Source organism: Rhizobium sp. LjRoot30 (genome assembly GCF_964253915.1).
Classification (GTDB): Bacteria; Pseudomonadota; Alphaproteobacteria; order Rhizobiales; family Rhizobiaceae; genus Metarhizobium.
In genome coordinates this window covers 55,658-112,670 of the sequence record NZ_CAXUSG020000014.1, presented here as the reverse complement: position 1 = coordinate 112,670, position 57,013 = coordinate 55,658, and the positions used below count along the sequence as shown (strand labels likewise).

General features: G+C 60.2%; 48 protein-coding genes and 5 pseudogenes (2 of these 53 cut by a window edge). 27 read left to right on the top strand and 26 right to left on the bottom strand.

Translation table 11 applies throughout. The features are described 5' to 3' along the window. The 5 genes from ACSQ3I_RS23220 to ACSQ3I_RS23200 form a co-directional block, all read right to left on the bottom strand. Positions 1 to 382: the start of a DUF7007 domain-containing protein gene (locus tag ACSQ3I_RS23220; RefSeq protein WP_436002825.1), read on the bottom strand. Its footprint begins 512 nt before the window's first position; 382 of the gene's 894 nt are visible here — the first part of the coding sequence; it begins with the start codon at positions 380 to 382; its stop codon lies off the left edge, out of view. Further along, the gene (locus ACSQ3I_RS23215) at positions 379 to 2,124 is read right to left on the bottom strand and encodes a ParB/RepB/Spo0J family partition protein (RefSeq protein WP_436002824.1); all 1,746 of its coding nucleotides are present in this window, start codon (positions 2,122 to 2,124) and stop codon (positions 379 to 381) included. The genes ACSQ3I_RS23220 and ACSQ3I_RS23215 overlap by 4 nt, the downstream gene beginning before the upstream one ends. Before the next feature lie 551 nt (positions 2,125 to 2,675). Next, entirely contained in the window at positions 2,676 to 7,766 is a 5,091-nt protein-coding gene (locus tag ACSQ3I_RS23210; RefSeq protein ID WP_436002822.1) for a DEAD/DEAH box helicase family protein, read from the bottom strand. Between the two features lie 89 nt (positions 7,767 to 7,855). Continuing rightward, positions 7,856 to 8,461, bottom strand: coding sequence for a DUF1419 domain-containing protein (locus ACSQ3I_RS23205; RefSeq protein WP_436002820.1), 606 nt, complete (start codon positions 8,459 to 8,461; stop codon positions 7,856 to 7,858). A 65-nt stretch (positions 8,462 to 8,526) separates the two neighbouring features. Continuing rightward, complete coding sequence (locus ACSQ3I_RS23200; RefSeq protein WP_436002818.1) at positions 8,527 to 9,564, bottom strand: DUF3991 and toprim domain-containing protein; 1,038 nt, start codon at positions 9,562 to 9,564, stop codon at positions 8,527 to 8,529. A 207-nt stretch (positions 9,565 to 9,771) separates the two neighbouring features. On the opposite strand from ACSQ3I_RS23200, the gene ACSQ3I_RS23195 reads away from it, so the two are divergent. After that, complete coding sequence (locus tag ACSQ3I_RS23195) at positions 9,772 to 10,239, top strand: hypothetical protein (protein WP_436002848.1); 468 nt, start codon at positions 9,772 to 9,774, stop codon at positions 10,237 to 10,239. Positions 10,240 to 10,680: 441 nt separating this feature from the next. Here the strand turns inward: ACSQ3I_RS23195 and ACSQ3I_RS23190 are convergent, their stop codons facing one another. Beyond that, entirely contained in the window at positions 10,681 to 12,054 is a 1,374-nt protein-coding gene (locus ACSQ3I_RS23190; RefSeq protein ID WP_436002846.1) for an ISNCY family transposase, read from the bottom strand. Positions 12,055 to 12,364: 310 nt separating this feature from the next. After that, positions 12,365 to 13,531 (bottom strand): Gfo/Idh/MocA family protein, encoded by a 1,167-nt coding sequence (locus ACSQ3I_RS23185; RefSeq protein ID WP_436002844.1) that lies wholly within the window; start codon positions 13,529 to 13,531, stop codon positions 12,365 to 12,367. Here ACSQ3I_RS23185 and ACSQ3I_RS23180 point away from each other — a divergent pair. Continuing rightward, positions 13,415 to 13,807, top strand: coding sequence for a hypothetical protein (locus tag ACSQ3I_RS23180; protein WP_321189058.1), 393 nt, complete (start codon positions 13,415 to 13,417; stop codon positions 13,805 to 13,807). The genes ACSQ3I_RS23185 and ACSQ3I_RS23180 overlap by 117 nt on opposite strands. Before the next feature lie 10 nt (positions 13,808 to 13,817). Continuing rightward, on the top strand, positions 13,818 to 14,504 hold the full coding sequence (locus ACSQ3I_RS23175; protein WP_436002816.1) for a substrate-binding domain-containing protein: 687 nt from the start codon (positions 13,818 to 13,820) through the stop codon (positions 14,502 to 14,504). A 28-nt stretch (positions 14,505 to 14,532) separates the two neighbouring features. Here the strand turns inward: ACSQ3I_RS23175 and istB (ACSQ3I_RS23170) are convergent, their stop codons facing one another. Together istB (ACSQ3I_RS23170) and istA (ACSQ3I_RS23165) are read right to left on the bottom strand one after the other, a co-directional pair. Beyond that, positions 14,533 to 15,426: an IS21-like element ISRel5 family helper ATPase IstB gene (istB, locus tag ACSQ3I_RS23170; protein WP_145643850.1), complete on the bottom strand. Its 894-nt coding sequence runs from the start codon at positions 15,424 to 15,426 to the stop codon at positions 14,533 to 14,535. Next, the gene (gene istA / locus ACSQ3I_RS23165) at positions 15,423 to 16,928 is read right to left on the bottom strand and encodes an IS21 family transposase (protein WP_436002842.1); all 1,506 of its coding nucleotides are present in this window, start codon (positions 16,926 to 16,928) and stop codon (positions 15,423 to 15,425) included. Before istA (ACSQ3I_RS23165) ends, istB (ACSQ3I_RS23170) begins: the two co-directional genes overlap by 4 nt. Positions 16,929 to 17,141: 213 nt before the next feature. On the opposite strand from istA (ACSQ3I_RS23165), the gene ACSQ3I_RS23160 reads away from it, so the two are divergent. Together ACSQ3I_RS23160 and ACSQ3I_RS23155 are read left to right on the top strand one after the other, a co-directional pair. Continuing rightward, positions 17,142 to 17,480 (top strand): hypothetical protein, encoded by a 339-nt coding sequence (locus ACSQ3I_RS23160; protein ID WP_436002814.1) that lies wholly within the window; start codon positions 17,142 to 17,144, stop codon positions 17,478 to 17,480. 24 nt (positions 17,481 to 17,504) lie between these two features. After that, positions 17,505 to 17,777 (top strand): annotated as a pseudogene (locus ACSQ3I_RS23155) (DDE-type integrase/transposase/recombinase); the annotation flags it as partial. Between the two features lie 706 nt (positions 17,778 to 18,483). On the opposite strand, the gene ACSQ3I_RS23150 reads toward ACSQ3I_RS23155, so the two are convergent. Together ACSQ3I_RS23150 and ACSQ3I_RS23145 are read right to left on the bottom strand one after the other, a co-directional pair. Further along, entirely contained in the window at positions 18,484 to 19,170 is a 687-nt protein-coding gene (locus tag ACSQ3I_RS23150) for a BA14K family protein (RefSeq protein WP_436002812.1), read from the bottom strand. Further along, on the bottom strand, positions 19,167 to 20,399 hold the full coding sequence (locus ACSQ3I_RS23145; RefSeq protein ID WP_436002840.1) for a putative bifunctional diguanylate cyclase/phosphodiesterase: 1,233 nt from the start codon (positions 20,397 to 20,399) through the stop codon (positions 19,167 to 19,169). Before ACSQ3I_RS23145 ends, ACSQ3I_RS23150 begins: the two co-directional genes overlap by 4 nt. Positions 20,400 to 20,910: 511 nt before the next feature. Between ACSQ3I_RS23145 and ACSQ3I_RS23140 the strand changes: the two are divergent. From ACSQ3I_RS23140 to ACSQ3I_RS23120, 5 genes and pseudogenes are all read left to right on the top strand, one after another. After that, positions 20,911 to 21,636 (top strand): annotated as a pseudogene (locus ACSQ3I_RS23140) (ISL3 family transposase); the annotation flags it as partial. Positions 21,637 to 22,413: 777 nt separating this feature from the next. Further along, entirely contained in the window at positions 22,414 to 25,824 is a 3,411-nt protein-coding gene (locus tag ACSQ3I_RS23135) for a response regulator (protein ID WP_436002810.1), read from the top strand. Continuing rightward, entirely contained in the window at positions 25,821 to 26,654 is an 834-nt protein-coding gene (locus tag ACSQ3I_RS23130; RefSeq protein WP_436002808.1) for a CheR family methyltransferase, read from the top strand. Before ACSQ3I_RS23135 ends, ACSQ3I_RS23130 begins: the two co-directional genes overlap by 4 nt. Further along, positions 26,651 to 27,229 carry a chemotaxis protein CheB gene (locus ACSQ3I_RS23125; protein WP_436002806.1) on the top strand — a complete coding sequence of 193 codons (579 nt, stop codon included), beginning with the start codon at positions 26,651 to 26,653 and terminating at the stop codon, positions 27,227 to 27,229. Before ACSQ3I_RS23130 ends, ACSQ3I_RS23125 begins: the two co-directional genes overlap by 4 nt. Further along, entirely contained in the window at positions 27,219 to 28,361 is a 1,143-nt protein-coding gene (locus ACSQ3I_RS23120; protein WP_436002804.1) for a hybrid sensor histidine kinase/response regulator, read from the top strand. The genes ACSQ3I_RS23125 and ACSQ3I_RS23120 overlap by 11 nt, the downstream gene beginning before the upstream one ends. A 531-nt stretch (positions 28,362 to 28,892) precedes the next feature. Here ACSQ3I_RS23120 and ACSQ3I_RS23115 read toward each other — a convergent pair. Next, complete coding sequence (locus tag ACSQ3I_RS23115) at positions 28,893 to 29,405, bottom strand: response regulator (RefSeq protein WP_436002802.1); 513 nt, start codon at positions 29,403 to 29,405, stop codon at positions 28,893 to 28,895. Positions 29,406 to 29,563: 158 nt separating this feature from the next. Here ACSQ3I_RS23115 and ACSQ3I_RS23110 point away from each other — a divergent pair, with 158 nt between their 5' ends. From ACSQ3I_RS23110 to ACSQ3I_RS23090, 5 genes are all read left to right on the top strand, one after another. Further along, a complete protein-coding gene (locus ACSQ3I_RS23110) occupies positions 29,564 to 29,935 on the top strand; it encodes a YsnF/AvaK domain-containing protein (protein ID WP_272809040.1) in 372 nt (123 codons plus the stop codon). A 32-nt stretch (positions 29,936 to 29,967) separates the two neighbouring features. After that, on the top strand, positions 29,968 to 30,822 hold the full coding sequence (locus tag ACSQ3I_RS23105; protein ID WP_436002800.1) for a YsnF/AvaK domain-containing protein: 855 nt from the start codon (positions 29,968 to 29,970) through the stop codon (positions 30,820 to 30,822). Between the two features lie 143 nt (positions 30,823 to 30,965). Further along, positions 30,966 to 31,877, top strand: a complete 912-nt coding sequence (locus tag ACSQ3I_RS23100) for a PhnA-like protein (RefSeq protein ID WP_436002798.1) — start codon at positions 30,966 to 30,968, stop codon at positions 31,875 to 31,877. A 111-nt stretch (positions 31,878 to 31,988) separates the two neighbouring features. After that, positions 31,989 to 32,969, top strand: coding sequence for a L,D-transpeptidase family protein (locus tag ACSQ3I_RS23095; protein WP_436002838.1), 981 nt, complete (start codon positions 31,989 to 31,991; stop codon positions 32,967 to 32,969). Between the two features lie 460 nt (positions 32,970 to 33,429). Continuing rightward, positions 33,430 to 34,131 carry an IS6 family transposase gene (locus ACSQ3I_RS23090; protein ID WP_436002796.1) on the top strand — a complete coding sequence of 234 codons (702 nt, stop codon included), beginning with the start codon at positions 33,430 to 33,432 and terminating at the stop codon, positions 34,129 to 34,131. 19 nt (positions 34,132 to 34,150) lie between these two features. Here the strand turns inward: ACSQ3I_RS23090 and ACSQ3I_RS23085 are convergent, their stop codons facing one another. The 4 genes from ACSQ3I_RS23085 to ACSQ3I_RS23070 form a co-directional block, all read right to left on the bottom strand. Beyond that, positions 34,151 to 34,561, bottom strand: coding sequence for a ParB/RepB/Spo0J family partition protein (locus tag ACSQ3I_RS23085; protein WP_436002794.1), 411 nt, complete (start codon positions 34,559 to 34,561; stop codon positions 34,151 to 34,153). A gap of 589 nt (positions 34,562 to 35,150) precedes the next feature. Beyond that, positions 35,151 to 36,524, bottom strand: coding sequence for a Dyp-type peroxidase (locus ACSQ3I_RS23080; RefSeq protein ID WP_436002792.1), 1,374 nt, complete (start codon positions 36,522 to 36,524; stop codon positions 35,151 to 35,153). A gap of 3 nt (positions 36,525 to 36,527) precedes the next feature. Next, positions 36,528 to 37,139 carry a hypothetical protein gene (locus ACSQ3I_RS23075; protein ID WP_436002790.1) on the bottom strand — a complete coding sequence of 204 codons (612 nt, stop codon included), beginning with the start codon at positions 37,137 to 37,139 and terminating at the stop codon, positions 36,528 to 36,530. 40 nt (positions 37,140 to 37,179) lie between these two features. After that, positions 37,180 to 38,268 (bottom strand): catalase family protein, encoded by a 1,089-nt coding sequence (locus tag ACSQ3I_RS23070; RefSeq protein WP_279731820.1) that lies wholly within the window; start codon positions 38,266 to 38,268, stop codon positions 37,180 to 37,182. Positions 38,269 to 38,422: 154 nt separating this feature from the next. Between ACSQ3I_RS23070 and ACSQ3I_RS23065 the strand changes: the two genes are divergently transcribed. Genes ACSQ3I_RS23065 through ACSQ3I_RS23045 form a run of 5 tightly spaced genes read left to right on the top strand, consistent with a single transcriptional unit; the run spans position 38,423 to position 42,478 of the window. Next, entirely contained in the window at positions 38,423 to 39,046 is a 624-nt protein-coding gene (locus tag ACSQ3I_RS23065; RefSeq protein ID WP_007407173.1) for a TetR/AcrR family transcriptional regulator, read from the top strand. After that, positions 39,043 to 39,540 carry an acyl-CoA thioesterase gene (locus tag ACSQ3I_RS23060; protein ID WP_200883215.1) on the top strand — a complete coding sequence of 166 codons (498 nt, stop codon included), beginning with the start codon at positions 39,043 to 39,045 and terminating at the stop codon, positions 39,538 to 39,540. The genes ACSQ3I_RS23065 and ACSQ3I_RS23060 overlap by 4 nt, the downstream gene beginning before the upstream one ends. Beyond that, entirely contained in the window at positions 39,537 to 40,403 is an 867-nt protein-coding gene (locus tag ACSQ3I_RS23055) for a 3-hydroxyacyl-CoA dehydrogenase (RefSeq protein WP_175386709.1), read from the top strand. Before ACSQ3I_RS23060 ends, ACSQ3I_RS23055 begins: the two co-directional genes overlap by 4 nt. Before the next feature lie 27 nt (positions 40,404 to 40,430). After that, complete coding sequence (locus ACSQ3I_RS23050; protein WP_436002786.1) at positions 40,431 to 42,197, top strand: oleate hydratase; 1,767 nt, start codon at positions 40,431 to 40,433, stop codon at positions 42,195 to 42,197. A gap of 41 nt (positions 42,198 to 42,238) precedes the next feature. Then, on the top strand, positions 42,239 to 42,478 hold the full coding sequence (locus ACSQ3I_RS23045; RefSeq protein WP_046407408.1) for a YHS domain-containing protein: 240 nt from the start codon (positions 42,239 to 42,241) through the stop codon (positions 42,476 to 42,478). Between the two features lie 35 nt (positions 42,479 to 42,513). On the opposite strand, the pseudogene ACSQ3I_RS23040 reads toward ACSQ3I_RS23045, so the two are convergent. Further along, positions 42,514 to 42,663: pseudogene (locus tag ACSQ3I_RS23040) on the bottom strand (IS3 family transposase); the annotation flags it as partial. Between the two features lie 104 nt (positions 42,664 to 42,767). Here ACSQ3I_RS23040 and ACSQ3I_RS23035 point away from each other — a divergent pair. The 3 genes and pseudogenes from ACSQ3I_RS23035 to istA (ACSQ3I_RS23025) all read left to right on the top strand — a co-directional run. Beyond that, the gene (locus ACSQ3I_RS23035; protein WP_082186271.1) at positions 42,768 to 43,130 is read left to right on the top strand and encodes a transposase; all 363 of its coding nucleotides are present in this window, start codon (positions 42,768 to 42,770) and stop codon (positions 43,128 to 43,130) included. Beyond that, positions 43,127 to 43,924: an IS3 family transposase gene (locus tag ACSQ3I_RS23030; RefSeq protein ID WP_082186272.1), complete on the top strand. Its 798-nt coding sequence runs from the start codon at positions 43,127 to 43,129 to the stop codon at positions 43,922 to 43,924. The genes ACSQ3I_RS23035 and ACSQ3I_RS23030 overlap by 4 nt, the downstream gene beginning before the upstream one ends. A 126-nt stretch (positions 43,925 to 44,050) precedes the next feature. Next, positions 44,051 to 44,653 (top strand): annotated as a pseudogene (gene istA / locus ACSQ3I_RS23025) (IS21 family transposase); the annotation flags it as partial. Positions 44,654 to 44,881: 228 nt separating this feature from the next. Here the strand turns inward: istA (ACSQ3I_RS23025) and ACSQ3I_RS23020 are convergent. Beyond that, positions 44,882 to 45,886 (bottom strand): IS110 family transposase, encoded by a 1,005-nt coding sequence (locus tag ACSQ3I_RS23020; RefSeq protein ID WP_113426808.1) that lies wholly within the window; start codon positions 45,884 to 45,886, stop codon positions 44,882 to 44,884. Between the two features lie 60 nt (positions 45,887 to 45,946). On the opposite strand from ACSQ3I_RS23020, the pseudogene ACSQ3I_RS23015 reads away from it, so the two are divergent. Next, positions 45,947 to 46,888: pseudogene (locus ACSQ3I_RS23015) on the top strand (Mu transposase domain-containing protein); the annotation flags it as partial. Continuing rightward, positions 46,878 to 47,672, top strand: coding sequence for an IS21-like element helper ATPase IstB (gene istB / locus ACSQ3I_RS23010; protein WP_436002782.1), 795 nt, complete (start codon positions 46,878 to 46,880; stop codon positions 47,670 to 47,672). The pseudogene ACSQ3I_RS23015 and the gene istB (ACSQ3I_RS23010), both read left to right, overlap by 11 nt. 49 nt (positions 47,673 to 47,721) lie before the next feature. Here the strand turns inward: istB (ACSQ3I_RS23010) and ACSQ3I_RS23005 are convergent, their stop codons facing one another. Next, the gene (locus ACSQ3I_RS23005; RefSeq protein WP_436002780.1) at positions 47,722 to 47,952 is read right to left on the bottom strand and encodes a hypothetical protein; all 231 of its coding nucleotides are present in this window, start codon (positions 47,950 to 47,952) and stop codon (positions 47,722 to 47,724) included. 204 nt (positions 47,953 to 48,156) lie between these two features. Here ACSQ3I_RS23005 and nadE point away from each other — a divergent pair, with 204 nt between their 5' ends. Next, positions 48,157 to 48,975, top strand: coding sequence for an ammonia-dependent NAD(+) synthetase (nadE, locus tag ACSQ3I_RS23000; RefSeq protein WP_230175143.1), 819 nt, complete (start codon positions 48,157 to 48,159; stop codon positions 48,973 to 48,975). Positions 48,976 to 48,997: 22 nt separating this feature from the next. On the opposite strand, the gene lspA is transcribed toward nadE, so the two are convergent. Together lspA and ACSQ3I_RS22990 are read right to left on the bottom strand one after the other, a co-directional pair. Further along, on the bottom strand, positions 48,998 to 49,489 hold the full coding sequence (gene lspA, locus ACSQ3I_RS22995) for a signal peptidase II (RefSeq protein WP_080843345.1): 492 nt from the start codon (positions 49,487 to 49,489) through the stop codon (positions 48,998 to 49,000). Then, the gene (locus tag ACSQ3I_RS22990; RefSeq protein WP_436002777.1) at positions 49,486 to 50,352 is read right to left on the bottom strand and encodes a cation diffusion facilitator family transporter; all 867 of its coding nucleotides are present in this window, start codon (positions 50,350 to 50,352) and stop codon (positions 49,486 to 49,488) included. The genes lspA and ACSQ3I_RS22990 overlap by 4 nt, the downstream gene beginning before the upstream one ends. 69 nt (positions 50,353 to 50,421) lie before the next feature. Between ACSQ3I_RS22990 and ACSQ3I_RS22985 the strand changes: the two genes are divergently transcribed. Beyond that, the gene (locus ACSQ3I_RS22985; protein WP_097143401.1) at positions 50,422 to 50,817 is read left to right on the top strand and encodes a MerR family transcriptional regulator; all 396 of its coding nucleotides are present in this window, start codon (positions 50,422 to 50,424) and stop codon (positions 50,815 to 50,817) included. Between the two features lie 761 nt (positions 50,818 to 51,578). Here the strand turns inward: ACSQ3I_RS22985 and tnpC are convergent. From tnpC to ACSQ3I_RS22960, 5 genes are all read right to left on the bottom strand, one after another. Continuing rightward, positions 51,579 to 53,162, bottom strand: a complete 1,584-nt coding sequence (tnpC, locus tag ACSQ3I_RS22980) for an IS66 family transposase (protein ID WP_436002774.1) — start codon at positions 53,160 to 53,162, stop codon at positions 51,579 to 51,581. 69 nt (positions 53,163 to 53,231) lie between these two features. Beyond that, the gene (gene tnpB / locus ACSQ3I_RS22975; RefSeq protein WP_142912583.1) at positions 53,232 to 53,585 is read right to left on the bottom strand and encodes an IS66 family insertion sequence element accessory protein TnpB; all 354 of its coding nucleotides are present in this window, start codon (positions 53,583 to 53,585) and stop codon (positions 53,232 to 53,234) included. Next, a complete protein-coding gene (gene tnpA, locus ACSQ3I_RS22970) occupies positions 53,582 to 53,971 on the bottom strand; it encodes an IS66-like element accessory protein TnpA (protein WP_436002772.1) in 390 nt (129 codons plus the stop codon). The genes tnpB and tnpA overlap by 4 nt, the downstream gene beginning before the upstream one ends. Positions 53,972 to 54,347: 376 nt before the next feature. Further along, positions 54,348 to 56,819, bottom strand: a complete 2,472-nt coding sequence (locus ACSQ3I_RS22965) for a S8 family peptidase (protein WP_097143402.1) — start codon at positions 56,817 to 56,819, stop codon at positions 54,348 to 54,350. Then, positions 56,819 to 57,013, bottom strand: the end of a protein-coding gene (locus ACSQ3I_RS22960) for an AAA family ATPase (protein WP_097143403.1). The gene runs 810 nt beyond the window's last position; the window shows 195 of its 1,005 coding nt (coding positions 811-1,005); its start codon lies beyond the right edge, outside the window; its stop codon occupies positions 56,819 to 56,821. Before ACSQ3I_RS22960 ends, ACSQ3I_RS22965 begins: the two co-directional genes overlap by 1 nt.

Here is a 57,013-nt window from a genome sequence, read left to right as displayed (position 1 = left end):
TGTGCGCGACGACGCCTTCGGCATAAATGACCGCCATCTGCGATCCACCCCAAGGTGTGCTGACCCGCGTGCGGGTCTGCACGCGGTTGAGCTTGGCCAGATCGCGCTTATGCCCCGCGGTCTCGGCGACACGCGCCCGGAATTCGGTTTCTTCAGCCACCCGACCTTCATGCCCGATGAAGTCGGCGCGCGTCAGATCTGCGAGCGGCCGACGATCCGCGAGGGCGCTCGCAAGGAACGCAAAGCCGCTGGGTGATGTGATCATGGCAAGGACCAGATCACCGATGCGGGCGACCGGCAAGCCATCCGCGCTGGTGGCAAACTCCACCCCGGAAAGATCGGGGGTGGATGCTGCCATGTTCGAATTGAGGGCGGCGGTCATGCTGCTGCCCTCTGATCGAAGCCTTGGTCGTGCTCGTCATCGGCTGCGACGTCTGTAGCCTGCAGAGCATCGTGAACTGCATCCTCGTCGATCTGCTCTCCCTGGTCATCAGCTGGGTCGTCAGCTTGTCCGCCGTCGCCCGCTCCGATGACATCCATAGGGGAACCTGCCTGGATCCAGTCGAGCAGTTCGTCAGCGGGCGGTGCGAATCGACCCGACGGATGGACAAAGTGCTTAGTTGCGAAATGCTCGACGAGCGCTGTACGCGTCTCGCGGACCTTCGGGCGCGGCTGGATCGATGCCTCAGCGCAAGAGGCTTCCAGTGCCGGGCGCGACAAGCACAAGAGGAAATCTTCCGAGCCCATGTTTGGCAGGAACGCGTCGGCGCCGATCGCCTCGCCGGCGATGCGCGCGACCATGCCGCTGTTCGACATGCCCCGACGGCAAGAAAGCACATCTATCAGCACGGAGCGAACCGCAACCCGAAGCGTATCCTGATCGAAGGCGAGCTTGCCATGCGCGTCAAACAAGCCCACGACATGGCGCGAAAAGCGCTTGCCGCCGTAGAAGGTCCCGTCTGCACCGGAGTCGACGCGGACATTCTGGCCGGCGAAGGCCAGGACCATCAGCGCCATCAGCATATCATCCTCGATCGGCGCGCGACCGAGCGCATCGTGCAGGGCATCGGTGCGGAAATCGCCGATCATGTCGTGGCCCTTCTGCGTTACGTCTGGCCGGACTTTCGACGTAACGACTGCGTCGGCGTCATCGCCGCCAGTGACCGATCCGTCGCCAACAGCACCCTTCGGCTTCGCCGCCTCGGGCATGCGGTAATGCACCGTCTGGACCTTGCCGTCACGATCGAGGTAGAGCGCCGTATGGTCGGACTTGGACGGCTTGCCGTAAACTTGGGATCCCTGCTTCGGCAGTTCCGGCTGGCCCCAGCTGTTGACTTCGACGATCCCGCCGCGCTTCGGCAGGTTGCTCGTCATCCACTCGTGCTGGGCGCCGAGAAAGCCCTCGACATTGGTGGTGTATCGACCGTCCTGGTCTGCCGGCGCGAAGAGGTCCTCGACCCATTCGATTCCGTAGGCTTGAGCCAGATCATCGCCAAAACTCGCATCCTTGGCGTACATGCGCTTCTTGGTCAGGGCATTGGCAATCTGCCACCAGGGCGCTGTGTCACCCTTCTTGGGCTTGTGCGCCTTCCAGACCTCCTTCTGGTCGACCTGGCCGGCGGCCGCGATCACCCGCAACTGTTGCTCGGATGGCATATCGCCCAAGGCCATCTGTTCCAGCATGGCCGGCAGGACATTGGCGAGTAGACGCAGCTTGCGGATCTGGCGGACGGGAAGGGCGAGAGCGACGGCGATCGCTTCCTCGGTCCAGCCGAGAGCAACGAGCCGTTCGATGCCGCGCCATTGATCGACGGGATTCAGAGGCTCGCGGACGCTGTTCTCGACCATCGAGCGCATCGCGCCATTGTCGTTGGCGGCGTCGGCCACGAGGATTTCGATTTCTTCGAGGCCTGCGGCGATGGCGAGGCGCACCCGACGATGCCCGGCGTCGATAATGTAGCCGTTTCCACCATCGGTTTCCGGCGCGACCACCGGCGGCTGGACGATGCCGACTGCCTTGATCGTCGCCAGCATGAGCGCATCGGCCTGCGGCGAGGACTTCGACTGGCGCATCCGGTCGGGGTTTTCCTTCAGAGCGCGCGGGTCAACCTTCATGATCTGCATGGGATTTGTCCTTGTCTAGAGAATTCCGGACCGGCGCCATGCCAGCCCTTCCTGTCTTCATTTTTCTCGAAGACACCTCCCGGACCGCCGAACGGCCGGACTGACGCAACTGCGACCGAGCATCCCTGCTGCGAAGGACAAGCGGAGCTGACAGCCCTGCGAAGAACGAGTAGCCGGGATAGCGCAGGTGGCGGTTGAGCAGCTGCGTCGGCAGGAGGACCGATCGGCGATCGGTTTTTCCCTCCTCCTTCTTCTCCGTTTCTCTCTTGAAAGGGCGGGCCACGGACGCAGAAGGTGCAAAGGGCGCGCAAAACTCAGCTGGATAGATAGACGCAAAAAGGGCGCTCGACCCGCGAGGGGGAGCGCCCTTTGTCTAACCCGGACGACGTCGAAAGCCATGGGCAAAGCGCCATGTGCGGAGCATCATCTGAACGGGAAGTGGTCCTTAAATATTATCGAGGTTGAGGGATTTCAAGGATCGGCCTGCCATCTGGTCAAAGCCTTGACGAGGGTGGAGCCCAGGCGACAAGAGCGGCTTGGGCTTACGTGTGTCATGCGGCGATCTGGTCTGCTTCGGAAATGGCGGAGGCAGCCAGTTCTTCCTCGATCTCGCGAAGTTGCTTCCTTGTCGCGCCAAGCTCCTCAGCGAACTGGAAGGTACCACCGATGCGCGATTGATACGAATTCAGCCGGCGCTCGGCCTCTTCCAACCGACGGCGATATTGGCGCTGCTCCTCGTCAAAGCCATCAAGCCCATGCTCCAAACGTGAAATCGCGCCAAGGGGCGTCACCGTAGTCGCAAGGTCGATCTCGTAATCGGCCCCGGTACGCTGGAGCACGGTCTCGTAACGATAGCCGTCACCCTTGCCGATGCGCTCGCCCCCGTAAACAAGATCGAACCCGCCGATCGTGGCCAGATGCACCTCGCCCTCCTGCTGAAGTTGGAGCAAGGTCAGGATTTCCTTCATCAACGCGCGGCCGGCCTCCTTGCGCTCGGTCTGGTTCTGACCGAGAACCGTCATCGTAAATGTATTGCCTTTGGTTGGCCGGACGCGGGCGATGTCCTCGCCGACTTCCCCGATGCGCCGGGTCGAGACCTGGATTTCGCGCTCTGCATCTCGCATCTGCCGGCGTACGGCATATTGATCGTCCTCATGGGCGGCCCGCAGCCGTTCGAGCCGTGCGATATCGGCCTCCAAGCCTGCCTTATGCATCAACCGTTCATCGCCGGATGCGATCGCCTTGGCCATGGCGAACTGGTTGGCCGCCCCCTCGCCAACGTCTTCGAGCCGCCGGATCGAGGTATCTCCCGACAGGGCCGCGGCAATGAACCGAGCCTTACGCTCGTTGTTCTGCCACATGCTGGCATCGAGCGAACCCTCGGTGGCATAGGCGAAGATATCGACCTCGTCGTGCTGGTTGCCCTGGCGAACGATCCGGCCTTCCCGTTGCTCGATCTGCGACGGCAGCCATGGCACATCCAGGTGATGGAGCGCCTTCAGCCGAAGCTGGGCGTTGACCCCGGTGCCCATCGTCTCCGAGCTTCCAATGAGGAACCGTACCTTGCCAGCACGGACGTCGCCGAACAGCCGCTGCTTTGCCTCGGTCTTCTTGTAGTCCTGCATGAAGGCGATTTGCGATGCCGGCACGCCGAGCCGGACTAGCTCGTCGCGGATAAAGCGATAGGCAGAGAAACCGCGGGACTTTTCGACATTGATCGTGCCGAGATCGGAAAAGATCATCTGGGCAGCGCCCGGTAGCTCAAAATCCTTGCCATCGGGGCGCCGATAGATGGCTTCCCCGGTTTCCTTCCAGATCCGATGTGCATTGCGGACGAGCAGATTGAGCTTGTTATTCTCCTCGTTGTCGGCCGCCGGCATGACGAAGCGCAGGTCGATCGCCGCATGGCGCCCATCAGTGATGACGGACAGCAGTATGTCGTCGCCGGGCTTGGCGGGACCCTCACGCTGCTCGATCGCCTTGATCCTGCTGCCGAGGGTTTGCTGATAGGTCTTGAACAGTGCCGTCGGCTTGGCAGTCATGATCTGCCGCCGGCCGGTCGAGATGTTGGGCACCTTCACGTATTGCCGCAGATCGTCAGGCATCACCACATCGGCAAACGAGCGGAACATGGCGATCAGCTCCGGCACGTTCACGAACGACGCAAAGCGGCTGACAGGCTTATATTTGCCGGATGGCTGGATCTCCAATTCCGTAGTTGTATCGCCGAAGCAGGAAGCCCAGGCATCGAACTCGTGCAGCCCTCGCTCAGAGAGTGCCGCATGACCGAGCAGGCGCTGGATGGAGAACATCTCGCCAAGCGTATTGGTGATCGGCGTGCCGGAGGCAAGCACGAGCGCGCGGCCTGGGTTCCGCGTCTCGATGTAGCGGGATTTGACATAGAGATCCCAAGCGCGCTGCGAGCCATTTGGATCGATGCCCTTCAGCGTCGACATGTTGGTGGCAAAGGAGAGCTTGCGGAATTCCTGCGCCTCGTCGACGACGATCTGATCGACGCCGATTTCCGAGATGGTGAGAAGATCATCCTTGCGGGTAGCGAGACCTTCGAGCCGCTCCTGCAGTCCTTCCTTCAACCGCTCGAGCCGCTTGCGCGAAACGCGGTCCTCGCTATCGGCCTTGGCCATCAGGTCTTCGTAGAGCTGCAGCTCGTCCTGGATCATCTGTTGCTCAAAGGCAGACGGCACGGCGATGAAGCGGAACGCCGAATGCGTGATGATGATCGCATCCCAGGTGGCGGTAGCAGCCCGCGATAGGAAGCGAGCCCGCTTGTCCTTGATGAAATTGGTCTCGTCAGCGACGAGAATGCGGGCATTCGGATAAAGGCCTAAAAATTCGCGCGCCGCCTGCGCCAGGCAATGGCCGGGGACGACCAGCATGGCCTTGGCAATCAGCCCGAGCCGGCGCTGTTCCATGATGGCAGCCGCCATGGTCATCGTCTTGCCAGCGCCGACGGCATGGGCAAGATAGGTCGAGCCATCGGCAATGATCCGCCAGATGCCGCGTTTCTGGTGCCCATACAAAACAAAGGCGCCAGAGGCGCCAGGGAGTTTCAGGTGGGAGCCGTCGAATTTCCGCGGCGCAATATTGTTGAAGCGATCATTGTAATCGCGGGCCAGCCGGTCGGTGCGATCTGGATCGGTCCAGACCCAGTCCTGAAACGCCTGCTTGATCCTTTGGAGCTTGTCGCGCGCGGCTTCGGTATCGACGACATTGAGCACCCGGCGCTCGCCGTCCGCATCCTTGAATACGTCGAAGATCTGAGGCACCCGGCTATTCAGCGCATCCGCGAGCAGATCGCCTGCATGTCGGCGGCTGGTTCCCCATTCAGACGTGCCGGCGGCAGTATAACCGAGCTGTCGGGCCTCTACCGTCCACGAACCGAGTTCCGGCATATGATGGATGCGGATATCTGCCTCCATCTTTTGCCTGACGAAGGCCACGACATCGGCGGCCGGGATCCACGGGGCACCGAGGCGGGCTGTGATGTCGGATGGCCGGAGATCAGCCGGCTGGACCTCCTGCAGGGCGCGGGCATTGCGCTCATAGGCGGGGTCGAGCTCGGCCGCTGCCTGCGCGGCCGCAAGCTTTGTGCGGACGGCCCCTGAGAGATATCCGTCAGCCGTCTTCCACGATCCATCGACCGGATCACGGAAGATGGCCTCGCCCAGCTCGTCGACCACGGCTGCGGGATCGCTGTGAAGCAGCTCGGCGACATGATCGATATCGACGTGGCCTCGTTCATTCAGCACGACGGCGAGCGCATCGGCAGGTGAGGTAATCGTCGGTGCGGCCGGCGGAGCAATCACCCGTTCGGAAAAAATCGGCCCCGGTTTTGCCGTGTCCGTCTCCAGATCGTAGTCCTCGATCGAGGCGACCAGCCAGCAATCGGGATCGTCGCGGAACGGTGCGAGGTTCGGCTGTCGATGGGTCTCCTTGACCTCGCCGGTCTCGATATCCTCTTGAACGGACACGACTGTGTGGTTGATCGGCCCGAAATCGCGCACGAAACTCGACCAGGCGATGCGCAATCGCACCTGGAGATCGCGCCATGACCGATCGTTTTCCTGCGCCTTCAGGACCTCGCGCACTGCATCGCGGATCGGGATCAGCTTGCTGATGATCCGAACGTGTTTTTCCGGGATTCCATCGCCTGAGCGACCCTTGCGGACGGTCACCGGCACGGCCGATCCGTCGAGCATCTGTATCAGACCCTTCGACCGGTCGAGGAAGAAGCTGCCCTCGCGAACAATCCCGCCCTTCGGCTGCAGATCGACGATCTCGCCGAGTTCGTCCTCCAGATCGATATCGATCGGTGTCGGCTCGCCGTCATAGAGATCGGCCGGCAGCAGCTCGATGGCAGTGGCAAGGGCGGCTTCGAGATCCTCGTCGTCGCGTGGGCGGCAGGTGTAGGTCTCGCCGAACGGGCCGGAGGTCAGGGCGTGTGTGCCGAGCACGAAGTCCGGATGCCGACCAAACCAGCGATTGACCCTGATAGCGCCTTCGTCGTCGGTGGCCGACCTGATCTCATCGACATCGAGCCACAGCTGATTTCCCTCCGGCTCTCCGGGCTTCCGCTTGCGGAAGAAGAGGATGTCGACGACGACATCCGTGCCGGCGTCACGGCGAAAGCTGCCTTCGGGCAGCCGGATTGCCGCGATCAGGTCGGCGGATTTCGCGATATGCTCCCGTGCCGTGGTATCGGCCTTGTCCATGGTGCCATGCGATGTGACGAAGGCGGCGAGCGCGCCGGGCTTCAACAGGTCAATCGACCGGGCGATGAAATAGTCGTGCAGGCGAAGGCCGAGCGACCGGTAGGCGCGGTCCGAGCGGACGGTGCGATCGGAAAAGGGTGGATTGCCGATGGCGAGATCGTAGATCGAAGCCAGATCGGTGCGGGCAAAGTCGCCATTGATGATCCGCGCCTTCGGCTGAAGCAGGCGGGCGATGCGGGTGGTGACCGGATCGAGCTCGATCCCGATCACATAGGCAGCGTCCCGATAGGGCTCCGGCATCAGGGCAGGGAACAGCCCCGTGCCGATGCCAGGTTCCAGCACCCGGCCGCCGCGCCAGCCCAGTTTCTGGACCCCAGCCCAGATTGCGCTGATGATGAACTCCGGCGTGAAATGCGCATATTGGGTGCAGCGGGCAAGCGACGCGTAATCGCTCTCGCAAACCGCGCTCTCGAGCGAAGAACCAATATCGTCCCAGCCTTGGCGGAAATCGACATCACCCGGCCGACGGAACATACCGTTGGCCAGTTCGCCGGCGCCGAAGCCCATGAAGCGGATCAACTGCGCCTGTTCCTTGGCCGTCGCCGGCCGGTCCTGCTTGGCAATGCCGTCGGCGATAAGGATCGCCGCGACATTGGCGCGGGCGCGATCCTTCCAGGCGGCGGCCAGCCCGCGGTCGCCGTCGAGATAGAAGTTTGCCCGAAGCCTCGCGCGCCGGGCAGGCGTGGCAGCGACGGGGAGGGCGGGTGCAGGTGCTGGCGGCAGGGGATCCGGATCGTCGTCATTGGCGGCATCAGGCGAGAACCCGCCGAACGCTGTCACGCCAAGTCCGAGGCCCGACGAAAGTACGCTCGAGCCGAACATGTCTGATGTAAAGGGATCGTTGCTCATGGGAAAGCTCCTTGAAATGAGGGCGTGCGCCATCGCTCGGCCACGGAAAAGGCCGCTTTCGGCGCGGAGTTTGCGAATGATGATCTCGCTCAGGCGGCCAGGGCTGAGGGGAGGTGGCGTAGATGGACCGGCAGCTTGGCCGCGATCTCGTCGTCAGACAGAGTGTCGAGCAGTTTCAGGAACGTGCCTTCACTGCCACCGTAGAGCATCACCGTGCGATGGCCCTGCATCGCCGTCGGCCAACGCGTGCCAGCGTAGCCCCGATAGTCGGGGGAGGTCGTGCTCCAAATGTGCTCAAGCCGTTCTTCCCGGCTCATCGCCCGGGCTGGTCGGGCTTCGCGGTCAACGATTGCGGTCCGCATCGCCTCCACAGAGTCCGGGTCCGAGAGGTCGCAGTAGGTGTGAAAGTAGCGGACCGCCTCATTGATCCGGATCGCATAAAACACCGAGGTCACCGACCCGGTCATGAATTCGCGCATCGCAAAGACCGACCCGCGCATCCAGAGCGGTGGCAGAATGTCGAGCATGTACGAGTAGGAGGTTTCATCGATCTCAAACCATTCGCCGGCGTAGACGGCAGACTGGTCACCATCAAAGCGGTTGGGGCGCATCGTGTGCCTGTCGAACATCCGAAACATGTCGGCGCGCCTGGCCACGCCGTGGAAGATTTTGCGGGGAAGGGGTATCGAGGTCATCAGCTTGATCCTTTCGGGGGTCTGGACCGAAGACAGCACAAGTCGTTTCGACCTCGCCATTCTCTTCAGTCCTTCATGACCCCTTCCGCGCTGCCGGCCTCGTGTCCGGCCGGGTCAAGGGCCGGCGCATGCCGGGCGGAGCCTCCCTTGATGCGGCCGGCGCGCATGCGGCAGGCCTCGTTGTTCTTCTCGCTCTTCCTTTCCCGTTTTTCCCTCTCCCTGTTTTGGAGAACCTCGTTCCAATCCTCCGCCGGCGGACGCAGCCGCTGCCAATCGCAGCCGAACGCCTCGGCGAGCGCCAGCAATCGTTCTGCATAGACATCCCCTTGGGAATTGGCATCCGTGGCCGCGACCATTTTAAGCCCCGGCCGCATAGCAAGTTCGGCAAGCGCCGCATCTGTCGCCGGAGACCACCCACCGCCAGTGCTGAGATAGAGAGTTTGCTCGCGCGAACCCTCGAGCGCCGCAAGGCTCATCGCGTCAATCGCGGCTTCTGTGACGCAGAGACGAGAGGCATCGCTTGGTCCAAAACGGAAGAGAACCTTCGAACCCCCGGTGGCAAAGCCACGCCAGTCGGGACCGCGCTCCTCCCAACCCACAACGCGTCCCTCGCTATCGACATGGGCCGCCCACATACTGCCGAAGGGTCCTTCCCGCAGGACACCCTCTCGAATAGCCTGTCGGGCGATGGCCGTCGGGATCCAGCGCGCCCAGCACAGATAGCGCCAGGCACCGGATCCGGGCGAAGGCGTGGGCCGGCTGCGCCAACGGTCGCAAATGTCTTTTGCTGGCACTGAAGAACGCGATGACCTCCATTCCGGCCGGGAGAGTTGATACCCGACAATTGACGCGACCGCGTCCGTTGCGGACGGGAATGGAATTTCTTCCAGGAACATGGCAAGGCCGAAGACATCGCCTTTCTCGTCGCTGAGTGGATCGAACCAGCCGCGCCCGTCATGCGTGACAATGACAATGCTGCCGCTACGCCGGTATTTGACGGCGCGTCGCGTGCTTTCCTTCAGATCGATTTCGTAACCGGCTCGTTCCAGCACGGCTTCGCAACTCACCTTGGCGCGCAGCGCCTCCAACTCTTCTCTCTTCATTGTTTTCCGATCACTTGTCGATCGCCCTTCTTTTCCAATCCGCATACCTGCGGCCATCCTCGTTTCCGCCGCGAAGAATGGAGGGGGCAAGGGCGCGGCAATCAAGGTGCAGATTTGCACCGGCCGCGGCGGAGCTTCCCTTGCGGCCAACAAGTCGCCAGCGGCAGGGGCATGCGGGTCTCAATGAGACCCGCGGGGGAAATATTCATGCACGATCTCAAGACCGTCTTCGTCATCGAGTTCGTCGGACGGAAGGACGCCGAATTCGTCGCCGGATTTGAACAGGGTGACGGGAACCATGAGGATGCGGGAAAGCGAAAATGCGTGGCTTTGGGCGAGTGCAAGATCCTGTGCCATGTGAGAAACCTCCGTCCGGAGCGGGCCGATCCCGCTCGATGGCTCCTCAAAGGACTGGGGACGGTCGCGATCACCGCGCAGTCGAAGACAAGCGGCGGCAGCTTGCTAGCCGACCCCGATAGTGGGTTGATCGACGGAGATCCGGACATGGTCCAGGACGCCATCCATAAAGAGCGGGATTGGTTTGCTTCGGCGGGATTTAAGGTATCCGGCAGAGATGGTTCACGGAAGCCAGCTCAGCATTTGTTGCCGAGCATCTGTCTGACCAGCCCACCAGTCAGCGACGGCCGGCTTTCTCCTGATCGGACAAGGCTTTGAGAACAGCGAAGTCCATCTCAGCGCGTGGCTCTATCCGGGCTATCTCGCTGGCGACTTTCGACCAGTGCCAGAACTCGTCGATATCACCACTGGACCGGCTATGGAACGCACGGCGCTGTGCTTCGTAGTAGGACCCGGCTGGATCCGAACTTGCGAGAAGCCTGGCATCAGCCTGCCATCGCCGCCGTATCGCCCGGCGATGTGTGAGCCATCGTGTGAGGAAGCGGATCATCAATAGATGAGGTGGCATTACATATGGTATTTCAATAGCTTAGAATGTGGCGGGAGAGTTGAACTGTCCGCCGTTGTGCAAAGTTAAAAGGTCCGCAAGGCCACTATACGACAAACCGACCAGCCCCGATCTGAGCGGCTGATCCCGGTTGCAAGATCAGATCGGGGCGGGTGGTAAACACACCTCTTCGGCTTTAGCTTTGAGACGCCTCACTCCGCAGCCTGCTGTCGCGACAGTGCTTTCTGGCGCTGTGCGATCACTGCCGGATCGTTCACAAAATCCTTCCGCCGGCCCGGCCCGCGAGCACGTTTGACGTAGCCATTCTTGTCGCTGTTGCTCTTCACCTTCGGCTTGTCCTGCTGCTCCTGGCGCTCCTTGATATAGGCAAGAACATCACCCAACCGCTTGTTCTCGGTGATCGCCGCATGCGTCACCCGCTGATCCTTGTCGAACACGGTGTAGGGCAGGGAATACCCCTTCCAACGCACCTCCAGCCGACCGTCCGCATAAGCATAGGTCTCGACATAGCGACCCACCAAACCGCGCGTCACCTCGGTCTCCTCCAGCATCATCCGCTGGCGCTCGAACGAAAACGTCAGCTGCGATCCGACATAACGCTGCTCGCGCTTACACAGGATCTCCGTCAACCGATCCGGCGCCAGATTCAGCAGCCGGTGCAGGTTGTCCGGGCGGGCAGGGACGATTGCAAATCGCACATTGTAGTCCTCCATGAAGCCCGGCAAGAACGCATTGCCAGCCTCCATGGTGTCGATGCCAGAAAGCCTGAGCTCCTTGACCAGCCGGTCCTGCAGCGTCCGGTTCATCCGCTCGACCCGACCCTTGGCCTGGCTCGAATTTGCACAAAGAATCTCAATGTTTAGCTCACAGAGCGCACGCCCGAACTGGGTCATGCCCTGGCCACCCTTGGCATCCTTCTTCGCCACCCGAAACACCGAATGCTTGTCGGAATAAAAGGCGACGGGAGCACCATGCGCCTGCAGATAGAGTTTGAGCGCCTCAAAGTAAGTAAAGGCACTTTCCGAGCGTACAAAGCGCAACTGCATCAACCTGCCGGTCGCGTCATCGACAAACACCAGCAGCGAGCAAGGCGGTCCGCGATCCTCGAACCAGCGATGCTCCGACCCGTCGATCTGCACCAGCTCGCCATAGGCTTCGCGCCGCAGCCGCGGCTGATGAAACGTCCGCCGCTGCTTGCGCGACAGCCAGAGGCCGGTATCCGCCATCCAACCGCGCACCGTCTCGCGTGACACCCGCAAACCATCGCGTTCAGCCAGCTTCTCCGTCGCCAACGTCGGCCCGAAATCCGCATAGCGTTCGCGAACCAGCGTCATCGCATAATCGCGAACCTCGTCGCTGATCCGGTTGTTCGACGGTCGGCCGATCGCCTTGTGCCGGATCGAAGCCGCGCCGCCAGTCCGTATACGCTCCAGCAGCCGGCGCACCTGGCGCTCGCTCAGGTCAAGCACATGCGCCGCTGACACCATGGTCATCCGGCCAGCAACCACCTTCGACAAAACTTCGATCCGCTGCAGATCGCGCTCGCTCATCGCAATCAATCCCATCTGCAATCTCCCAGACGCCATTCAGACCCGGGGAGTGTGACATTCCAACTTTGCAGAAACAGGACATTCTAACTTTGCGGCTACATAGAAAAGTCAGATAAGCAAAATTATGGAACTTTGAACCATCAGTAGCGTAGATTCAATTTGAGCCCTGATGAAAATGCGCCCCTGCCGTAGCCGCGGCTTTGATGCGACACAAGCCTAGGAATCCCTCGTCGATTTGCATGACATCGCTTTCGCAGATGGGTCAAGACGTTGTGAGTCTAGGGCCGAGCTTCCTAAACGTCTCACACTTTGGGGTTTACTCGAATCAAGCCTTGAGCCAGGCGCCATTGCGCTTGGACGAGGCGATACAGGCCTCGACGAAAGCCACGCCCTTCACGCCGTCCTGGACGCTCGGATAGAGCACGTCCGGTTCCACTTTCTCGCCCCTTCGCTTGGCGATAATGGCGCGGGCGGCTTCGGTGTAGATGGTGGCGAAGCCTTCGAGATAGCCCTCAGGGTGGCCGCCCGGAATGCGGCTGACGCGGCCGGCGGCGGCATTGGCGCCGGCGCCGCTGCGGGTGATCAGTTGCTTCGGCTTGCCGAGTTCGGTGACCCAGAGATAATTGGGGTCCTGCTGCGACCATTCGATGCCGGCCTTGGTGCCGTAGACGCGGACCTTTAGCGCATTTTCATTGCCGGTCGCCACCTGGCTGCACCAGAGCATACCCTTGGCGCCGCCCTTGAAGCGCATCATCACATGGGCGTTGTCATCAAGCGCGCGGCCGGGCACGAAGGTGTGGACGTCCGCGGCGAGTTCCTCGAGTTCGAGGCCCGAGACGAAACAGCCGAGATTATAGGCGTGGGTGCCGATATCGCCGGTGGAGCCGCCCGCGCCGGACTGCTTGGGATCGGTGCGCCAGGCCGCCTGCTTCTGGCCGATCTCTTCGATCGGCTCGGCCAGCCAGTCCTGCGGATATTCCATCTGCACCAGGCGGATCTCGCCCAGTTCGCCCGACTTCACCATTTCCCGCGCATGCCGGATCATTGGGTAGCCGGTATAATTGTGGGTGAGGATGAACAGCGCGTCCGATTCCTGGGCGACCTTTAGGAGCTTCTTGGCGTCGGCGAGGTTGGAGGTGAGCGGCTTGTCGCATATCACATGAATGCCGCGGCGCAGGAATTCCTTGGCCGCCGGGTAGTGCAAGTGATTGGGCGTGACGATTGAGACGGCCTCGATGCCCTTCTTCATCGTGGCCTCGCGGATCGCCATCGACCGGAAGTCATAATAGATGCGGTCCGATGCGAGGCCGAGTTCGGCGCCCGACTGGCGGGATTTTTCCGGCGTAGAGGACAGGGCCCCGGCCACCAGTTCGTAATGATCGTCGATGCGGGCGGCGATGCGATGCACCGCTCCGATAAAGGCGCCCGACCCGCCGCCAACATGCTGAACCCCGCGCTTATCGTGCTGTCCGGCTCGATCGCGCAGACCAATGACATTCTTCTCGCCTCCGCGCGGGAGGCCATCTACGGTGCCTGCCACCCTCTCGTCAGCCGCGACATGCAGATCATCCGCTCCCAGATGGGCAGCTCTTCAGGTCTTGTCGGGGCCGCAATCGTTGCGTCCGAGGGGCTGTTCGCACCACCGATGCTGAAAGACTGGATCATGGCAGGGCAGCCTCAGGCGCATCCGCTTTTCCAGGAGATGAAAAAGGAAATTGCCCGGCGAAAGGTCATCAAGGGGGATATGGTCCGGCCGCCGGACGTATGAGGAGGATTGAATGACGATTGCGGGTCTCGGCCCTCATGGGGAGCGGGCATCGGCGCCCGAGCGGGTTCTGCTGCTGCCGGAGGACATGGAGCGGGCGCGGGCAGGAGGCTTGCGGGTCGCCGTCGTTTTGCACACGCTCGAAAGCGACTGGGCCAAACAGCAGCTTTCCGGCATCATCGGCATGCTCGGGAATTGCGGGGTTGCGGTCATTGACGTGATCGACTGCGCCTTCACGCCGGAGGTCCAGATCGAGGCACTTGGGCGGCTGATCGAGGAAGCACCCGATGCCATCATATCCCTGCCCGTCGCCAATTCGAAAGTGGCGGCCGCCCATGCGCGCGTGTCTGCGGCCGGCATAAAGCTAATCCTTCTCGACAACGCGCCGACCGGACTTCTTCCGGGAAAGGACTACATCTCCCTCGTCTCGGCAGACAATTTCGGCCTCGGCAAGATCGCGGCTGAAGGTCTGTCGCCGCATCTGCCTGATTGTGCGGAGGTAGGCGTCCTCGGCTACGACGCCGATTTCTTCGCGACCAACGAGCGGGAAATCGCCTTCGTTAAATGGATGCAGATCCACCGTCCGGACGTTACGCTGCGCGTACAGCGGTTTCCGGCCCTGTCGGCAGTTGCCGCAACCACGCGCGCTCTTGCCGAAGCCCATCCGGATCTGGCCGGTATAGCGCGGCAATCAGGATGAGACGCGGGCGACAATCTGGATGAGATTCTTAGGTCGCGGTCGGGATCAAGTTATCACGCTGATTGTCGCTGACAAGTTCTTCGTCGTTTTCTGATTGCCGCTCCGCGACAGACAGCGTTGAGGTTCTGATTGTCGCAAACGAAGCCGGTCGCCCCCGTTGACGCTTTTCCTCGAGCGCGGTTCTGCGGCGGTAACTCTCTACATTCATCTCGAAGATCGTGGCATGGTGTACAAGCCGGTCGACCGCTGCGAGCGTCATGGCAGGATCGGGAAAGACCCGGTTCCACTCCCCAAACGGCTGGTTGGCGGTGATCAGGATCGATCTATGCTCGTATCGCGCCGAGATCAGCTCGAACAGCACGCTCGTTTCCGCCTGATCCTTGGTCACGTAGGCGAGATCATCGAGGATGAGCAGGTCGTACTTGTTGAGTTTGTCGATGGCGGATTCGAGCTGCAGTTCCCGGCGGGCGACCTGGAGCTTCTGCACGAGATCGGTGGTCCGAGTGAACAGGACCCGCCATCCGTTCTCGATCAGGGCCAGGCCGATAGCGGCAGCGAGATGGCTCTTTCCTCCGCCGGGCGGACCAAACATGAGGATGTTGGCTCCCTTGGCGAGCCAACTATCGCCGGCGGTAATTGCCATAACCTGCGCCTTCGAGATCATGGGAACAGCGTCAAAGGCGAAGCTGTCCAAAGTCTTTCCGGGCGGCAGGTGCGCTTCGGCAAGATGGCGTTCAATCCTGCGATTGGCACGTTCTGCCAGCTCATGCTCGGCAATAGCCGACAGGAAGCGAGCTGCTGGCCATCCTTCCCGGTCCGCCTGCTCGGCAAATTGCGGCCACAGCGTTTTGATCGTCGGAAGCCGAAGTTCGTTGAGCATGATGCCAAGCCGCGCTTCATCGATCACGTGAGCGTTCTTCATGCGGCTTCTCCCGTCCCGATCAAGGCCTCATAGCCGTTGAGCGATGCGAGCTGCACATGAACGGTCGGCAGCTTGGCTGGATCCGGGCCGAAGAGCGTTCGCATGACGACCAGATCCGGTAAATCGCCGGCGTCCAGGGTCCTGGCCAATTCTTCGGCAAGTTCGCGCTCGCATCCGCGATCATGTGCCAGCGCCAGGAGTTCGACGGTGATCTTGCAAGCCTGCTTGTCGGGAAGATGCTCAGTCAGGGCTTCGAAGGCCTTGCGGTATTCCTGACGCGGGAAGAGCTTGTCGCGATAAACAAGGCCGCGGAGCGCCATCGGCTTTTTGCGCAGGGAATGGATGACGTGGTGATAGTTGACGACCTGGTCATGCCGGCCGTCAGCATGGCCGCGTCCACGGCGCAACGTCATCAGGTGCGTACCGCCAACAAAGACATCCAGCCGATCGTCGAACAGGCGAACTCGTAGCCTGTGGCCGATCAAGCGGGACGGCACGGTATAAAAGACCTTGCGTAAGGTGAAGCCGCCCGTCCGGGACACCGTAACGACAATCTCTTCGAAGTCCGTGGTCCGGCGCTCTGGCAGTGCCTGCAGATGGGATCGCTCTGCATCGATACGCTTACCATGGGCAGCGTTGCGACGACTAACGATCTCGTCGACAAAGGCGCGGTAAGAACCGAGATCGTCGAACTCCTTGGTCCCCCGCATTAGCAGGGCATCATGAACGGCATTTTTGAGATGACCATGGGAGCTTTCGATCGAGCCGTTCTCATGCGCGACGCCCTTGTTGTTGCGCGTCGGGGTCATCCGGTAATGAGAGCAAAGCTGGTCGTAACGGTGTGTGAGATCGACCTTGGCGTCGGCGTCGAGGTTGCGGAATGCCGCCGACAGGCTGTCGCTGCGGTGATAGAGCGGCGTACCGCCCACGGACCACAGGGCATTTTGAAGCCCCTCAGCTAGCGCGACAAAGCTTTCCCCGCCGAGAATGACATGGGCATGTTCGAAGCCCGACCAGACGAGCCGGAAGTGATAGAACAGGTGATCAAGCGGCTGGCCAGCGACCGTCACGCCAAGACCGCTAGCGTCGGTGAAATCCGAAAGGCCCAGCCGGCCTGGCTCGTGCGTCTGGCGGAAGATGACCTCCTGCGCTTCACCATGGACCGCACGCCACGACCGGATGCGTCGCTCAAGCGTACGGCGGATGCCTTCAGAAAGCTCTGGATGTCGGCGCAGCATCTCGTTGTAGACGGCGACAGCACGGATGCCGGGTGCGGCCTTCAGCAGCGGGATGACCTCAGTCTCGAATATTGGCTCCAAGGGATCAGGGCGGCGGCGTCCACGCGGCGCTTTGCTCTGAGATGGTAGTTGTACCTCCTTATCGAGGCGGTATGCCGTGGCTCGGCTGATCGACGCTTTCGCTGCGGCGACCTCGACGGAATGCGTTTGTCGATACTTCATGAAGAGTCTCATCTGATGATCGGTTACATGGCGACCCGGCACAAACTGGTTCTCCAACACAGAAAACCGCAAATGTACCGAACCGACCGCGATCTTGAGACGCCGAAAATCTGCGCCACGCCGGGGTATGACTACGATCGGGCTACGCCCTCACTCCGTCACACCCCGGCGCGAGTCTCATCCTGATTGACGCTGAATCTTACCTAGATTGCCGCTAAGCAGGCCGGCCTCTTTGTCGTCTGGGACACGCCGGCAATGATGGCCGCCGGCGTTCTCAAACCGCTCGGGCGCAAGATCCCGATGACGACCGTGGATCTCGGCCAGGAGGCGGCGATCGGGCTTGCTGACAGCGATCCCCTTGTCGCGATTGCCGCACAGCAGCCGTTTCGCCAGGGTGAGAGTGCAGCCTCCATTACCGTGACCGCGCTCCTCGGCCGACCGGCCCCCGACTGGGTGGCGCTTCCCGGACTTGCGGTCACAGCACGCAACGTGGTGGAGTGTTTCCAGACCGTCTGGCGGGCGCCCGCACCCCAGGAAGTTCTCCGAAGGCTCAGGCTCGTCGGTCTGAAGACTTCCGATCAACACCCGTCTTAAGGGCGAAAGCTCTTTCGAACTTGTAGTTTCTGCGATCTCTATTCCCGCCGGGTTATCGGTTGGGCAATGCAGAGCCGTCAAACCACGGACGTCGTGCTGCAGACACTGCTCATGGCGGTCTGGCGGCGCAAGCCGCAGGGCGAGGTGCTGATCCACTCGGATCAGGGCTACCGTTCACGCGATGAAGCTCGTCAGGACGTGTTCGACTACATCGAAATGTTCTACAACCCGAAACGCAAGCACGTCAGGAACGGAATGATGTCGCCGGTCGAGTTCGAGCGCCTGCAGAAAACGTAACACGAGGGTGTCTACGAAACGCGGGGCTATTCACCTTCCATCAGCCAGAAGACGTTCACGGCTGGCGCACTACGTCTTCTCCTATGAGCCCGCCTCCACCAGATAATGCACATATGGAATCAGCAAGAGACGTCCGGAACATACCAGACTTATGCCGGTGGCTACAGATCGTTGCCGCTGATCCCGTGGTTGGATACGAGGTGCGCGACATCTGTGAGGCACTCGCCGCTGACCTGACGCCATGGCTAAACTCCTCACTTCTAGACGCTGAGATCAGCCACCGGATCTGGCGATTATTCAGGCTCCTGGCGGTGGCACCCGCTCACGACGCTGCGGCCAACGCGCATTCCACCTAGCTTCCGTCCGGCGCACTCACATCGTGCTTCAGCTTATACCTCACCATGGCGAATACATGTGAATGCAGATACGACCAAGGAAGAGCCTGAGCCGCGGCCACACCAGCCGAACCGATAGTGGATCCTGTCGTGGTGGCTGTTATCAAACTGGTTCCGTTGTCGGTGACGATTCCGTGACAGTACCTAATCCAGCAAGCGCCGCTTTGAAAACGACATTGTTGTGCCTTCAGATACCACCGATTAGCAAGCGTGACGCTTTAAGGCAGGGGCTGAGACAGCGGCCCCGTTCGCTCGCAGGTACCAAAATACCGCGAGGGGTCTCACTCAGGTCAAACTATAAGCCTTCCACATCAGAACGATGCGAGTTCGCACTGCCGGCGCGGGCCTCCGCCATAGGGCTGATATGTGTTGTCGGATGGGCGGTACGAGCGATAGCGCTGCATGCAATTTGCGATGTGATCGCCCTGCACGGCATAGGCATTGGACGATGCCGGTTCATTGCTGACGGTCAGCAATTCTGCCTCACCTTCATCGATCCCTCCCGTGACGCCCGTCTGGTAGGGTGACGTGCAATCGCGAATTTCGCCGCTGTAGCTGTGATAGGTGTTGTCGGTCGGATCATAGGAGCGATAGCGGGCCGAGCACCAGGCGACATGCTGCTGCGGCAGGACATTGGCCATGTCCGAGCCTGCATCATTCAGCGCACTCGTCGAGATGAGATCGATTTCGGCCACCCGGGACGAGAGATCCGCCAGATCCTGATCCGTATCTGCCGCAGCGGAGGCCGTTTCGACGACCGGCTCCGTCGGCTCGCTCATGACCACATGGCTGGCGTAACGGGGCGGGAGGCGCTCCAGGTTCTGCGCGTTCCTGTCGATCCGGACGGGTTTCGTCGTCCAAAGGCCGTCGACATACATACCTCCAAACTGACGGGGCTTTTCCTCCGGGGCAAGTGCCGCGGATGCGAGAACCACGCCACCGATCACCATGCCGGCCGAAAGGGCTGAAGCTGCGAGCAGTTGTAGAACGGGTTTCATCGGGACCTCCATCGTCGTCTGGTGACAGGAGAATGAAATTGTCCGGAGACGGTTCCCGATGAGACGGATTTTAACCCTGCATTTGCACAGGTTTTCCGGCGTCCGCTTGACGGCGTGCGCCCGAATATCAGTGGCTGTGCCGCGGCGGTGTCTTCGAAATCTGACGGAATTCTTCCGCGTCCCTGATGGTCGCGCCGTCGGCGAGCTGGGTCACCGTCTGGCGATAGAGCCGCTGCCAGGGCGTCGGCTCGTACCAGGAAGCCGACGGCCTCAGAACGTGCTGCGCCTGGCAAGCTCGTTCCAGGCATCGCGAGCACAGATCGCTTGACGGGCAGGCGGCGATTCTCAGGCAAGCGCTCGATCGCCGACGCGTTGACAGAGATTCCAATATCGGATTCCGGCACCTCGGCTAGCAGACTGCAGGCTTCTTCCAGAACATAAAGTCCGAGTTTCTGTATCAGCCCGCATTCCTCGGCAATTGGCACAAAAACATCAGGCGATATTGCACCAAATGTTGGATGCATCCAGCGGCATAGAGCTTCCATCGACGACATACGTCCGTCCATCGCCGCGTAAACGGGTTGAAAATGAACGGCGAGTTGCGTCCCGGTTTCAAGGGCGATCGCCAGATCGCTCTCCAGCGCTCGACGACGCCTTAAGACTTCTTCCATGTGACTTCCAAAGACGGCGAAGGTATTTCGGCCGGCCGCTTTGGCATGATAAAGCGCGATGTCAGCGCGTCTGGTCATTTCAGTCGCTTCTACACCCGGCGAGGACAGCGAAATTCCGATGCTCGCTCCTACCGTGATGAGGCTACCCTCAATCTGGAAGGGCATACGGAGTCTCTGGATCATCTCCTCGGCGAGCCAATCGATAGCCTTGAGATCCTCTGCGGGGAGAAGCAGCGTGAACTCATCTCCCCCGATCCGCGATACGAGCGCCGACGGGGCGATCTCCTTCAGGCGGCTTGCGACCTCTTTGATCAGGGAGTCTCCGACAGGGTGCCCGAAGCTATCATTTACTTCCTTGAAGTGATCCAGATCCACGAACATCACCGCGATGCCCTTTTCGGCGGTGGCGCTTTCGAGGCTCTGGACGAGAGTGCGATGGAAGGTCGTTCGGTTTGCAAGGCCCGTCAGCGGATCGTGCATAGCAAGGTGCCTGAGCTCCTCCTGGCTCTTGGCAAGGCTCGTAGAGCGACGCCAAATGGCATGTCCGAGAAAGCTCATCAGAAGGAAGGCCGAAAGGCCCACCACGACGATCACAGGAGAGACCGCCTGTATAACGCTGGCTCCCGGGTTAAAAGGTTGCCACTGAAAGTAACCAATCGTGTGCCCAGATGCAGAAAGCAATGCGACGCTGGATTTATCCGCACCATCTATCGGTTGGCGGACGAAGGTAAGGTCTTGAAACTGGTAGTCCTGCGCCAATTCCGAAAGAAGAACTCCGTCCAGATAGCGCACCGCCAGATGTAGATTTTCGGCACCAGGCTCCTGCTCTATATCTCCGCTGTCGGAGATGATGGGCTTTAAGCTGAAGATAGCTGCCCGGCCATTGAGGTCGAGAAGGTCGCTTTCACCGATCGAGAGAATGGTCGTACCGGACGATATCTCACCTGCCGCCAGTCTCTTCTGTAGTTTAAGGACCAAGGGGGCTGCGATCTTGGCAATGTTTGCGCCTGAAACGGATTGAACCGCGCATTTGGGGCCGCGATTCTCAAACCACCAATGATGCGACCCATTCCTCGACGCCGTCCGCAAATCCATGCGCCAGATCAGAACAGCGATCGGGTCCGCAACGATCAATCCGGACCTGCTGACGGCCGCTGAGCGGATCCAATATCAGGGATATCTTCATCGAGAAGACACGAACGCCGTCATTTTGGACTTGGCCAAGTCCGGTGTTGCAATCAAAGAAATCGTTCGTCGAACCGGGCACAGTCGTGGCCTCGTCAGGCGGGTGCTACGCGGTCAGCGATCCGACGTGTTCCGCGTGCGGGAGAACTCGCTTGAAGTTTATCTCCCATGGCTCGATGCTCAATGGAGTGCCGGTCACCGAAATGGCACACAGTTGTGGCGAGAGCTGACGCGCCAGGGATTCCATGGCTGCCTTCGCGTCGTAACCGAATGGGCGACCCGTCGACGAAAGGCGGAAAAGATGGATTGCGAGGCGTTGATCCGCACGCCGTCGGCACGGGCTGTCGCACGCCTCATGACCATCGGTCGCGACGATCTCTCCAAGTCTCAGACCGTTACGGTTGCCGCGATTGAAGGCGGCGTACCGCAACTCGTGGAAGCGCGGGAAGTCGTCGCCGCTTTCCAAGCCATGATCCGCAAGAAATCTCTCGCCGATCTCGAACCATGGCTGGAACGCGCCCGATCAAGCCTGGTCGCGGCCTTCGCCAATGGTGTTGCCAAAGACCGGGCAGCCGTGAGTGCCGCGATCAATTCGCCGTGGTCAAATGGCTTGGCGACCGACGAAAGAATATTTGCTCCCAAGCCTGGGGCACAAGGAACTGCGATTTGTTCGCTGCGTTAATCGGCGGGGCGACAACTTCGTACAGAGCATCAGAATGGCCTCGCCGCAGTAGACTAGCCCATTCGCGCAGGTATCCCGCGACCTCGTCGCTTCGGTAATAAACCTTCTCATCGACACGTTCGGCGAAGCGAGTGTCCAGCTCCTGCCGGATGGCGGCCGGGTCAAAATAGATAGCTGTGAACGAGTTGTTCCGTCTTTCGAGTTCGGACCAGCCAGTGACGCGTGCACCCCGCGGGACATAGGTCAGCGTGTGGCGGAGGTCACGGCGGTTGTCCTCCAATCCATCCCCTGCTCGTATGCCTCCATCTTCCAGGACAATGTCATGATAGGCACAGAAATGGAGGTCGCTCGTCCAGTCGTAACTGAAAGCAGCACCTAACTCTGGTCGAACGTGCTCCACCGTGAAGCCGCTGAGCTTCCTTGCGTGACGTTGCGGCAAATGGGCCAACCCCTGAAGGGCAAGCAACTCATTTTGTTCCATTTTTGTCGTATTCTTGCTTTCCCTGTCAAATTGTTGCTACCTAGCACTCTATTCAAGTTGACGTGATCGGCGGGAGTGGATGGGACACAGGAACCACACGCTTCGCGACCCCGCTAGCCGATTCCCTTCTCCGACGCCGTCACTCTTACGTGACAGTATCATTTGATCGAGTATTTTGAGACCTTCTGATGCATAGAAAAACATCCGCACTGACAGGCAACAAAATGCTCGGTCTGGAGCGAAACGCCCTGATCGGCGCAGTGACCGCGATCTTCTTCTTCGTCATCAGCACCGCGCTGACCGTTTACACAGTCCAGAACGTCCGAGACAGCAATGCAAGAGTGACACAAACGCATGGTCTTGTGGTGGCACTCGACCTGCTTTTGATCGACATACAGGATGCAGAAACGGCACTGCGTGGCTTTCTTCTAACTTCGGAGGAGGCCTATCTCACGCCATATCACCGTGCCCTCCCACAGGTTCAGAGCCGAATGGACACAATCAGCTCGGCTGCCACAGCCGAGATGCGCGAACGTGGGAGTGTCGAGGAACTCCGAGCGTTTGTCTCGTCCAAACGAGAAGTGATGGCGCTAACACTGGAGGTCTTCCAGACACGAGGGTCCGTCGAAGCGTTGACCCTTGTAAAATCAGACCGCGGCCGCAGCGACATGGATGGCATCCGCAACGTCATCTCCCAACTGCGTAACGAGGCTGGTGAAGAGCGGAGCCAGCGCCTGAGCGAGATGGATACGTCTTACATTATCGCCTGGGTGAGCGCGCTAGCTTCCGGGCTGCTTGGCATTATCCTGACCCTCGCGATCTCCGCACTGGTGAGAAAATCCACTCTGGCGCAGAAGCGCGAACAGTGGCTGCGAGACGCACAATTGGGCTTGGCTGCATCCGTCAGCGGTGAGCAGGAAATCGGGAAACTTGGCGAAAACATCCTCGGCTTCCTCACCAACTACCTCGGTGCCGTTGCAGGTGCCATTTATGTAGAGAATGCCGGCCGCTTTCATCGCATGGCCGTGCACGGCGTGCCATCGGACGTGATGCTGCCTACAAGCTTCGGCCAAAACGACAGCCTGTTCGGCCATGTATTGCGGGATCATCGTCCGATCGCGGTTGGCGAGGTTCCGGATGGCTACATCAACTTCGGCTCGGCTCTTGGACAGCAGAAGCCACGTTATCTCGCCTTGGCGCCTGCGATCGTTGAAGGGGACATCAGAGGCGTTTTCGAACTCGGCTTCCTTACTCCGATCAGCGATCAGACTCTGGTGCTTCTTGAACAGGTCTCAGAGCTGATCGCCGTCGCCATCCGTTCGGCGGAATTCAGAACGCGCCTCCAGGCTCTTTTGGAAGAAACCCAACGTCAGTCGGAGGAACTGCAGGTCCAGGGCGAAGAACTGCGCGTTTCGAACGAGGAGCTGGAAGAACAGGGGCGCGCACTTCGCGAACAACAAACCCGCCTTGAACAGCAGCAGGCAGAACTCGAACAGACCAACTCGCAGCTCGAGGAGCAAGCGGAAGAACTGGAGCGGCAGCGGGACAATCTTGAACGGTCGAAAGACGCCATCGAGGCCAAGTCGAAGGAAGTGGAACTTGCCAGCCGCTACAAATCGGACTTTCTCGCGAACATGTCGCATGAGCTGCGAACACCGCTCAACTCTTCGCTCATCCTTGCGAAACTCCTGGCTGACAATTCCGAAGGCAATCTGACTGCCCAACAGGTCCAATTCGCCCAGACCATCCAGTCATCGGGCAATGATCTGCTGAACCTGATCAATGACATCCTCGACCTGTCCAAGATCGAGGCAGGACATGTGGAGATCAATGCGGAAGCGGTGTCCATCGAGAGGACCGTCAATGGGCTTCGTCATATGTTTGAACCGCTCGCAACCAACAAGGGTCTGCAGTTCAACGTCTCGGTCGAGGCGGGCGTGCCCGCAGTCATCCAGACCGATCCGCAGCGCCTGGAGCAGGTTCTCAAGAACCTCTTGGCGAATGCGCTGAAGTTCACCGAAAACGGCGGCGTCTCGCTAACTGTTAGCCGTCGCGATGACAGCCAGGTCGCCTTTTCGATCAAGGACACAGGCATCGGGATTGCGGACGAGCAGCAAAAACGGATCTTTGAAGCCTTCCATCAGGCGGACAGCACTATCAGCCGCAAGTTCGGCGGCACCGGGCTTGGTCTGTCGATTTCTCGCGAACTCGTGCGCTTGCTTGGAGGCCGCTTCCAGCTTCAAAGCCAGCTTGGCGCGGGCAGCACGTTCACGGTCATCATCCCGGCCGAGTTCGACAGTGCGCTGGTCCAGGCTCCGAAACAGGATTTTGCCCCGCCCGTCGCGTCCGCTGCAGAACCCGTCTTCCGCACAGAAGCAGATAGCACTGCACAAAAGCCGAAGGCCGTCGCAATCGTCGATGACGACCGTGCAGCATCCGAGGCAACAGCCCGCAAGCTGCTGATTGTCGAGGACGATCAATCGTTTGCACTCATCCTGCGCGATCTCGCCCGTGAGCTGAAGTTCCAGGCGCTCGTAGCCGGAACCGCTCAAGAAGCCCTGGAACTCGCCCATCAGTATCTGCCGAACGCCATCCTGCTCGATGTCGGTCTTCCGGACCAATCCGGCCTTTCGGTGCTTGACCGCCTGAAGCGTGACGTGCAGACGCGCCATATTCCGATCCACATCCTCTCCGCCGAGGACTATTCCGACCGGGCTCTCTCGTTGGGCGCCGTCGGCTATGCGCTGAAGCCCGTACAACGCGATCACCTGGTGTCGATGATCGAGTCTCTAGGCGCGAAGGCCGAACAAACGCTGCGGCGCGTGCTGATCGTTGAAGACAACGCCGTTCAGCGGGACGCTCTGTCGAAACTCCTGTCGTCGCATGACGTCGAAACGGTGGGGGCTGGGACTGCGGCAGAGTGCATCTCGTTGCTGGCCGAACAGACCTTCGACTGCATGGTGCTGGATCTGTCGTTGCCAGATACGTCCGGCTTTGCGCTTCTGGAAACGTTGAGCGAAGCGGGCATGCATTCCTTCCCACCTGTCATCGTCTACACCGGACGCGTCCTCTCGTCCGAAGAAGAACAGAGGCTCCGCCGCCACTCGAAATCTATCATCATCAAGGGTGCAAAATCGCCGGAGCGTCTTCTCGACGAGGTCACACTGTTCCTGCACCAGGTGGTCTCTGAGCTGCCGGACGAGCAGCAGCAAATGATCCGCAAAGCCCGCAATCGCGATGAACTGCTGGAAGGGCGCCGCATTCTGATCGTCGAGGACGACGTGCGCAACGTCTACGCCCTGACCAACATCCTCGAACCACGCGGGGTGATCGTCGATATCGCCAGAAACGGCGAGGAGGCGCTGGAAAAACTGGAGCAATCGATAAGTAACCCAGACGGGCGGATCGATCTGGTTTTGATGGATGTAATGATGCCGGTCATGGATGGCCTCACCGCAACCCGCCACATCCGCAAGAACTCAGCATGGCAGAAGTTGCCGATCATCACCTTGACCGCCAAGGCAATGCCGGACGATCAGAAACGCTGCATTGAAGCCGGCGCCAATGACTACATGGCAAAGCCGCTTGACGTCGAAAAGCTTCTGTCTCTCGTGCGCGTCTGGATGCCGCAATGACGGAGACGTTCGAAAAGGTGGAGGATATAGAGATCCGGCTGCTGCTGGAGGCGCTTTATCATCGCTACCACTATGACTTTCGCAGCTACGCCATGTCGTCGATCCGGCGGCGGTTGCGCCAGGCACGCGAACAGTTGGGCTTTGCGACCATCTCAGCCATGCAGGAGCGCGTCCTTCATCATCCCGAGATGCTTAAAGACATGCTCCGCTTCCTTACGGTCCAGGTCAGCGAGATGTTTCGCGACCCGTCCTACTTCGCGGCGATCCGGGAGAAGGTAGTTCCGCATCTTCGCACTTACCCCTCCTTGAAGATCTGGATTGCCGGATGCAGTTCGGGCGAAGAGCTCTATTCCTTTGTCATCCTTTTTCGCGAGGAAGGGCTTGAGGAGCGAACCCTCTTTTATGCGACGGATATTAATCCAGAGGCCCTCGCCCAAGCGGAAGCCGGAATCTATGACATCGAACGGGTCAGATTGTTCACCGAGAACCATCGTGACTCCGGCGGCAAGGGATCTTTGTCTGACTATTACACGACGGGCTACAACCGGTGCATCCTGGACAAAAGCTTGCGGCGCAATGTCGTGTTCTCAGATCATAGTCTTGTGACGGACCAGGTCTTTGGTGAGATGCAACTGGTCTCCTGCCGGAACGTCATGATCTATTTCGACCGGGACCTACAGGACAGGGCTGTCGGTCTTTTCCGGGATACGCTGCCACGCAACGGCTTTCTCGGGCTGGGCTCGAAGGAAACACTGCGGTTTTCAACGCATGCCGATGGCTTCCGGGAGTTCGTCCGAGATGAGAAGATCTATCAGAGGATCGGCTCGTGAAGGACAATCCGAACGGTGCGATCATCATCGGCGCCTCTGCTGGGGCGCTCGAAGCGCTGTCCGTGCTATTGCCGCCACTACCTGCGACTTATCCATATCCCATTTTCGTCGTGGTGCACTTACCGCCAAACAAACGCAGTGTGCTCGCCGCGATTTTTGACCTGAAATGTCAGCTCCGCGCGATTGAGGCGGAAGACAAGGAGCCCGTGGAAGCCGGGTTCATCTACTTCGCGCCCCCTAATTATCATTTGTCGCTCGAGGGGCGAACGCATGTCGCTTTATCCAGCGAAGAAGAGGTCCTCTTCTCGCGGCCATCGATCGACGTGGCATTCGAGAGCGCGGCAGACGCCTGGGGCAGCCAACTGACCGCTATTGTCCTGACGGGCGCCAATCATGACGGTTCCCAAGGCCTTTCGGCCGTCGTTCGTTCTGGCGGAACGGCAATCGTTCAGGATCCGTCCGAGGCTTTCGCTCGGGCCATGCCCGAAGCTGCTATCCGCGCATGCCCAGGCGCTCAAGTTTTGACCTTGTCGAAGATTTCAACCTATTTGCAGAACATCGAAAATGAACACTGACGTCAAATTCCTCTTGGTTGACGACCTTCCAGAGAACCTGCTTTCTCTGGAAGCTCTGCTACAACGCGACGAGCTGATGCTATTGAAGGCGCGGTCCGGCGATGAGGCTCTCGAACTCCTGCTGCAACATGATGTGGCACTGGCGCTGATCGACGTTCAGATGCCAGGTTTGAACGGCTTCGAGCTTGCCGAACTCATGCGAGGCAATGAGCGGACACGCCGGGTTCCGATCATTTTTGTGACGGCTGGCGCCAACTCAGCTGAACGGCGCTTTCAAGGATATGAAGCGGGTGCCGTAGACTTCATCCAGAAGCCGATCGAGCCCGATATCCTTCGAAGCAAAGCTGCGATCTTTGCCGAACTCTATCGCCAACGACAAATGATTTCCGAACAGCGCGACCTTCTTGAGGCGCAGACTCGCGCGCTTCAGCTCGCCGACAAGCGAAAGAACGAGTTCATCGGGATTCTCGTCCATGAACTGCGCAACCCACTTGCCGCTCTCAATGGCGGGCTGAAAATTCTTTCAAGAAAGCCGGATGCTGGCAAGGTAGAGCAGATCCATGGCCTCATGCACCAACAGATGGACCACATAATCAGGCTCGTTGACGACCTGCTCGATGTGTCACGGATAACGCAGGGCAAAATCAATCTCGTTAAGTCCGACTTTGATATCAGAGATGCCATTCACTCTGCGCTGGACATGACCAGACAGGCGATCGAGGAGCGAAAACACGCGGTGACCATCAGGGTTCCGGATCAATCGTGCATGATATCCGCTGACAAGGTACGGCTGACACAGTGCGTTTCAAACCTCGTGAATAATGCCGCAAAATACACGCCGATGGGCGGTCAGATTGAGGTAGCGCTGGAATTACTTTCGCGCACCTATCGCATCAGCGTCACTGACAATGGTCTCGGCCTCAGTGCCGAGGCCGCTGGCGCAATCTTCAGGATGTTCGAGCAAGTCGAAGAGCATCGGGATTATGCTCATGGGGGACTTGGGATCGGCCTCGCCCTCGTCAAGCAACTCATGGAGCTACACGGCGGCGATGTTTCTGTGTGGAGTGATGGCCCGGGGTTGGGCAGCGTCTTCACCCTTGATCTGCCGATACAGGCAGCGATAGCTCCATAGGGGAGAATGGCTGCTTCCAGGATGTGTTCTGGCGCTCTCGAATGACGGAAATGACGGCGCGTAGCCGCCTGGAAGCTATCTGTGCCGGAATATATCCTTCGGGCCGGAAGGCGAATTTATTCAGCGCACTGAGAGGGGAGAAAGGCGCTCTGCCCTCTCTCCCCCACAAGCACTAAACCGGTCTCCCCATGCTTCGGCCTGCGGCCTGCAGCACCGGCCGCATTTCCATGAAATACGTCTCGGCCCTCCGGGTGGGTGATCCCCCTCCGGTTTAGCGCTTGCCCCCTCTCTCCACCGCTCATCAGCCTGCCAGCCGCAAGCTGACACTCATCCGGCCCTCTGGGATGAGCCGTGGTCGTCTAAGCTACACCACTCCATGGGACACGATCGAGAACTGGCACCAGATATTGAAGATATTGCGCGGATGATTGCTAAACTCGCTCTCCGGGGAATGAGACCGAAGGATCTCGTAGACGCGGTCCGAAAGAAACACCCTGCTGCGTCTAAGAAAGAAATATCTCGGGCCGCCTTCTACGCGGTTATTCTGGCCGCTGATGAAGAGCCAGGCCGCGCTGAGAAGCTCCACGAGTTGGCGAGCGTCACACTAAACGACCTCGACGAATAGAACGGTCTTGCCAGGTAGCGATCAATGAAACGCAATAAAGCGCTTGGGAGCAATGCAGTCTCGCCCGGCATGATGATCCGTTGCGTGTTGGATCGGATCGTCTCGACCAGCTCCAGGTCCATCACCGGTTTTGAGATTACCCCGAGAGCGCCTCCGACGCCTGAGCCAAGCTGTTCCGGATTGCCGGTCATGAAGACGACGGTGACCCCGTCTGCTGCGAGACGTCGGCCAATCTCTGGGCCTGTCGCACCATCGATCAGATTGACGTCGACAAAAACAACCTCTGCCTTGTCGGCAAGCTCATACGCTTCCTTTGCCGTGGTTGCCGTCCCGATGGCCTCATGCCCGAGCGACAATACCGCCTCTTCGACCGCGCTCGAAAGCAGCCACTGGTCTTCGACGATCAGGATATTCATCATGCTTATCCAATCTTTCCTCGTGAGCCACAAAATCACTGCGTCAATACTTTGTTCCGGCCTTGGGCGATTTTTGCTGAGCTGGTGACGTGCGACCTTCATCAAGGAACAAGGTTGGACTTCGCTCGTTCAATGCTGGTCACAAACGATCTGGAACCCGCATGGCCGAGCCTGACAAGAAACTATCGCTGATCGAAGAACAGCTTGTCATCGACAAGCGCGCCGTGAGCGACGGCCGCGTTCGCGTGAGCACCAAAACCGAGTTTGTCACAGAAGCAGCGGAAGCACGCCTCGACAGCGAGAATGTCGAGGTGACGCGTGTGGCAATCGGACGTGAAGTGTCAGAAGCGCCGGGTGTTCGCACGGACGGTGACGTGACCATTGTACCTGTGATGGAGGAGGTTCTCGTTGTCGAGAAGCGTCTGATGCTGGTCGAAGAGATCCATATCCGCCGCGTCGCCACCACCGAGGACGTTTCCATTCCGGTCGAACTGCGCAAGCAACGTGCCAGCATCGAGCGCGACGACCCCTGAGCTAATTATCAATCCGAGAAAAGGAGAAACTCATGACCTACAGAGAAACCACATCGTCATACGGCGCCTCGTCATCGAACACGGTGGCGGCCTTCTTCGAAAACCGCAGCGATGCGGACGCCGCCGTCGAACGCCTTGCGGAAGCCGGGATTGCCCGCGACGGCATTCGCGTCGTCGCCGGAAAGGAGTCTACAACCTCGACTGAAGTTGCCTCCGAGCACAAGGGCTTCTGGGAGAAGCTGGAAGACTTCTTCTTTCCCGACGAGGACCGCGCCGTCTATTCCGAAGGTCTTCGCCGCGGTGGCTATCTTGTGACGGTCAGCAACGTCACCGCCGCCTCTTATGACAAGGTTATCGATATCCTCGATGACGAGGGCAGCATCGATCTCGATCAGCGTGCAGAGAGCTGGCGCTCGGAAGGGTGGAACCAGCAGGAGACCGTGAGTTCGTATGGCGCCTCCGCCAATCGTGCCAGCGCAACCGGAACGGTAGCTCTGGAGGCCGGCCGTGAAGAGGTTATCCCGGTGGTCGAGGAAGAGCTTCGCGTCGGCAAGCGTGACCTCAATCATGGCCGCGTGCGTGTCCGTTCTTACGTGGTCGAAAATCCTGTCAGTGAACAGGTATCGCTGCGCGACGAGAACGTCAGCATCGAGCGCCGCACGGTCGACCGTCCGGTAACCGAAACGGAGAACGCCTTCGTCGACCGTACGATCGAGGCCGAGGAGCATCATGAGGAGGCGATCGTCTCGAAGGATGCGCGCGTTGTCGAAGAGATTGCTCTGCGCAAAACGGCCGAGCAGCGCGAGGAAACCATCAGCGACAGCGTTCGCCGCACCGAGGTGGAAGTCGAAGATGAACGATCCGACCGTATTGTCCGCAAGGACTAATGGAAGGCTCTTCGTTTGATGAAGCTGCAGTTCGAGGCCGGCGATCCCATCGCCGGTCTTTTTTGTATCCTGCTGGACGGGAACCGAACGGCGATTGCGGCGTTAGTATGGCACTCACATTCCCGTGATGAAGAGGATGCACCATGACCGAACCTGTCTCCGTCCACGTGTCGCGCGAAGCGGCCTATGTCGACCCCTCCCTTACAGCCACATTGCACAAGGTGTCTTGGGGCGCGATCTTCGCCGGGGTCGTCCTGGCGCTTGCCGTCCAGTTCCTCCTCAATCTTCTGGGAGTGGGCATCGGCGCCGCCGTGATCGATCCCGCAACCTATGATAACCCGAATGCAAGCACCTTTTCCATAGCCGGTGGCGCGTGGTTCGTTGTGGCCGGCATTATTGCTTCCTTCGTCGGCGGTTATGCCGCCAGCCGCCTGTCAGGCCGTCCGAGCCGCTCGACCGGCGGCTATCAGGGCGTAACCACCTGGGCCGTCACCACTCTCGTCATCCTGTACCTGCTGACCACGTCGGTCGGTGCTCTCATCGGCGGAGCGTTCAGTGGTCTGTCCAGCATTGTCGGTGGCGTTGGCCAGACGGCCGCGACCGCTGCCACGGCGGCAGCCCCTGCCCTCACCAACTCGGCCAACCCGATGGCGGGGATCGAGCAACAGATCCGCAATGCGTCCGGCGGCAACGATCCGGCAGCCCTGCGTGACGCTGCGGTGTCGGCGGTCCAGGCCGCGGTGACCGGTGACCAGGCAAAGGCCGCAGATGCCCGCAATCGCGCCGCTGATGCGATCGCCAAGGCACAGAACATCCCGGTCGATCAGGCCCGCACCCAGGTCGAGCAGTACGAGAAGACCTATCGCGACAATGTTGCTGCGGCCAAGCAGCAGGCGCTCGAGGCGGCGCAGACGGCCACCAAGGCAGTGTCGGCCGGCGCGATCCTCGGCTTCTTCGCCCTCCTGCTCGGGGCTGTGGCGGCCTGGTTCGGCGGTTCCTACGGCACGAAGAAGGCGTTGCTTCTGGCCGAAACCACCACTCGCCGCACGATTTGACAAGATGAAGGCCGCCGGAAACGGCGGCCTTCTTCCTTGCTTGACCTTTCTCCAATGAAGCCTCTCCATCCACCGGGTGGAGAGTCTCTCCCTAATTTATCGGTAGCCTCCATGCAGAATGCCTTTCGGTACTTTTCACTGACCGCCGCTCTAACGCTCTGTTCCCCAGCCTTTGCAGCGCCGATCGACGCACAAACCGTCAATACCACGGCGATCGCGTCCCTTCCGATCGAGGCGCCGGCGGAAAAACAGACCGAGCCCAATCCCGCCATCGTGCATCTGCAGGTCCTGCTCGACCGGGCTGGTTCATCGCCGGGCGTCATCGACGGTTATTTAGGCGACAACCTGACGAAAGCGATTGCCGGTTTCGAGACGCTTCAGGGTCTGCCAGTGGATGGGAAGCTCGATCCCGACGTACTGGGCCGTTTGACCGATGATGCCCCGGCCATCCAGGCCTATGCCATCACGCAAGAAGACGGAGAGGATATCGTCGAGAGCATTCCAAAAGACTATGCCGAGCAGGCGAGGATGGAGCATCTCGGCTATACCAGCATTGCCGAGAAGCTGGCCGAACGTTTCCACATGCATATCGCGCTGATCAAGGCCCTCAATCCGACGGCGGCCTTCAAGCCGGGCGAAACGATCGCTGTCGCCATTCCCGGCGCTGCCAGGACCGGATCGGTCAAGCGGATCGAGGTTCATCGCAAACTGGCGCAGGTTTTCGCTTTTGCCGAAGACAGCTCGCTGCTCGCGGTCTATCCAGCGACAATTGGCAGTGAGGACAGTCCCTCACCAACCGGTACTCACAAGGTTAAGGGCGTGTCGCGAATGCCGACGTACACCTACAATCCGAAGATCAATTTCCAGCAGGGCAACAACAAGAAGATCCTTGAACTGCCGAGCGGGCCGAACGGTCCTGTCGGGACAGTCTGGATCGACCTGACAGAGCCTACCTACGGCATTCACGGCACGCCAGTACCGGAGCTGATCGGCAAGGTCGGATCGCATGGATGTGTTCGGCTGGCCAACTGGGACGTCGAAGAACTGGCCGGCATGGTCAAGCCGGGCGTCATGGTCGAATTTGTCGAGTAGGGCCGGCTCACCACTATGCCGAAACCAACGGGATCTTTCCATGTAACGAACGCCTAAGCCGATACCCCTACCGGAAGGTGTCGAAGATCATGGCCCGTTTTAGCGCCGGTTCTGGCTCGCCCAGCGATGCGCCTGGCTCGCATTCGCTATCATCCTGTTGGCATGCCTGTTTGGGCTGTTTGGGCGGGGCGGCATGTTCTCCCGATCGCGCGTCCATTTCACTCAGGGGTCGATCGATTTGCCGGCAATCTCTCGCTGGAATGCACCGAACGATCTGAAGTGTTGATTTCCACTGAGAGCTGACCCGGCGTTTCCACCGAGAATTGACCCGCCTTTAGGTATCGTTCGTGTTGTTGGTCGGGGTCAAGTTCCTGCGTTTCTCCTTTGATGTTTTGGGCTGATGGGCCGAGCGGCATCGTAAAGTTAACGGAACTTGGGGCTTGATAGGCGATGAAGAGGCATGACAGACCGTGATCCGCTCTACCGTCGCCACCGCTTTCCCGCTGAAATCATTGCCCACGCGGTGTGGCTCTATTTCCGTTTTCCCCTGAGCCTGCGGATGGTCGAAGACATGCTGGCCGCTCGTGGCATCATTGTCTCGCATCAAACGATCCGGCTGTGGGCAGAGAAATTCGGACGAACTTTCACCAACCAAATCCGTCAACGTTCGCGCGGCCGACTCGGCGATAAATGGCATCTCGATGAGGTCGTTATTTCGATCCGGGGCAAGAAGCATTGGCTATGGCGCGCCGTGGATCAGGACGGTTTTGTCCTGGAGGTTCTGGTGCAAAGCCGCCGCGACGCCAAGGCGGCCAAGCGCCTGATGCGCAAGCTTTTGAAAGGCCAGGGACGATCGCCGCGCGTGATGATCACCGACAAGCTTCGCTCCTATGGCGCCGCAAAGCAGGAAATCATGCCCGGTGTCGAGCACCGCTCCCATAAAGGCCTGAACAATCGGGCGGAGAATTCCCACCAGCCGATCCGACGGCGAGAGCGGATCATGAAGCGCTTCAAGTCAAAGCGACATCTGCAACTCTTCGTTTCCATCCATGATCCGATTGCCAACCTCTTCCACATCCCGCGCCACGACATTCCCTCCAGCCATCATCGCGAACTGCGCAAAGCGGCGATGAACCTATGGGCGAAGATCGCTCGCGCATGAGCAGTGCACGTGGCGGGCGTCACGCTTTTGCTTCGCTGAAGTTAACTTTACGATGCCCTGCAAACAGATCACGCATGGTTGCCCCCCCTGCGGCCTCGTAAGCCTCGATCCCGACGAACAGAGCGAGCTTGTCTGTGCTGCGGACATGATCGCGGGTCAGCATGGCGCGAAGAGAGTAGGGGTCACGGTTCCATGATTGTGTTTCGAACCATGCCCGATCCTGTGCGGCGTGATCGTCGCTGATCGCAAGCGCCTTGGCTTGATCGATCCGGATTTTATCCTCACGCAATTCTCCTAGAATTTTAGGGGAAAGACTGGCGAGCTTAAGCCGCTGGCGCACGGTGGCGACGGACTGGCCGAAACGGGCAGCAATGTTTTCCGGGGTCATGCCGCCCTCGACAAGCTGGCGATAGGCCAGAATCTCATCCACGATGTGCATGGCCTCGCGCTGCGTGTTCTCGGCAAGGGAAATCTCGGTGTCGCTGTCGTCACCGGAACGAATGTTGCAGGGAATGAGTGTGCTCTTGTCCAGTCGGCCTTGCGTGACCAGAAGGGTGCCCTTCTGGCAAGAGGCGCAGGCGTTTTCTGCGACACTAGACCGGCAAGTCAACGGAAAACATGCGTCTTCACCTTGCTGGGACCGATGTCCAGGTCGCGGACATCGAAGTCCTGGGTGCACTATTTTTTGTCGTGGATCATAGGGATCGGCGTCGGCGAACTATGGCAGCATTTGTCACCGCGTCCATGTGATAGCGCGAACGCGGCGTTGCGATTGCCAACGCTGCCTGGGTGGTCTGCCGCGAGATCGTTAGGCGCGGTCCGAAGGTAGATGTGGTCACGTCTCCGAGCGCCTCCGTCACCGCGAATATTGCGTGGAAGGATGATCCAGATACTACGCGATGTCAGGATTACCGATCGGGCCAGACGCGACTGGCAAAGATCATGGTGAGGCCGAGCGCAGCGATCCTGATGAATTGCACGTTCATCTTCACAAAGGCCAACGACTGACCGGCGGGTTCCTAACCCCAGCTCCCGGCCGCCAGCCATTTGAGCGCGGACAGGCTTGGCATGAACAGATATTCGCCGCCCTTCATGACATTGAAAGTCTGCACACCGTCGATGCGCTTGCGCGCCGGCGCCTGCGGGATCGTGAACCGGCCATCATCCTCATGCAGGCCAACGATCGGATCGCGCTCTTCGCCAAGGTCGACGAAATTGCCTCGGTTGATCCACTCCTGCTGCATGAACTCGATCGTGTCGTAGGCACGCGCGCTGATGAAGATGAAGAACAGGCCGCGATCGCCGTTGGCATCGTCCTCAGGCCCCACATCCTCGGAATAAACCGGCCCGAAGGTCGAGGAACGGCGAATGATGCGGTGGATGTTGACGTCGGTGAGCAGCGTCAACTCGGAATCGCGGGGATTGAGCCGTCGCATATGGCAGCCGAGCGGCACGACGCGGCCTTTGGGATCGTCCTTGAAGGTGAAGTCGTTGTTGCGCTGCGGATCGGCGCCGAGGTCGGGATCGTCGTGATCGTGCGCCAGCGTCAAGGGTGCGCCGGAGCGCCAGCGCCCGAACATCTTGGCGGCAAGGCGCTCGCGTTCCTCCGGCGTGTCGCCATGTGCCTTGAGGAAGGCGTTGAAGCAACCGACCCGGCTGTTATACTTGCGCATTACGACGAAGGTGCCGTTCCTTCCGAGAACCGCAGGCTCGGGCATGCCGAGCGGCTGGCCGTTCTCGCTCTCATAGCCGAGGATGAATTCGCCGGCCTTGATCGGCCGCTCCTCGCCTGGCAGCGGATCAACGCCGCTGCCCTCCACTGCGGGCTGGGAGATCGAATCCCGGAAACCGAACGGGTTTTTCGCGCCGTCCGGCGCGCCGAAGCGATGCTCGCCGAGCAAGGTGACGCCGCTGCTCCGGTCGAGTTCGGTGCGCGCCGTCGCCAGCGCCTTGTCGAGCGCATCATCGTCGACCGCGTAGATGGTCAGCGCGAGATGGCAGTTGCCCGGCTTGAACACGTCTTCCCAGTTTTCCGGCGCGTTGGGTCCGAAGTCGCGAAGCTGCTCCGCGCGTGCGGGCATGCCCTGCTGGAAGGGGAGCGGGAAGGTCTTGAGTTGTGCTTCCGGCAGGCCGAGCGCCTTCAGCCCCTCGAAGCTGAGTGCGGCCCCGATCCAGAAATCGAGATCGTCGCTCCAGTTGTCGGCCGAGGTGATATGCGGCGCGAGCCGGCCGAGGAGGTCGCGCGCGCCCTCGGCCTCGTCGAAATGGAGCATGGCGTGGATGCCGACATAGGGCTCCGGCCGGCTTCGCAGAATCAGCGCCTGGATGTCGTGCAGGTCGAGCGTGACGCTGTCGCGCCGGAAGCGCTCTTTCAGTTTCTGAAGGATCGCCATTGCTCAGCCCACCTTGTCGAGAAATTCGTTGACGGCATGCTCCATGCGCTGGAGCCGGCGCACATCGACGACGGTCACCTGCGGGTTGGCGACGAACCAGCCGGCGGCGGTGATCTGATGCTCGGCGATGAAGTCCTTGACCTTGGGGCTCGCAATGCCCGGCCAGCCCTCGACCGAGGCGAAGAGCAGGTCCATCAGGTCGGGGATCTTGGTGGCGAAGTCGTTGATATAGGTGTCCCAGTCGCCATCATAGGCGGTGGCGAACAGGATGCGCGTGTCGTTGTCGAAGAAGACGAAGCGCATATTGTGCAGTGTGCCGACCTTCTGTGCTCCGTCGAAATTGCCGTTCACCAGCCCGAAGATGCGTTTCAGCCGGTCCGCGCCGCCTGGCTTGAGGTTGGCGATGGCGGTAAGCTCCGAGACATTGCCGGACTGAGCGCCGACACGGCCGGCGGAGCCGGCGGTGCCCTTGAGGTCTGGATTATGCTTCGTCACCATCTGCTCGAGGGCGAGCTTGGCGAGCTGCGGCGCGTCGCCGGCCACTTCCTCGATCCGGCGGCGGATGGCCTGAAGGCGGGTTTCGTCGATCTGAGGGGTTCCTTCGGTCTCGGCCATGGCTGGCCTCCTTTCGTAAGTTTGGTTGACGATCGGATCGTCAGTCCGGAATGGCGTCGATGTTCGTCGGCTCGACGCGCGGCTGCGCGTTCATTTCGTGGCGGTAGCGGGCGGAACGTTCATAAGCGGCGATGCGCACCCGCATGATCGAGCCGAGCGGCTGATGATCGCGGATGCCGTGCCAGGGGTTGAAGGACAGCACGTCATCGCCATAGACCCGCCGCGCTGGCGAATAGGCGTCCTGAGGGGGAATGCGCAGCGTGGCGATCGGCTGGTGCGGCGAGAGATCTTCCGGCCAGAGCACCGCCGCATCCTCGACCGGCATCCTTTCGAGATCGGTACAGAGCTGGGCGCGCAGTTGATACTCCGCGCTCTGATCGCGGAAATGCTCGACCACCAGATCGCGCATGGTGGCGTCCTCCACCGCGCCGACATCCTTGCCGGCGAGTGCCCGGACATTGTCGGAGAGCGGTGCGGCGCTGATCTTGGCGATGTAGTCGCCGAAGCGGATCGCCGCCATCGAGTGATAGGTCTCGCCAAGCAGATGGTCATTGTCGCGCGCGAGACCGCGCAGCGTGGCGCCGGGCTCGACGCCGACCGCTTCGACCGCGGCTTCCACTCCCCGCGCCACCCCGGCCATGGCGCGCTGGAGAACGGCCGGGTTCTGGGCATTCTTTTCCAGAAGGCCGATGAGCTGGCGATATTTACCGATCGTGCCGAAGCTCAGGGTCGGGATATTGACCAGCAGGAAATCCTGGTTGCGGCCCTGGTCTTCGGGGAGAAGCCGCTCCCCCGCCACGCCAATGACCTTGATCGCCATGCCGCGCGGAGCCGGTATCGTATCGGAGTGAATATCTCCGGGCGCTGATGAGAGGCGGATCACCACGGAATAGGTGGCGGGACGAGCGAAAAGCCCCTGGCGCAGATGCTCCGGCAGTTCCGGGATGACCAACTCACCCTTCAGGAACCCGTGGCTCTTGGCATGGGCGTCGCGCACCGCATGGCGGTGGCGTTCGAAGGCCTTACGGTTGGTGCTCGCCATGATCTCGAGGATTTCGGCGGTCAGCCGCTCCTCGTCTTCGCCGAGAACCTCCACGTCCGGGGAATAGCCAATGTAGGTTTCAGCCAAGGGCACTCCTTCGCGTTTTAATTTCGATACTGCGGACGATTTCGGGTCGAAATCGCCGTTGATTTCGGATATCAGTTGATATCTGGTTTTACTGAGAACGCGGAACCGCCGAAAAGGTTTCGCACGTCTCGCCCGTTGGTTGGAGAACGAACCCATGCCGCTTACGCGCAAGGACACGCAGCGCCAGACGCGGGACCGGCTGATCGCCGCCGCACATACCTCGATCATCGAGGAGGGGGTCGCCGCCATGTCGATCCGCAACATCTGCAGCGCGGCCGGCCATTCGCAGGGTGCCTTCTACTCGAACTTCGCCAGCAAGGACGATCTGCTGGTCGAGATCCTGCAGAGCCATATCCAGGATGAGGTCACACTGCTTCGCGACCTGGTCGCGCACTGCTCCGGCGATGATATCGAGGCAACGCTCCAGGTGCTGGCCGCCCGGCTCGCGAAGCTGGCCGGTGAAGCGCAATGGTCGCTCCTCTCGATCGAATTGCAGCTTCACGCGCGGCGCGATCCGGCTTTCGCCGAGCGGCACCGGGAGGGCAAGGCGGCCTGCTATCGGATGTTCGGTGAACTCGTTGCCGATCTAACGCAACGCTTCGCACTGCGTCCGGCCTTGCCGCCGATGCAGACGGGCATCGGTCTATACGCGCTCTGGATGGGACTGGCGGTCCAGGGCGATGTCGAAGGCGCCATGCCGCGCGACGAGATGCTCGTCGGCTTCTTCCGCGCCATGGCTGGACTGGGTTCGTCGCATGAGGAGCAGGCGTATTCGTGAGCGGGATCGTGTCAGATCGTCGACGCATCGGCTGCGATGAGCACGGACACCCGCTCGTCGGCGAGGTGGATGAGCATCGGCGCTTCCATATCCGCTTCCGCGCCCAGGACGCCGACATCGACGAACTCGGCAATGTCAACAATGCTGTCTGGGTGACCTGGATCCAGGATGCGTCGGTGGCGCACTGGCTGACGGCCGCGCGTCCGCAAGATCGCGACCGGTTCGTCGCGGTCGTGCTGCGCCATGAGGTCGACTATCGCGGCAATGTCCGGGCGGGAGACGCGGTCAGCGCGATCACCTGGGTCGTCGGAGTGCCGCGCGGTGCGCGCTATGCACGATGCGTCGAATTCCATGATGAAGACGGGCGGACGCTCGTCGCCTCGCTGACCCAGTGGGCCCTTGTCGATCGGGAAACCGGCAAGCTGGCCCGCGTCCCGGTGGAGGTGGCGGCTCCGTTTCTTGGTGACGATACCGCGCAGAAGGAGATTGAATGAGCGATATCAGGAAAGTGGCGGTTCTCGGCACGGGCGTCCTCGGGAGCCAGATAGCCTTCCAGACCGCCTATAGCGGCTTCGACGTTACCGCCTACGACACCAGCGAGGAGGCGCTTGAACAGGCAAGGCAGCGTTTTGCCATGCTCGTCAAGACCTATGGCAAGGAGGTGGCCGGTGCGGCCGACGGCAAGGCCGCCGAGTCCCTGCAGCGCATCACCCTGTCCGCCGATCTCGGTTCGGCCGTCGCGGACGCGGACCTCGTGATCGAAGCGGTTCCGGAGCTTCTCTCGATCAAGCAGGCGCTCTACGAGAAGCTCGCGGGGCTTGCGCCGGAAAGGGCGATCTTCGCTACCAATAGCTCGACCCTGTTGCCGAGCGACCTCAAGGCCTTCACCGGCCGCCCGGACCGGTTTCTGGCGTTGCACTTCGCCAACAGCATCTGGAAGTTCAACACCGCCGAGGTGATGGGCACCGACGACACCGATCCGGCCGTGTTCGATGCCCTGATCGCCTTCGCCTCGGCCATCGGCATGGTGCCGATCCCGGTGCGCAAGGAAAAGGCAGGCTATGTCCTCAATTCCCTGCTGGTGCCGTTCCTGAACGCGGCGGCCGATCTCGCCGCCGGCGGCTATGCCGAGCCGGAAGATGTCGACAAGGTCTGGCGGATCGCCACCGGCGCGCCGATGGGGCCGTTCCAGATCTACGACATCATCGGCTTGAACACCCCCTACAACATTCTGTCGCATGGCGATGAGCACGCCCAGTCGCTCGCGGCATGGCTGAAGGAAAACTACATCGACAAGGGCAGGCTCGGCATCGCCTCGGGCGAAGGCTTCTACAGCTACAAACCCTCCGCAGACTGATCCCAACAAGAAGAACAGGAGTTCGCCATGCACTATAGCAGTGGAAACTATGAAGCCTTCGTGCGTCCCCGCAAGCCCGAGGGGGCCGACAAGAAGACGGCCTGGTTCGTCGGCTCGGGGCTGGCGGGGCTCGCCGGCGCCGCCTTCCTGATCCGCGACGGCGGCGTTCCGGGCGATCGCATCACCATATTGGAAGAGCTGGGAATCCCCGGCGGCGCGCTCGATGGTCTTGATGTGCCGGAGAAGGGCTTCGTCATTCGCGGCGGCCGCGAGATGGAGGAGCATTTCGAGTGCCTGTGGGACCTCTATCGCTCGATCCCCTCGCTGGAGATCGAGGGTGCCAGCGTCCTCGACGAATTCTACCGGCTCAACAAGGACGACCCCAACTTTTCGCTCCAGCGTACGACGCAGAACCAGGGCCAGGACGTGCCCGACAAGGCGCTGCTGACGTTGAACGACAAGGCCCAGAAGGACCTGCTCTCCGTTTTCCTGGCGACACGCGAGGAGATGGAGAACAAGCGCATCAACGAGGTCTTCGGCGAAGATTTCCTGAAGAGCAATTTCTGGCTCTATTGGCGCACCATGTTCGCCTTCGAGGAATGGCATTCGGCGCTGGAAATGAAGCTCTACCTGCACCGCTTCATCCATCATATCGGCAGTCTCGCCGACTTCTCCTCGCTCAAGTTCAATCGCTACAATCAGTATGAATCCATGGTCCTGCCGCTGGTGAAGTGGCTGACCGATCACGGCGTCACGTTCCGCTACGGCGTCGAGGTCACCGACGTCGATTTCGACATCCAGCCCGGCCGCAAGCAAGCGACCCGCATTCACTGGAAAGAGCGCGGCGTCGAAGGCGGCGTCGATCTCGCGCCAGACGATCTCGTCTTCATAACCATCGGCTCATTGACCGAGAATTCCGACAATGGCGATCACAAGACGCCGGCGAAGCTCAACGAAGGACCGGCGCCGGCCTGGGACCTGTGGCGCCGCATCGCCGCGAAGGATCCGGCCTTCGGCCGCCCCGACGTGTTCGGCGCCCATATCCCGGAGACGAAATGGGCCTCCGCCTCCATCACTGCCCTCGACGCCCGCATTCCGGCCTATGTCGAGAAGATCACCAAGCGCAACCCCTTCACCGGCAAGATCGTCTCGGCGGGTATCGTCACGGTGAAGGACTCGGCGTGGCTGCTGAGCTGGACGGTTCATCGCCAGCCGCATTTCAAGAAGCAGCCCAAGGACCAGATGATCGCCTGGTTCTACGCGCTCTTTGTCGACAAGCCCGGCGACTATGTGAAGAAGCCAATGCAGGAATGCACCGGCGAGGAAATCACCCAGGAGTGGCTCTACCATCTCGGTGTACCGGTCGAGGACATTCCGGAGCTCGCAGCCTCCGGCGCCAGCACCGTGCCCACGATGATGCCCTATATCACCGCCTTCTTCATGCCGCGCCAGGCGGGTGACCGGCCGGACGTGGTGCCGGAGGGCGCGGTCAATTTCGCCTTCATCGGACAGTTCGCGGAATCGAAACAGCGGGACTGCATCTTCACCACGGAATATTCGGTGAGGACCCCGATGGAGGCCGTCTACACCCTGATGAATGTCGAGCGCGGCGTGCCGGAAGTCTTCAACTCGACCTACGATATCCGTACGCTGCTGGCAGCGATCGGTCCGCTGCGGGACGGCAAGGGCATCGACCTTCCCGGACCGGCCTTCCTGCGCAAGCTGCTGATGAAGAAGCTCGAAGGCACCGAGATCGCCAAGCTGCTCGAAGAGTTCCATCTGATCGAGGAGTGAACAGAGACCGGAAGGCACGCGCGGCGTGTGAAAGGTGATGAATGGCCGACGACGATCAGAAGAGCGAACGCGCCGCCGAGGTGACTGGGGCGCACGGCCATCATCACCATCATGAGCCGGACGGCGAAACGCCGTCCGGTCACGTCGACCATGATCCGGTCTGCGGCATGGTGGTCGATCCCGCCAGGACCGCTCACAAGGCTGAGTATGAAGGCGAGCGCTACGTCTTCTGCTCGGCCGGCTGTCCGTCGTCAGAACATTCGGCACAACTCGCGGCGTAGATTAGCGGAGTGCGGACCTCGTCAGGGGGTTGATGTTAGGCGGCGAACTTGCGGTGCTGCAAGCGCCGATGTTCGATGGTCTGTCGCTTGATCCTTTCGCGCAGTTTGATGATTGCCGGAGCCCTGCCGAAGTAGGCGTCGGCAGGCGTCACGTTGGCCAGGCTCTCGTGGTATCGCTGGTTGTTGGTTTCCACGCAGAACTGAGCCGGTTATGGAGTGAACCCCTCGGGCTGGACCACGGGACCCAGAAAAACTGATACACTCTGCGGGCCTCAATCGGAGAAGGCTCATGAAGTCCCGAGGTCCATATCGCCGGCATTCGACGCCGTTCAAGTTGCAGCTTTGCCAGGATATCCGAAACGGCGTCATCGGACGGCGCGACGCACAACGGACATACGGCGTTTCGGCAAACCTCATACAGCTATGGCTGACGCAGTTCGATCGCGGCGATCTGAACGATGAGGAGGCTGAGGCCAGCGTCATTGCCGAGTACGAGGCCCACATTGCGGCGCTTGAACGCAAGGTCGGCCAGCTCACCATGGAGCTGGACCTGGTTAAAAAAACACCGCGCCAGTTGATCGCCGGCGACAGCGGGAGCTCCTCCATCATCACCGGTCCCCGGCCTGCTCTGTCAGACGGGGGTGCAAAATGATCGATCTCCCGAGGAGCACCTACTATTACCGATCAAAGGCAAAAGCTTTAAATCTCGGCGACAGCGAGCTCGTTGCAATCATAGAGGACATCCAGGACGAGCTGCCTTGCTATGGATACCGGCGCGTGACACACGAGCTTCAGCGAAGAGGCCACCTCGTTAATCACAAGCGTGTCGCCCGCGTCATGCGGGCCAATGGCCTCGGTATCAAGCCTCGCAAGCGGTATGTTCGCACGACGGATAGCAACCACGATTCGCCGATTTACCCAAACCTTTATCGCAATGTGATCCCGTCGCGGCCTGATATGGTCTGGGTGGCCGACTTCACGTACATCCGCATCGCCGCTGGCTTCTGCTATCTTGCTGTCATTCTCGACGCCTGCAGCCGGAAAGTCGTCGGCTATGGCCTGTCGAAACGCCTGGATACGCCGCTGGCTTTGGCAGCATTGCGTTCGGCGATCGAGAACAGAAGGCCCCCACGCGGCTGCATTCACCACACGGACCGCGGATGCCAGTACGCAAGTGAGACCTATCGACGAGCGCTCGATGCGGCAGGCTTACAGGGGTCTATGAGCGCCGTCGGCAACCCTTATCACAATGCGCAGGCAGAGAGCTTCATGAAGACCCTGAAAGTCGAGGACGTCTACATCGCCGGCTACGAAACATTCGCGGATGTGGCCGAACGCTTGCCCAGGTTCATTGAGGAGATCTACAATGCCAAGCGGCTGCACTCGGCCCTTGGCTATTTATCGCCAGCAGAATTCGAAACTCAACTCGCCCAGCAGGCGGCTTAGTTTGAAGCGTTTCGATGGTCCAGCCCGAGGGGTTCACTCCATTAGGCGCATAATTTCCATTGAGAATTGAGCCATGTGAACCTTCCCCCCAACGCGGTGAGCGACGGGGGCAACGGAGTGATCCACATGGGACTTTTAAACATTATCCGTCGGATGGCGCTGCGCGAGAAGCAGTCGATCCGGGAGATCAGCCGGCGCACCGGGCTGTCACGCAACACGATCGCGAAGTATTTGAGCGCTGGTACGATCGAGCCGACGTTCACGGTACCGGAACGACCGAGCAAGCTTGATCCCTATGCCGACAAACTTGCTGGCTGGCTGAAGACCGAGGCCGGGAGGTCGCGCAAGCAGCGCCGAACGCTGAAGCAGCTTCATGCGGACCTGGTGGTTCTCGGCTTTACCGGCTCCTATGGTCGGGTCGCCGCATTCGCCCGTGACTGGCGGGCTGAGCAGCAGAAAGCGGGCCGCGGCATATTCGTTCCGCTATCCTTTCGCCCAGGCGAAGCATTCCAATTCGATTGGAGTGAAGATTATGCCGTGGTAGGCGGCGAGCGCACGAAGCTTCAGGTCGCACATATCAAGCTGTCGCACAGTCGCGCGTTTCTGGTCAGGGCCTACCTGCTGCAAACGCACGAGATGCTGTTCGACGCCCACTGGCACGGCTTCCGTGTGTTCGGCGGCGTACCTGGCCGCGGCATCTACGATAATCTATGGACGCCTCCCGGGCGAGATGAACATTTGGCGGCACTCGGCATTGGATGCGTGAATCTATCCGGCCTATCGCTGGAGCGATCACGCTCCTGGCCTTGATGGGAGTCCGCTGCCTCTTTCCTCATAACATGATCGACCTTTGTGGCCTTGTCGTAAATCAGGATCCGAAGCTGCGGTCCGTGCCGTTACGCCATCAGTTCTTACCTCGCATTCATCATTGCCTCACAGGCAACGATTGGCAAATGACTATTTTGCGGCATAGCGCTCCTGTCGTGTGAGCAAGGCCCATGCTACCCGCGCGGTCTTGTTGGCGAGCGCTACGATCGCTTTATTAAATCCACGGCGAGCGACGAGCTCTTTCAGCCATTGCGATCGGCGATCGTCGTGACTGGCAAGTCGGCTGATAACTGCGCGTGCACCATGGATCATTTGGCGACGGAGGTAGTGGTTCGCTCGGCGGCCAATTCCGCCGAGGCGTGGTTTGCCGCCAGTCGTGTATTGTCGCGGGACCAGCCCGATCCAGGCCGCCAGTTCTCGCCCCGATTTGAAGTGGCGCCCGTCCTCAACGCTGGCCACCAGTGCAGTTGCAATGATCGGACCGACGCCAGGCAGTTCGCACAGACGGTGGCAATCTTCTCGCTCGCGGCAAATCTCGCTAATCTTCCGGTCGAGCCTGGCAACCCGGTCATTCACATCGGTGAGCTGGTCAAGGAGTTCGAGGAATAGCTCGCGCCCGAGATCGGAAAGAGGTGCATTCTCGACAGCCGAGGGTGCCTGAGCAGCAAACCGCCATGGCCCCTGCGGCAAAACGATTCCATACTCGGCAAGAAGGCCGCGGGCATGATTGATCAGCGATGTCCGCTGAACGATCAGACGCTCCCTAACTCTATGTAGTGACTGAAGGTCTTGCTGTGCGGTCGACTTGACCGGTACGAACCGCATGGTTGGACGTGTCGCCGCTTCATAAATCGCCGCAGCATCGACCGCATCGTTCTTGGAGCCACGGACAAAGGGCTTCACGAAGCGTGGATTGATCAGCAAGACCTCTCGCCCGTCATGCTGGAATTGCCGCCCCCAATGATGAGCGCTGGCGCAGGCTTCCATCGCTACCATCCTGGGGTTTATCGCTTTGACCGTTTCGGCCAACTTCGAACGGCTGATCTTCCGCGACAGGATAGCGCCATCCGACGCGATGCTGTGGAGATGGAATGACGACTTTCCAAGATCGATTGCGAGCAATTCGAATGTCATGACTTCCTCCTTTAGTTGGGCCCCTCATTCTGAGGCCTCGGAGGGAGGCGTCCATCCCATAACATGAAGACCGCGGTCGATCGCGTAGGCCGGGGCAAGGAGCGGCAGGTCAACATCCGCTTCCTGGCGATGACGAACCATTATGTCTTTGCGCCCGAGTTCTGCAATCCAGCGGCAGGTTGGGAGAAAGGTCAGGTCGAGAAGAACGTCCAGGATGCCCGGCCACGCTTGTGGCAACAGATGCCGGACTTTCCCGATTTGGCGGCGTTGAATGACTGGCTGGACCAGCATTGCCAGGACCTATGGCGGGAGACGGCGCATGGAACCTTGTCCGGCACGATCGCGGATGTTTGGGCTGATGAGCGTGCAGCCTTGATGGCGCTCCCCGCCATGTTTGACGGCTTCGTCGAGCAGAGCAAGCGCGTCTCACCAACATGCCTGATCACCTTCGAGCGGAATCGTTACAGCGTGCCAGCATCGTTTGCGAACCGGCCCGTCAGCCTGCGGATTTATCCCGAACGGCTGGTCGTTGCGGCCGAAGGCAATATCCTCTGCGAACATGTGCGGGTCATTGAGCGCAGTCACGACAAACCGCCGAGGACGATTTACGACTGGCGGCACTATCTTGCGGTCATCCAGCGCAAGCCCGGTGCCCTGCGCAATGGTGCACCCTTCCTGGAATTGCCGCCGGCCTTTCGGCAATTACAGGATCAGATGCTTCGCCGCCCCGGCGGTGATCGTGAGATGGCGGACATCCTCGCCCTCGTTCTTCACCATGACGAACAGGTCGTACTCAGGGCTGTGAAGCTTGCCCTGGATGGGGGCGTCGCGACCAAAACGCATGTGCTGAACCTGCTGCATCGGCTGATCGACGGCAAGACGATCGACGGTCCCGACATCGATACCCCGCAGGCGTTGACCTTGCTTCGTGAACCCGAGGCTAATGTCGAGCGCTACGATGGTCTGCGTGTCCGGGTCGCGGGAGGTCGCAATGCGTCATGATCCCGCCAGCGCCGCCGTCGTCATCATGCTGCGTAGCCTGAAGATGTATGGCATGGCCCAAGCCGTCACGGACCTTATCGAGCAAGGGGCTCCAGCCTTCGATGCAGCCGTGCCCGTCCTGTCCCAGTTGCTGAAGGCCGAGATGGCCGAGCGTGAGGTTCGCTCCATCGCCTATCACATGAAGGCTGCCCGTTTCCCTGCCTACAAGGACATCTCCGGGTACGACTTCGCCGCCAGCGAGATCAACGAAGCGACGGTGCGCCAACTGCACCGATGCGAGTTCATGGACGGAGCGCAGAATATCGTTCTCGTCGGCGGGCCTGGCACGGGAAAAACACATATCGCGACCGCCCTCGGTGTCCAGGCAATCGAGCATCATCGCCGAAAGGTCCGCTTCTTCTCTACCATAGAATTGGTCAATGCGCTCGAGCAGGAGAAGGCCAAAGGCAAGGCAGGCCAGATCGCTGAGACTCTGGTCCGTCTCGATCTGCTGATCCTCGATGAGCTCGGATACCTTCCGTTCAGTGCTTCAGGCGGAGCGCTGCTCTTCCACCTGCTGAGCAAACTCTATGAGCGCACCAGCGTCGTCATCACCACCAACCTCAGCTTCAGCGAATGGGCTACCGTCTTCGGCGACGCCAAGATGACCACGGCTTTGCTCGACCGCCTGACCCATCGTTGCCATATCCTGGAAACCGGGAACGACAGCTTCCGCTTCAAAGCCAGCTCGGCCGCCGCGGCACAGAAAAGAGGAGAAAAGACCAATCCCTTGACCAAACCCTGATCAGAAAACCATACTCAGAGGTGGCTCACTTCTCGGTGGAAAAACCGGCTCAGTTCCGCGTGGAAACCAACACCAGAGGACATGACTTGCCGCTGCAGTCGGGCTTGGCCGGCATTTCGTCAGGGCAACACGGCATGTCGCCTGACATCTCCATGCCGGACATGCCGTGCATCGCGGGTCCGGAGGCCGCCATTACGCTGTCCGCCGCCCCGATGCTCAAGGGACCGACCACAATCCCCAGCAGGGCGGTCACGAACAGCAGTCGATGGATGACCTTCATGAACCTCACCCGCATAGTCTGGCACGAAGACATCGGGGTTGGAAGAGGTCTCACGGAAAAGTGCGTTATCGACAGCGACGCACTTCGCGCCTGCTCCGGTTACGTGTCGATCTGCAGCCATGTAAGTTCACGAGACAGTCGGGATTCGGCAGGTTGCAACTTTCTCGCCTGGTTTGGATTTCACAGCTGTTATGGAGGATTGTCGTGCGTGACCAACATTTGCAGATTATCGAGGCGCTCGGAGTAGCGAAGGAATTCGACGCGTCCGCGGAAGCCGAGCGCAGAACGGCCTTCCTCGCGGATTACATGCAAGCCTCGTCGTGCGGAGCGCTCGTCCTTGGCATCAGCGGGGGAGTGGATTCGCTCACCGCGGGACTGCTTGCCCAGACTGCGGTGAACCGCCTCCGGGGCAGAGGGCATAAGGCGGAGTTCATCGCGGTCAGACTGCCTTATGGCACGCAGGCCGACGAGGCCGACGCTCAGAGAGGGCTCGCGTCCATCGGCCCCGACCGCGTAGTCACCATCGACATAAAGCCCGCAGCCGACGCGATGATGGCCGAGGTCTGCGGGGACGCAGGCGACCTGTTCGAAACCGTTCGGCTGGACTTCCACCTTGGCAACATCAAGGCGCGCCAGCGGATGATCGCCCAGTACGCGCTCGCCGGCGCGGTTCGTGGCCTGGTGATCGGGACTGACCATGCGGCGGAGGCATTGATGGGCTTCTTCACGAAATTCGGCGACGGCGCTGCGGACGTCCTGCCGCTTTCCGGACTGACCAAGCGGCGCGTGCGGGCGCTCGCCGAATATCTCGGAGCGCCGAGGGACCTGGTGTTCAAGGTGCCGACCGCCGATCTGGAGTCCGACGCTCCGCTGCGGCCCGATGAAGACGTCTACGGGGTCACGTATGATGACATCGACGACTTCCTGGAAGGAAAGCCGATCGGAGAACCCGCGTTTCAGCGCATCCTCGCGACGCACGTCGCGACGGCCCACAAGCGCGCCCTGCCACTCTCGCCGCAATGACAGGAATGGCCCTTAGGCCCCGTTACCGTGCTGACGTACCGTCGCCCACCTCGGCGGTTCCGCTTTGCGTGGTCTGCAGGACCAACAGAAGGGCCACGCCTGAAGAAATCCAGACATCGGCCGGATTGAACACGAACGGCTCCCATTCACCAAAGCGGAGGCTCAGGAAGTCAGTCACGGCGCCCCTCATGCTGCGGTCGATCAGGTTTCCGAGCGCGCCAGCCAGGATCATCGACAGGGCTGCCCGTTGCCAGCCGCGCGAACGATACGCCCATATAGCGATGACAAGTGTTATAATGCCCGTAACCCCGATCAGGACTGCTTTGCCGATTTCGCCGTCGACAGCGAACATGCTGAACGACACGCCTTTGTTGAAGGTCAGTCGCAACGGTACCAAAGGCAGAAAGTCCGTGGGGGGGCCGTAAGGTTCAAGGCTCGCCCGCGCCCACGCCTTCGCTCCCAGGTCAAGTGCCGCGCCGACCAGGACCACGGCAATTGAAGCAACCGCCCTCATCTGTCCCTCGCCGCAGAGAGGTCCTGTCTTGCGTCCCGGATGATCGACCACGCCGATTGAAGGAAGAGGCCTGCAACTGCGAACGCGACCACGAGGTCAGGCCATTGTGTTCCCGTCCACCAGACCAAGCCCGCGGCGGCCACGACCGCGAGATTGCCGATCGCGTCGTTTCGCGAAAACAACCACACCGCCCGCATGTTCGCGTCGCCCTTGCGGTGCGGGATGAGCACCACGGCCGCCAGAACGTTGACGACGAAGGCGACAAGCGCGAAGCCGCCCATGAGCACGGATTCCGGCTGATGCTCGATAAACACCCTGTAGATGGTGGACGCGACGACGCCAAGTCCGAGCAGGCCGAGGAAAACACCCTGTAGAAGAGCCGCCTTGGCGCGAGCGGCGAGGCCCCATCCGACCGCGACCAGCCCCAGGAATGAGATCATGCCGTCCCCCAGGAAGTCGAGGGCGTCCGCCTGTAGCGCCTGGGAGCCGGCGAGGAAGCTTCCGACGATCTCAACGACTCCGTAGCCAACGTTCAGCAGCACGACGATCCAGAGCGCCCTCTTATATGCCGGGGTGACATGCGACAGGTCCGGAATCCTGTCGTCGTCATCGCCGTCTGCCGTGTCGCTGGATGGGCCGATGCGGTCAAGCTGATAACCCAGACCCGTGATGGCGCTTTCCAGCAGAGGCAGGCGGTTCGCCGGCTCGTCAACTTGCAGTGTCATAATCTGCGATGCGATCGATACCTTCACGTCGGCCACGCCTTCGACCTTGCGCGCGGTCCCCTCGATCTTGGCGGCGCAGGAGGAACAATCCATCCCCGTCACCTGATAGCGGATCGTGTCGGTTGCAGCTGCTGCCATTTCGTCGGTCCTCGATATTCGAATTCGACCATGGTACTACCTGTAGTGACTACAGGAGCAAGACGAAAAATGCAGATCGGCGACTTATCCGAGAAATCGGGCGTGAACATAGAGACTATTCGCTATTACGAGCGCATCGGGGTCCTCCCAATCCCAGCCAGGATGTCCAACGGCCGTCGCACCTATGGCGAAGCAGACGCGCAACGACTGTGCTTTATCCGGAATGCCCGGGAACTTGGTTTCGATCTGGCATCGGTGCGCGTTCTTCTGGCTCTCCAGGAACAACCGGAAGCATCGTGTGAGGATGCAAGCCGCATCGCCCAAAGCCAACTCGACGCCGTGGAAGATCGTATCGCCCGTCTTACGAACCTGAAAACGGAACTGCGGCGGATGATAGCCGAATGCCGTCTCGGTCAGGTGGCCGATTGCCGGATCATCGACGCCATGGCGGGAGGAAGACCCTGAGGCTGACATCAAAACTGTGTTGGCAGACTTCAACCGACAGTTCCGGCGGACGAGGCCCGGCAAGTGGATGTTGCCCAGCGTCTCGGTGTCGCGCAGCCGACTGTCGCAAAGCGTCGGCCAGTGTTTTAAGCGGCCCGTCATTGTTGTTGGAACTGGACATTGAGGAGCACGGCCTTCGAGGAGAAACTCACGCAATCTCGGTACCAGACGCAGTCGCACAAAGACAGGCCGTCGGCGTGGTTGGGCTGCTTGCGTGGCTCAACGTAACCGGTGTTCTGCGCCCACATTGTCTTCCGTTCTTGATCTTTGCATGGAGATGGATCGGGCTGCTTACCTTGGACATGCGTGCCCGGTTGTCCTATTGTGAACGCGTTGATAGAGCGGGCCCCGTCATGGGCTCTCGTAGAACCAGTCGCATCGGGCACTCGCGGAACTTTGTTGCGCTGGGACAAGTCGATGAAGACACTTGGAAAAGGGTTCAGGTAGCGGGTCGTGTTAAGAGTATTGCGGAAAGTCGCCGTTGATTTTTTCTTTGGGAATTATTCTGTTTACAACAATTCAATCGTAGGGGCTTTGATAGTTCTTTTTCTGCATGTTGGTTTCGGCATTGAGAATAAACTGGCGCTCGTGATTTGCTACCTTGTTTACACATTCTCGATGATCTTTGTGGGGCGAGCGCGTAAGTAGGCCGTCAAGGTAAATTGCTTCAATGCTATGGCCTGATGGAGCGAATGGCGAGCGCTGAAGCTCCTTGCGTCCGATTAGCCTCCTTCCGCCAGTCTATTCCAAGGCAACAACTCATCTATCCTGCTCTGCTTGTGGCCGTTTACGATGGCGGTGAGCGTCGTGGTCAGGTAGGCCTGCGGATCGACGGCATTGAGCTTGCATGTCTCCACGAGCGAAGCGATGGTCGCCCAGTTCTCCGCACCAGCATCATGACCTGCGAAAAGTGCGTTCTTCCGATTGAGCGCAATCGGTCGGATGGTCCGCTCGACACTGTTATTGTCGATCTCAATGCGGCCGTCAGTCAGGAAGAGCTTCAGACCATCCCAGTATTTGGCAATATAGGTCAATGCCTCGCCGAGTGGCGACTTGGTCGCGACACGGGCGCGGTGATGAATGAGCCAGGCATGCATGTCGGCGACGAGTGGCGCTGACCGTTCATGCCGTCCGGCGAGGCGAGCCTCCTGATCGAGACCGCGCAGTTCGGCCTCGATGCGATACAGCTCGCCGATCCGCCTTACGCCCTCCTCGGCAATCGGGGCTGAGCCGTTGCGGGTGATCTCCACCAGCTTGCGCCGGGCATGCGCCCAGCAATAGGCGAGCTGGATGTCAGGACCGACACGTTCCGGCGCAATCAGCCTATTGTATCCCGCATAGCCATCCACTTGCAGGATGCCGGAGAAGCCGTGCAGTATTCGTTCGGCATGAATGCCTCCCCGGCCAGGAGCATAGGTGAAGGCAACACCTGGCGGAGCACCGCCGCCCCACGGGCGATCATCCCGCGCCAGCGCCCAGAAGTATCCGGTCTTCGTCTTGCGGGAGCCCGGATCGAGAACCGGGGCACGGGTCTCATCCATGAACAGCTTGGTTGAGCGCTTCAGGTCGGCGATCAACGCATCAAAGACGGGCCGCAGTTCATAAGCTGCCCGACCGACCCAGTCGGCCAGCGTGGACCGGTCGAGGTCGATGCCCTGGCGGCTCATGATCTGAGCCTGGCGGTAAAGCGGAAGGTGATCGGCATACTTGGAGACGAGAACATGCGCGACGGTGGCTTCCGTCGGCAGCCCAGCCTGGATCAGTCGTGCCGGAGCTGGAGCTTGAACGACACCGTCAGTGCAAGAACGGCACGCATATTTGGGCCGCCGGGTGACGATCACGCGGAACTGTGCCGGGATCACGTCCATTCGCTCGGAGACATCCTCGCCAATGCAATGCAGACAACCGCCGCAGGCGCACGTCAGGCTTTCCGGCTCGATCACCTCTTCGACACGCGGGAGATGCTTCGGAAGGGAACCGCGATTGATCGCGCGTGGCTTGGCAATCCTGCTTCCAGCCGGAACGTCCGCCTCATCCTCGGCATGGATCACGGCCATAGCCGTCTCCAGGTCTTCCAGCGCCAGGTCGAATTGGTCCGGATCGGTCTTCTCGGATTTGCGTCCGAAGGCTGCCTGCTTGAATGCTGCGACCAGCTTCTCAAGCCGTTCGATCCGCTCATCCTTGCGGGCGATATGTTCGTCCTTGCTGGCTATCGCGACATCCTTGGCCGCCTCGCGGGCCTGCGCCGCGATCAGCATCGCCTTCAGGGCGGCAATATCATCGGGAAAGTCGGCGGCACCAAGCATGGCTGGAAGCTACCAAATCCGGAGCCGATTTGCCTTCGGAATTTGTTGTGCTGAGTCATCGTGCCGCAGCTATTCGATAGCCTCCGGTGTTCTTGTCTGGATGGCATGAACCCGCCGCCAATCAAGGCCCGCGAACAGGGCTTCGAACTGGGCGTGGGTGAGCGTCATCAATCCATCTTTGATGCCTGGCCAAGTGAAGGTGTGCTCCTCCAGCCGCTTGTAGGCCATGACGATCCCGGAGCCATCCCAGTAGATCAGCTTCAACCGGTCCGCCTTGCGTGAGCGGAATACAAAGACCGTTCCGGTGAACGGGTCCTTGTGCAGCTCGTTCTTCACCAGCGCCGCCAGGCCGTCATGACCCTTGCGGAAATCCACGGGTTTGGTCGCCACCATGATCCTGACGCGGTTCGACGGAAAGATCATGTCGCTGCCGCCAGGGCGCGAGCGATGGCAGCGATCCTGGCAGCAGACGCACCTTTCTCAAGACGGATCGTAACTGGACCCACGACGATCTCGGCGCGGGAAGCGGCCTTGACGGTCTGCGGCTCCGGCGCTGGAGCATCAACAACGATGGCCACAAACTCGACTGCGTCTTCCGGCTCGGGCAACACCAGCTTGCCCTGCCGAGCCAACGTCCGCCACGATGACAGGTGGTTGGCCTTCAGCCCGTAGCTTCCTGCTACTTCGTTCACGGTTACGCCTGGTCTCAAGCTCTCCGAAACGATCCGTGCCTTGACCTCATCGGGCCATTGGCGATGGGCCTCACGCCTGCTCCGCCGCGTTGTGAGAACCTCCAACGTAGACTCCATGGAGAAACTCCTTGTCGCTCATCCATGGAAACTCGATCACAGATCAGGCAGCGGCTGCCAATGTGGGGGAAGAACACCGGTTACGGCTCAACTGAGGATCAGGCTCGCCATTTGCAGCTCAACCGGCTGATCGGCACATCAAATCTTCAACGCCTCGACAATAACCTTGAAGGCTGGCGAGTTCTGCCGTCTGCCGGGATAGAACAGATAAGCATGGACGGCTGTTGGCATCGAACGCCTTGAAGGGATACGAACCATCGCCCCTATTATCACCAGAGCCTACCGACCATCTCGTCCAAACACTTGGACAAGTCTCGCACCAAATCGGAAGGAGTGCGGGCCTATTGTGGCCGGCCGCCAATTAATCAAAGGAATCCTACACCTGTGCGACGATCTCTGTCTTCAGAATCGTCTCGACCGCCGCATAAAGATCAACCGCGGCACCAGGCGCGCGAATGGTCACGATCAGCGAATAGCGCGCCTTCTCGTTGTATCGGTCCAGATACGGCTTTTCCTTCCACCAACCGCCAACTGGATAAATACCGATGGCGTCACGCTCGGCAAGATCAGCCGCCGTTCCCCGCCAGAAATCCGAATGCAGCGATCCGCTGTCGCGGAATGTACCCAATAACCAGCTTTCGCCGACGTTGACGGGTGTACCTTCTTCCTCGTTTCGGGCAGCCTGGTTGATGCGGGCACGGAACTCGTCGACGGATTCCGTGGCTGTTTTCATCTGGAAGCGCAATCCGTGAGAAGCGTATCTGTGACGCCTAGTCCAGCCTCGCTCGCCGGGGTTCGGCTCGATGAAATAGGACAGCGTGACCCGGACCTCGACAGGCTCAGCGCCCAAGGCCAGCAGATTGTCCTTCGGCCAAGGAAGCAGATGAAGCTTCATATCTCTCATTTTGACTGATCCGCTCCCTTCTCGCTGGAAGGGTCGAATGTCGTCCTCGATCATCAAAGTCAGATCGTTATTGGCGGAAAGCAGCGCTCTGCCGAGATTTGGCACGCCGTAACCGTAGCGGCGCAAAATCGATTGCAATTGCGTTTTGTTGCCGTGGCAGGCCGTGACGCGGGCGGCCATCGCAGGTGTCCATTCGGCAGAATGAACCAATAAAGCACGGACAGTCTCGGGCCAGAGCCCCGGCCGGCTGACCATGATCTCTGCCGCGAGCTTGGCAGCTTGCGCGGTTGCGGAACTGGTGTCGCCAATCGTAGAGAAGTAGCGGTTTTCGGGCCGGAAGTGCGTCGTCAGAATGCGCAGGTCATCAATCGGCTCACCAGGATTGACGCCGTCATGCGCCAGGTTCCCGCCCTCCATGACGATGTCCGGCTTGACCGGCCACTGACGATCCCAGGTGACGGAGGTCCTGCTCGCCGGAGACAGTTCTCCAGCGGGCGCGATCGGGGCGTAGCCGGCAAAAGGCGCATCGATAACGTCAACTTTGTTGGTGAAAGCCCCGACGGTGATTGCGTTCCAAGCTTGCGCTGGATCATCTAGCGGTTCGATATCGTTGCGAACCAGGTGATCCGCAGGGCTTAAGTCAACCCGTATGTTTCCAGCAGCTATCAGGATCAACCGCTGCGCATCCGTCTCGAAGCAGAGTTGGTCGATCGAAGCAGACCAGGATGAGGCTCGCCCCCGCGAAGGAGCCGTGCTTGTTATAGCAGTCGCTACGACCCGACTTCTGTGCGGCGCCTGAATCTCGGCTCGAGCAATCGCCTCACCGGTAATCGCGCCGTAGAGATCAGGTCGGTTTTCATCCGCGTCGCCAGGTGGCAGAATTCTAACACTTTCCAGCCGATATTGCAGTTCGACAGCGTCCTCAGAAGCAAGCGGATCAATCAGATCGTTATAAAGTGCTACTCCGGCCATTCGCGTGCCGTGACCCTGCCAAGCTGGCGTGTCGTCGGCGCCCCAAGCCGGATTGATCGTATGCCAATCATCGATCGACAACACCGGCTCGATCAAAGGATGAGTGCGGCGGACCCCGCTGTCCAAAAGGCATATAGCAACGTCACCGGCAGTCTGCGAGACCTGAACGCGACCAGCGAGATCGTCTGTCCAAGCTCTTTGTTCTGCACCTCCAAGACCTTTGAAAAACGCTGGCGTATCTTTTGCCCGGCGCAACTCAGCGATGGTATCGCTGCGAGCAACGACGCGATCCATGGTCACGGTGCTTGCCAACGCCAAGACGACTTCGCGCTCGGGGAACCGGATGGCGTGCTGGCGCAGCTCTATTTCCAAAGCGGCCGCTATGGCTTCAAACTTCTCACGCCTGCCTTCGCGCAACCAGATTTCCCACCACACCGCGAGTTGCTGGTCGGGTGGAAACAGCGCTGCGTCATCCGTGAAGAGAGAACGCGCGGATGCCAGCTGTGCGGTTTCGATCCTTGAAATTAGAGGCTCATTTCGAGGACGCCCTTTGTCGGTGTCCGTCGATCGATACTGCTCAATCTTGTTTAGGAAGTAGTTTTTTGCACGCTCGGGCACAAATACCGAGGCCTTGACGATACCGCCGTCGCCTTCCGGCTCGCGGACTGCGACAACCTCCATTTTTTGTTGTCTGTTCGCGAGCTGGTCGATTGCGGCCCCCTCGGAGGCAGGAAGATCGAACTCGAGATAGAAACCGCGCGTCTCAAAGGCTGTTACCCCGGTTTCGGCAAGCTGCTGCTCTGCCGCCGCGACAGCTCCTCCGACTGCCAACGCCAGCGCCTGGGCATGAGCCTGCCTATTGCGTTGAGGTAGCGCCGGTGGGTCAATTTTCCGGTTTGGGCGCCGGTATGGCTCTGCCGCGCCGTTATCTCTCAGCAGGAAATGCGGGCGATCGCGTGGTCCGGTTGCCATTATGGCCTGTTGCTCGCATCCATAGCTTGGGCAGCCAAGCGGCGCTCGGCAAGCGCGTCAAATATGCTTGCAGCAGTGACCGTGCCCGAATTATCCAGAATGACGGACTTGGCGGCGTCGTCAGCCACACGAGTAATATCTGCCGGCGAAAGGCCGTGTGCCGCGTTCGCGACATCTACCCACGACAGTTCGGG

Excerpts from the sequence above, each read along its gene's own strand:
- ACSQ3I_RS23050 (WP_436002786.1), top strand. The coding sequence starts at position 40,431 with ATGCACTATAGCAGTGGAAACTATGAAGCCTTCGTGCGTCCCCGCAAG.
- ACSQ3I_RS23080 (WP_436002792.1), bottom strand. The coding sequence starts at position 36,524 with ATGGCGATCCTTCAGAAACTGAAAGAGCGCTTCCGGCGCGACAGCGTC.
- tnpA (WP_436002772.1), bottom strand. The coding sequence starts at position 53,971 with ATGGAGTCTACGTTGGAGGTTCTCACAACGCGGCGGAGCAGGCGTGAG.
- ACSQ3I_RS23190 (WP_436002846.1), bottom strand. The coding sequence starts at position 12,054 with ATGGGATTGATTGCGATGAGCGAGCGCGATCTGCAGCGGATCGAAGTT.
- ACSQ3I_RS22990 (WP_436002777.1), bottom strand. The coding sequence starts at position 50,352 with ATGGCAGCAGCTGCAACCGACACGATCCGCTATCAGGTGACGGGGATG.
- ACSQ3I_RS23005 (WP_436002780.1), bottom strand. The coding sequence starts at position 47,952 with ATGAAGGTCATCCATCGACTGCTGTTCGTGACCGCCCTGCTGGGGATT.
- ACSQ3I_RS23215 (WP_436002824.1), bottom strand. The coding sequence starts at position 2,124 with ATGCAGATCATGAAGGTTGACCCGCGCGCTCTGAAGGAAAACCCCGAC.
- ACSQ3I_RS23195 (WP_436002848.1), top strand. The coding sequence starts at position 9,772 with ATGCACGATCTCAAGACCGTCTTCGTCATCGAGTTCGTCGGACGGAAG.
- ACSQ3I_RS23200 (WP_436002818.1), bottom strand. The coding sequence starts at position 9,564 with ATGAAGAGAGAAGAGTTGGAGGCGCTGCGCGCCAAGGTGAGTTGCGAA.
- ACSQ3I_RS23160 (WP_436002814.1), top strand. The coding sequence starts at position 17,142 with ATGATGGCCGCCGGCGTTCTCAAACCGCTCGGGCGCAAGATCCCGATG.
- tnpB (WP_142912583.1), bottom strand. The coding sequence starts at position 53,585 with ATGATCTTTCCGTCGAACCGCGTCAGGATCATGGTGGCGACCAAACCC.
- ACSQ3I_RS23130 (WP_436002808.1), top strand. The coding sequence starts at position 25,821 with ATGACGGAGACGTTCGAAAAGGTGGAGGATATAGAGATCCGGCTGCTG.
- ACSQ3I_RS23045 (WP_046407408.1), top strand. The coding sequence starts at position 42,239 with ATGGCCGACGACGATCAGAAGAGCGAACGCGCCGCCGAGGTGACTGGG.
- ACSQ3I_RS23020 (WP_113426808.1), bottom strand. The coding sequence starts at position 45,886 with ATGACATTCGAATTGCTCGCAATCGATCTTGGAAAGTCGTCATTCCAT.
- ACSQ3I_RS23150 (WP_436002812.1), bottom strand. The coding sequence starts at position 19,170 with ATGAAACCCGTTCTACAACTGCTCGCAGCTTCAGCCCTTTCGGCCGGC.
- lspA (WP_080843345.1), bottom strand. The coding sequence starts at position 49,489 with ATGAGGGCGGTTGCTTCAATTGCCGTGGTCCTGGTCGGCGCGGCACTT.
- ACSQ3I_RS23105 (WP_436002800.1), top strand. The coding sequence starts at position 29,968 with ATGACCTACAGAGAAACCACATCGTCATACGGCGCCTCGTCATCGAAC.
- ACSQ3I_RS23205 (WP_436002820.1), bottom strand. The coding sequence starts at position 8,461 with ATGACCTCGATACCCCTTCCCCGCAAAATCTTCCACGGCGTGGCCAGG.
- ACSQ3I_RS23075 (WP_436002790.1), bottom strand. The coding sequence starts at position 37,139 with ATGGCCGAGACCGAAGGAACCCCTCAGATCGACGAAACCCGCCTTCAG.
- ACSQ3I_RS23090 (WP_436002796.1), top strand. The coding sequence starts at position 33,430 with ATGACAGACCGTGATCCGCTCTACCGTCGCCACCGCTTTCCCGCTGAA.
- istB (WP_145643850.1), bottom strand. The coding sequence starts at position 15,426 with ATGAAGAACGCTCACGTGATCGATGAAGCGCGGCTTGGCATCATGCTC.
- ACSQ3I_RS23095 (WP_436002838.1), top strand. The coding sequence starts at position 31,989 with ATGCAGAATGCCTTTCGGTACTTTTCACTGACCGCCGCTCTAACGCTC.
- ACSQ3I_RS23110 (WP_272809040.1), top strand. The coding sequence starts at position 29,564 with ATGGCCGAGCCTGACAAGAAACTATCGCTGATCGAAGAACAGCTTGTC.
- ACSQ3I_RS22985 (WP_097143401.1), top strand. The coding sequence starts at position 50,422 with ATGCAGATCGGCGACTTATCCGAGAAATCGGGCGTGAACATAGAGACT.
- ACSQ3I_RS23120 (WP_436002804.1), top strand. The coding sequence starts at position 27,219 with ATGAACACTGACGTCAAATTCCTCTTGGTTGACGACCTTCCAGAGAAC.
- ACSQ3I_RS23175 (WP_436002816.1), top strand. The coding sequence starts at position 13,818 with ATGACGATTGCGGGTCTCGGCCCTCATGGGGAGCGGGCATCGGCGCCC.
- ACSQ3I_RS23030 (WP_082186272.1), top strand. The coding sequence starts at position 43,127 with ATGATCGATCTCCCGAGGAGCACCTACTATTACCGATCAAAGGCAAAA.
- ACSQ3I_RS23100 (WP_436002798.1), top strand. The coding sequence starts at position 30,966 with ATGACCGAACCTGTCTCCGTCCACGTGTCGCGCGAAGCGGCCTATGTC.
- ACSQ3I_RS23055 (WP_175386709.1), top strand. The coding sequence starts at position 39,537 with ATGAGCGATATCAGGAAAGTGGCGGTTCTCGGCACGGGCGTCCTCGGG.
- ACSQ3I_RS22965 (WP_097143402.1), bottom strand. The coding sequence starts at position 56,819 with ATGGCAACCGGACCACGCGATCGCCCGCATTTCCTGCTGAGAGATAAC.
- ACSQ3I_RS23115 (WP_436002802.1), bottom strand. The coding sequence starts at position 29,405 with ATGATGAATATCCTGATCGTCGAAGACCAGTGGCTGCTTTCGAGCGCG.
- ACSQ3I_RS23180 (WP_321189058.1), top strand. The coding sequence starts at position 13,415 with ATGATCGTCGATGCGGGCGGCGATGCGATGCACCGCTCCGATAAAGGC.
- ACSQ3I_RS23035 (WP_082186271.1), top strand. The coding sequence starts at position 42,768 with ATGAAGTCCCGAGGTCCATATCGCCGGCATTCGACGCCGTTCAAGTTG.
- ACSQ3I_RS23065 (WP_007407173.1), top strand. The coding sequence starts at position 38,423 with ATGCCGCTTACGCGCAAGGACACGCAGCGCCAGACGCGGGACCGGCTG.
- ACSQ3I_RS23135 (WP_436002810.1), top strand. The coding sequence starts at position 22,414 with ATGCTCGGTCTGGAGCGAAACGCCCTGATCGGCGCAGTGACCGCGATC.
- istB (WP_436002782.1), top strand. The coding sequence starts at position 46,878 with ATGCGTCATGATCCCGCCAGCGCCGCCGTCGTCATCATGCTGCGTAGC.
- ACSQ3I_RS23145 (WP_436002840.1), bottom strand. The coding sequence starts at position 20,399 with ATGAGCTTTCTCGGACATGCCATTTGGCGTCGCTCTACGAGCCTTGCC.
- tnpC (WP_436002774.1), bottom strand. The coding sequence starts at position 53,162 with ATGCTTGGTGCCGCCGACTTTCCCGATGATATTGCCGCCCTGAAGGCG.
- ACSQ3I_RS23210 (WP_436002822.1), bottom strand. The coding sequence starts at position 7,766 with ATGAGCAACGATCCCTTTACATCAGACATGTTCGGCTCGAGCGTACTT.